The organism is Streptomyces sp. NPDC019937 (genome assembly GCF_040631655.1).
GTDB lineage: Bacteria > Actinomycetota > Actinomycetes > Streptomycetales > Streptomycetaceae > Streptomyces.
Window position 1 is genome coordinate 172,500 of record NZ_JBEYAL010000002.1, and the last position, 57,671, is coordinate 230,170.

Sequence of the window (57,671 nt, forward strand, 5' to 3'; positions counted from 1 at the left end):
GCGGAGGTGGTGCCGGTATGAGCACGGGCACACGGCTGGACGGACGAGTGCCCGCGTCCATGCCGCCGTGGCGCCTCGGAGCCCCCGAGGCGCCAGCGGCGGCCTCGGGAGCCCGGCCCGGCCGACGAGACACCCCCTAGGCGCTCAATCGTTCCTGCGGGGCGGTCAGTTCCAGGCCCATGTGCTGAGCGAGGCCGACGGCGAGGGCCGCCACGGTCGGGTGCTGCCAGACGAAGTTTCCGGCGAGCTTGATGTTCAGGCCGGTTTCCAGGCGTACCCGCAGCTCCATGGCGAGCAGCGAGTCGAACCCGAGGGACCGCAACGGGGTCTGCGGGTCGAGGGTGGTGCTGCTCAGCCGCAGGACGACCCGGATGTGGTCGGTCAGATACGCCTCCAGGGCGGCGCGGCGGGCGAGCCCCGGCGGGATGGCGGTCAGCCGGGCCCGGATGTCGTCGGTGTTCTCCTGCGCGTCGGCGGGGTGTTCCTCGCCGGGAAGGAGCAGGCCGAACAGGGACGAGTGGCGCCCGGTGGCCGGGATCCAGCCGCTGGGCTCCCCGGGGATGACACCGGTGTGCACCCGCCCGTACGCCAGCAGGGTGCCGAGCGCGCGGAGCCCCTGGTCGGTGGGGATGGTCCGGTAGCCGCGGTCGGCGAAGCCGGTGGCGACACCGGTCTCGCCCCACGGGCCCCAGTTGACGGCGAGGGTGCGCAGGTCCTGGGCGGAGCGCCAGGTGGCGAAGCCGTCCAGCCAGGCGTTCGCGGCGGCGTAGGCGCCCTGCCCGGGGTTGCCGAGCAGCGAGGCCATGGAGGAGAACACCGCGAACCAGTCCAGCCGCATTCCGGCGGTGGCCCGGTGCAGCCGCCACGCCCCGGTGACCTTGGGTGTCCACACCCGACGCAGCTGGTCCTCGCGGATGTTGGTGACGGCCGCGTCGTCGAGGACCATGGCGCAGTGGACGACGCCGTCGAGCCGTGCCCCGTCCGCGGTGGCGGCGGCCACCAGCCGGTCGGCGGTGCCGGGGCGGGCGATGTCGCCGAGTATGACGGTGACCCGGGTGCCGGTGGCGGACAGTTCGCCGAGCGTCTGCGCGTCGGCGCCCGCGGGCGCGGTACGGCCGTTGAGCACGAGGTGGCCCGCGCCCTGGGCGGCCAGCCAGCGGGCGGTGGCCAGGCCCAGGCCGCGCAGGCCCCCGGTGATCAGATAGGTGCCGCCCTCGCGCACCGGGGCGGGCCCGTCGGGCAGGACGGCGCTGATCTCGCCCCGCTGCGGGAGGGTCAGCACCAGTTTGCCGAGGTGGCGGGCGCCCGCCATCTGCCGGAACGCCTCGGTGACATCGGCCAGCGGATAGGTGGTGCACCGCAGGGGCTTCAGGCGCCCGGCGGCGAACTCCTCCAGCACCTCCCGCAGCGTGGCGGCGAACACCGCGGGGCGGGAGGTCTGGAGTTCCACGAGGTCGACGGTGCTGAAGGTGATGTTGTGGCGCAGGGGGAAAAGCCCGAGCGGGGCGTCGGAGAGGATGTCGCGGACGCCGAGTTCGATGAAGCGGCCGAACGGGCGCAGCGACTCCAGCCCGGCCCGGATGGCCGCACCGGACAGGGAGTTGAGGACGATGTCGACGCCCTCACCGCCGGTGGCCTCCCTGATCTCGTCGCGGAAGTCGAGCGAACGGGAGTCCATGACATGGGTGATGCCCATGGAATGCAGATAGCGGCGCTTGTCCTCGCTGCCCGCGGTGGCCAGCACCTCGGCGCCGAGCAGCCGGGCGACGGCGATGGCGGCCAGTCCGGTGCCGCCGGTGGCGGAGTGGATCAGCACCCGCTCGCCCGCCGTGAGCCGGCCGATGTGGCGCAGCGCGTACCAGGCGGTGAGGAAGGCCAGCGGCAGTCCGGCGGCGGTGGCCAGGTCGAGGCCGTCCGGAATGGGGCCGGTGCAGTCGGCGGGTACGACGGTGAAGGAGCCGAAGGCGCCGCCGCGCGCGTCGGCCGCGACGACCCGGTCGCCGACGCGGAGGTGGTCGACGCCGGGGCCGACCGCGGTCACCTCACCGGCGCATTCGAAGCCGAGCCGGTAGCGGACGTCGCTGTCGCCGGGGAGCAGTCCCATGGCGGTGAGGACGTCGCGGAAGTTCATGCCCGCGGCCAGGACGCGCAGTTCGGCCTCGCCGGGGCCGGGCGGGCGCCGCTCGGCGGTGGCGAGTTCCAGGGTGCCGAGGTCGCCGAGGCGGCCGGCCCGCAGCCGGAAGCCGTCGGTGCCGCAGCGTACGGTGCGGGCGGCGGCCGTGGTGCGTTCGGCGTCGGTCAGGGGCGTGTGGGCGAGCCGGGCGATGTGGCGTGTTCCGCCGCGGAGGGCGACCTCGTCCTCGGCGGCGTCGGCGAGGAGTTCGGGGACGAGGCCGAGCGGTGCGGCCGGGTCGGTGTCGACCAGGGTGGCGCGCAGTTCGGGGTGTTCGTAGGCGAGCACCCGCACCAGTCCGCGCAGGGCGCTCTGCGCCGGGTCGGGCACGTCCTCGGGCGCCACGGCCCGGGCGCCGCGGGTGACGGCGTACAGGCGCGGGAGGTCGGCGGGGCCACCGGGACCGGCGGCGAGGGCCTGGGCGGTGGCGAGCAGCCGCCGGGTGCGGCGCAGGGCGTCGTCGCAGGTGGCTTCCGTAGGTGCGTCCCCGGTGCCCGGTGAGGTGGCGCACAGGAGGACGACGCCTCGCGGCAGGGCGCCGGGGCCGGTCAGCCGGGTGGTGAGGCCGTCGCGGAGGGCGTCGAGCGGTGTGTCGTCCAGGGGCGGGTCCCAGACCCGGGCGGTGGCTCCGGCGGCGCGCAGCGCCTCCGCGGCGGTGTGCGCGGTGCCGTCGCCCTCGCCGACGACGAGCCAGTGGCCGGGCGGGCGTCCGCCGTCCGGGGCGGGCAGCGCGGCGGGCTTCCAGCCGACCTCCAGGAACCACTGGTCGACCTCGGTCGTCTGCTGGGCGGCGCTGCGGACGATCCGCAGGCCGTCGATGGCGAGGACCGGGCGGCCTTCCCCGTCGAGCAGCCGGATGTGGCCCACGAGGGTCCCGGCGGTGCTCTCGGCCGTCAGCCGGGCGTGGCAGTGGACGGCGGTGGCGGGGTCGCCGAGGACACGGGCGGTCTGGAGCCCGACGGGCAGCACCAGCCCCTGGTCGGCGTCCTTCAGCAGCCCGGCGACCAGGAGCTGGGCGCACAGGTCGACCAGGACGGGGTGGATGCGCAAGGTGTGTTCGGGGGTGCGGGCGGCCTCGGGGATCCGTACCCGGGCCCAGAAGCTGTTGCCGTGGCGGGAGGTGTGTACCTCGGTGATGCCGTTGAAGGCCGGGCCGTGTTCGATGCCCCGGGCCCGCAAGTCCGCGTACAGGGTGGCCGGTTCGACGGGGACGGGGTGGCGCAGGGCCAGGGTGCGTACGGAGGCGGGGCGGGGCCGCGGGGGCGCGGTGAGACGGCGCAGTACGGCACCGGCCTGTCTGATCCAGGTGCCGTCGTCGTCGCGTCCGAAGATCTCGCAGGTGGCGCGGTCGGCGGCGGCCACGGTCACCGTGGTGCTGAGGTCGGTGTGGTCGGCGATGGTCAGCAGTTCGTGGAAGCGCAGATCGGTGACCTCGACCTCGGTGGGGGCGGCGTCGAAGACCTGGCAGGCGGTGGTGAGCGCGAGGGCGTAGTAGGCGGCGCCGGGCAGGACGGGGGTGCCGTGCACCCGGTGGTCGTCCAGCCAGGGCAGGGTGGCGGTGCCGGTGCTCGCGCGCCAGGAGTGGCGCAGCGGTTCGCCGGGCACTTCGGTGTGGCTGCCGGGCAGTTCACCGGCGTGTCCGCCGGTGGTGTCCGCGGTGGGCGCGGGGAGGGCGGGGGTGGCCCAGTGGGGGGTGCGGTCGAAGGTGATGGCGGGGACGTCGGCGAGTTCGCCGTCGCCGTACAGCTGTGTCCAGTCGACGGGCACGCCCGCGCAGTGGAGGGCGGCGAGCTGGGTACGGAAGGTGGTGGTCTCGTCCTCGCCGCGGCGCAGGGTGGGCAGCACGACCGGGTCCCGGGTCAGTCCGGCGAGGGTCCGGGCCACGGGGTGGGTGACCACGGGGTGCGGGGAGATCTCCGTGTACACCAGGTGGCGGTCGGCCGCGGCGGCGGTGAGGGCGGCGGAGAAGCGCACCGGGCGGCGCAGGTTGGCGCACCAGTAGTCGGCGTCGAAGGCGGGGACGTCGTGCGGGTCGTCGAGGACGGTGGTGTAGAAGGGGATGTCAGGCCGCCGGGGGTTCAGATCGGCGAGCACGGTGCGCAGTTCGGGGAGCAGCGGGTCGACCTGCGGGGAGTGCGAGGCGACGTCGACGGCGACCAGGGCGGCGGGGACGCCGCCGGCCTCCCAGTCGGCGACGAGGCGTTCCACGCGTGCGGTGTCCCCGGCCACGACGGTGGAGCCGGGCGCGGCCATGACGGCGACGGTGACGGCGCCCGAGGCGGCGGCGCCGTCCAGCCGCCGCTGCACCTCGTCGGCGGGCAGCCCCACGGTGGCCATGGCACCGTGTCCGGCGATGCGGGTGAGCAGCGCGGAGCGGCGGCAGATGACCTTGACGCCGTCGGCCGGGGAGAGCGCCCCGGCCACCACGGCGGCCGCGACCTCGCCCATGGAGTGGCCGATGACACCGGCCGGTTCGACGCCGTGGGCGCGCCAGGTGGCGGCGAGGGCGGTCTGCAGGGCGAACAGCACGGGCTGGACGCGGGCGCAGCCGGTCACCGGCTCGCTCGCGCGGATGATGTCGAGCACCGAGAACCCGGTCTCGGCGGCGATGAGTTCATCGGCCTCGGCGAGCGCGGCGGCGAAGGCGGGTTCGCGCTCCAGCAGTCCGCGTCCCATGCCGGGCCACTGCGAGCCCTGCCCGGAGAACACCCACACCGGCCGCCGGGACACCTCGGCGCCCACGGCGCCGGTCACCACCGCGGGGTGGGCCCGGCCGCCGGCGAACGCCCGGAGGGCTTCGGCGAGTTCGCCGTGGGTGGTGGCGGTGACGCCGAGCCGGCCGCGGCCCGCGGCCCGGCGCAGGGCCAGGGTGTGGGCGATGTCGCGCAGCGGTACGGCCGCGCCGTCGCCCTCCAGCCAGTCGGCCATGCGCCGCGCCGCGACCGGCAGCGCGGCGGGGGAACCGGCCGGGAGGAGGACGATGTGCGGGCCGTCGGCGGTGGTGGGGCGTGGCCGCCGCGCGCGGGGGCGGGCGGGGGTGGCGGGCGGCTGTTCCAGCACCACGTGGGCGTTGGTCCCGGAGAACCCGAAGGAGGAGACGGCCGCGAGGCGGGGGCCGGTGCGCACGGGCCAGGGGGTGAGTTCCCGGGGGACGAAGAAGCGGGTGGCGTCGGCGTCGATGGCCGGGTTCCAGCGGGTGAAGTGCAGATTGGGGGGGATGAGGCCCCGGTTCAGGCAGAGGATGGCCTTGATGAGGCCGGTTACCCCGGCGGCGGGTTCGAGGTGGCCGAGGTTGGTTTTGACCGACGCCAGGGCGCAGCGGTCGCGGCCGGTGCCGTACACCTGGGCGAGGCTGGTGAATTCGACGGGGTCGCCGACCGGGGTGCCGGTGCCATGGGTCTCGATCATGCCGACGTCGCGGGCGTCGGTCCCGGCGCGGGCCAGCGCCTCCTCGTACAGGGCGCGCTGGGCGGTGGGCGAGGGCGCGGCGAGCCCGTCGGAGTGGCCGTCCTGGTTGACGGCGGAGCCGCGCAGGACGGCGAGGACGCGGTCGCGGTCGCGGAGGGCGTCGGGGAGGCGTTTGAGGACGACGATGCCGCAGCCCTCGCCGCGTACGAAGCCGTCGGCGGCGGCGTCGAAGGCGTGGCAGTGGCCGGTGTGGGAGAGCATGCCCATCCGGTCGAAGGAGCGGGTGACGCGGGGTTCGAACATCAGGGTGACGCCGCCGGCGAGGGCCAGGTCGCATTCGCCCGCGCGCAGCGCCTGGGCCGCGAGGTGCACGGCGACCAGGGAGGAGGAGCAGGCGGTGTCCAGGGCCAGGCAGGGGCCCTGGAGGCCGAGGAGGTAGGAGATGCGGCCGGCGGCGACGCAGTGCGCGTTGGACAGGGCCGAGCCCCGCTGTTCCTCGGTGTGCCGGTCGAGGCGGTCGGCGTAGTCGTTGTAGCTGAGGCCGGTGAACACGCCGGTGGCGGTGCCGGTGAGCCGGTCCGGCGGTGTTCCGGCGTGCTCCAGGGCCTCCCAGGCCACTTCCAGCAGCAGCCGGTGCTGCGGGTCCAGGACGTCGGCCTCGCGGCCGGAGACGCCGAAGAAGTCGGCGTCGAAGCCGGACACTTCGCGCAGATAGCCGCCGACGGCGGGCAGGCCGGAGCCGTCCGCGGGGCCGGTGGAGGGCGGCGGCCCCCACAGAGCGGTGCGCTCGGCGGGGGGCGCGGCGACGGCGTCCCGTCCCTCGGCGAGCAGGTGCCACAGTGCGGCGGGCGAGTCGATGTCACCGGGGAGCCGGCAGCCCATGCCGACCACCGCTATGCGGGTGGGCGGGCGGCCGGAGGCAGGGGTGTTCTGACGCATCGGGGTCTCCGTGGGGGTGTTCGGCCTGTGGGGTGGAGGCCGGGGCGGGGGGCGCGGGCCGGGGGTGTCCGTCGCGGGCCCGGCGGGGCTTTGCGGACACCCGCTACGTGGCGTCCGGGCTGCCCAGCAGCATCGCGTGCTTCACGCCACCGATCTGGTAGTTGAAGCTCAGGGCGTAGTCGAAGTCGAGGGGACGGGTGCGGGTGCCGGGGACCGGGTCGAAGGGCAGGCCGTCGGCCGGCTCCTCGCAGTTGGCGGTGGGGCACACCTCGCCCTGTTCCATCATCATCAGGGTCAGGGCGGCGCCGACGCAGCCGATGGGCGATCCGTGGTGGCCGAAGCAGGCCTCCTGGGTGCTCATCAGCACCGGGCTGTCGGGGCCGTACAGCTCCCGGATGGTGTTGACCTCCAGGGCGGTGACGGCCGCGCCGCCGTCGCAGGCGCCGTTGACGTACGGGATCTGCTCGATCCGCCACCGGTCGCCGAGGCAGGCGCGGACGGCCCGGACGAGCTGGGCGCCGCCCGCGTCGGTGGCGAGGGGATTGTCGAGGCCGTCGCGGGTCATGGCGGTGGCGAGCACCTGGCCGTAGAGGTGGGCGCCGCGGCGCAGGGCGTGTTCCCGGCTCTCCAGGATCACGGTGGCGGAGCCCTCGCCGTGGTTGATGCAGTCGGCGCGCCGGTCGTAGGGGCGCATGAGGGATTCGAAGGAGGCGAGGAGGTCGGGCATGGCGGCGGCGTCCATCGCCTCGTGGGCGCGCTGCGCGCCCACTTGCAGCCGCTGGCCGTGCTGGATCAGGCCGACGTCGAAGACGTCGACTCCGGTGACGGCGGCCATCTCGACCTCGCCGGTGGCGATGAGCCGGCGGGCGTTGCCGATCTGCACGGCGGCGGACGAGCAGCCGCAGGCCACCGTGTAGCAGGGGCCGGTGGAGCGGGCCACCGCGGCCTGGACGACCGCGACGTCGGAGGGGGTCGCGCCGAGTGCGGCGGCGACGAACATCTCCACGCCGTCGAGCGCGGTGGCCTCGTCGGACTGGGTGTTCAGCAGCGAGAGGTACACACCGACGTTGGTGTCCACTCCGCCGCGGCCGACGAGGAGGGCCGCCTCGGCCAGGTCACCGGCCTGGAGGTCGAGTTCGGCGTCGGCGCAGGCCTCGGCCAGGGACACCAGGCCGAAGCGATGGGCGTTGGTGTAGTGGCGGGAGAAGAACTCGGGGATTTCGGGGAACCGTTCCGCGAAATGCTCTGGGGTGAGGTTCACCGCACCGTAGGCGATGTCCCGCCGCACGAGGACGGAGCGGCCGTGGGAGGCGATATCCCATACCTGCCCCGCGGTGAATACGGGCCCGGCGTCGCCCGGCAGGCAGAAACCCACACCGGTGACCACCGCGTCCCGCGGTCTTTTCACCGCGCTCTCCTGAAGCTGATAATAGTTGTCATGACGACCACCTGATCATCGCTCGGAAACGATTATGGAATAGAAGACGCTACGCCGCGGTAAGGACCGTCGGAAGGTTGTGCCGTATCAACAAGGTGGATACGGAAGGTACGGTGCCCGGATTCGTACGCCCGGCGCCCGGGGCACGCCACGGCTCCGCTATCGGGCCTCGTGTCCCCGCGCACGCCCCCTCTTGCGGAAGCTTTCCGAAAACGGAGGAAAGCGGAGGGAAGCCGGGGAAAGCACAGCGGTTCGCGGGCATCTCATCGGTACGTCATTTCGACTGTTCATCACCGGCCGCCGAAAGGACCCCTCATGGCGAACCAGTCCGCACCGTTCGACGACCTGGACCGCAAGATCGTCGCGGCCCTGGTCGCGAACGCCAGGGCGAGCTTCACGGAGATCGGCGCCACGGTCGGGCTGTCGGCGTCCGCGGTCAAGCGGCGGGTCGACCGGATGCGGGAGAACGACGTGATCACCGGCTTCACCACGACCGTGCGCCCGGCCGCCCTGGGCTGGCGGACCGAGGCGTACGTGGAGGTGTACTGCGACAGCGCGGCCCCGCCGCGGCGGCTGGCGGAAGTGGTGCGCAGCTACCCGGAGATCACCGCGGCCATGACGGTGACCGGGGGCGCCGACGCCCTGCTGCACGTGATGGCCACCGATGTGGAGCACTTCGAGGAGGTGCTGGAGCGCATCCGGACCGAACCCTTCATCGCCAAGACCATCAGCTACATGGTGCTGTCGCATCTGATCGCGGGCAGCGCCGAGGCGGGCGCCAGCCCCGCCGCCGCGCCGTCCGGCGGGCCGGACGCAATGAACGGTCGTTGAACCGGCCCGAGACGCAACATCCACGCACCATCGCGCAATTTTCCTTTCTTGTGTCCCCTCTCGTCCGCTTTCTACCGTTGAATCATTCCCCGGTCGCCCTTGGGAAGCGAGAGGACTGCTCCGTGCCCCAGACCCGTGTGCCGCGCCCCCGGCGCTATCTGACCTGTCCCCCCAGCTATTTCGACGTCCGGTACGCCATCAATCCCTGGATGCGCGAGGACACCGTGGTCGACACCGCGCTCGCCCGTACCCAGTGGGAGACGCTGATCCGCGCCTATCGCGACCACGGCCACCGGGTGGAGACCGCCGAGCCGGTGCCGGGCCTGCCGGACATGGTGTTCGCGGCGAACTCGGCCCTGGTCCTCCAGGGCCGGGTCTTCGGCTCCCGGTTCCACGCGCCCCAGCGCCGGCCCGAACAGCTCGCCTACACCTCCTGGTTCAAGGCGGCCGGATTCGAGGTGCACCCGCCGGAGGCGGTGTGCGAGGGCGAGGGCGATCTCGTGCCCGCCGGCCGGTTCGTCCTGGCCGGCACCGGATTCCGTACGACGCGCGCCGCGCACCAGGAGGTGCAGGAGTTCTTCGGGGTGCCGGTGATCAGCCTGCTGCTGGTGGACCCGTACTTCTACCACCTGGACACCGCCCTGTTCACGCTCGACGACGAGAACATCGCCTACTACCCGGGCGCGTTCTCCCCGGGCAGCCGTGAGGTCCTGGAGCGCCTTTTCCCGGACGCGCTGATCGCCACCCGGGACGACGCCATGGCCTTCGGGCTCAACTCCGTCTCCGACGGCCGTCATGTGTTCGTCGCCCCGCGCGCGACCGGCCTCATCGGCAAGCTCACCGACCGCGGTTACGTCCCCGTCCCCGTCGACCTGTCGGAACTGCACAAGGCCGGCGGGGGCATCAAGTGCTGCACTCAGGAGATCCGCTGATGACCGCACCCGCACGCACCGCCCCGTCCGCCGCCGCGCCTCCCGCGCGCTCCTCCGGTGAGCTGATCCGCGCCGAGGAGTCCTCGCTCGCCCACAACTACCATCCGCTGCCCGTGGTGGTGTCCCGCGCCGAGGGCGTCTGGGTGTGGGACGTCGAGGGCCGCCGCTACCTCGACATGCTGGCGGGCTACTCGGCCCTCAACTTCGGCCACCGCCACCCGGCGCTCGTCGAGGCCGCCCACCGCCAGCTCGACCGGCTCACCCTCACCTCGCGCGCCTTCCACAACGACAGGCTCGCCGGATTCGCCGAGGGGCTGGCACGGCTCACCGGCCTGGAGACGGTGCTGCCGATGAACACCGGCGCGGAGGCGGTGGAAAGCGGCATCAAGCTGGCCCGCAAATGGGCGTACGAGGTCAAGGGCGTCGCACCGGACCAGGCGACGATCGTGGTGGCCGACGGCAACTTCCACGGCCGCACGACGACGATCGTGGGATTCTCCAGCGACCCGGTGGCCCGCGAGGGGTTCGGCCCGTTCGCCCCGGGCTTCCGCGTCGTCCCGTACAACGATCTCGCCGCGCTGGAGGCGGCGGTCGACGAGACCACGGCCGCCGTGCTGATCGAGCCCATCCAGGGCGAGGCGGGCGTGCTCATTCCGGACGACGGCTATCTGCCGGGGGTGCGTGAACTCACCCGGCGGGCCGGGGCGCTGTTCATCGCCGACGAGATCCAGTCCGGTCTGGGCCGCACCGGCACCACCCTCGCGGTCGACCACGAGGCGGTGCGGCCGGATGTGCTGCTGCTCGGCAAGGCGCTGGGCGGCGGCATCGTGCCGGTCTCCGCCGTGGTCGCCGACCGCGCGGTGATGGGCGTGCTGCGCCCCGGCGAGCACGGCTCCACCTTCGGCGGCAATCCGCTGGCCGCCGCGGTCGGGTCGGCCGTGGTGGACCTGCTGGACACCGGGGAGTTCCAGGCCCGCGCCGCCGAGCTGGGGCGGGTGCTGGACGCCGGGCTGAGCGCGCTGCACGGCAAGGGCGTGACGGCGCACCGCTGCCGCGGTCTGTGGGCCGGGGTCGATGTGGATCCCGCGCTGGGCACCGGGCGCGAGATCGGGATGCGACTGCTGGGCGAGGGCGTCCTGGTCAAGGACACCCACGGTTCGACGATCCGGCTGGCCCCGCCGCTGACCATCACGCGGGAGGAGCTGGAGGCGTCGCTGGCGTCACTGGAGAAGGTACTCGGCTGACACGAGCCGAGGATTGAAGCGCCGGGCCGCATTACGTTCCATACGGCCCGGCGCTTCGTTGTGTTCAATCCGTCTCCCAGATTCTTTTTCGTACCCCGGCCGAAGCCTTCGAAGCGTAGATAACGCGCAGGTCACGGCCCTTTTATGTACGTTGTTGAGCATTCGACTGTTGCCGATCTCCCGATGTGGAACACTTCCTGTCAACTCGCCGGGAAGAGCTGGCGAAGAGCATGAAGTCCTTGCAGGTCAGCATGGGTTGAGAAGGCGAGCGTGCAGGGTGCGGGAAGGAGTTGCGGCTGGAGTGGACACGGAACCGGTCACGGTGACGGCCGCATACCGGGTGGACCCCGGCCGCGAAACCGAGTTCTATGGCTGGGCGATTGAGATGCTCAATGCCGCGGCATGTCTTCCGGGATACCTGGGGGGCGGCGTGATGGGCTCCGGCCGGCTGTCCTCGGAATGGCATGTCATCTACCGATTCGACAGGGAAGTATCCGCACAGGGATGGGAATCCTCGCTCGAGCGCGCCCGGTTGGCGACTCGGGCCGGACCCTTCGTACAAGAAAAGGGAACCCAGCGCACCTCGGGACTGCAGAACTGGTTGAAGGGTCCGGTGCGGCCACTGCCGCCGCCCCCCAAATGGAAACTCTGGCTGGTGAACCTGGGCGCGGTGTTCCCCCCGGTTCTCATGTTCAATGTGCTGGTGATCCCGTTCCTGGACGGCACCAATTTCCTGCTGCGGACCCTGGCTCTGTGTCTTGGCGTGACCGCGATGGTGACCTGGCTCGTCATGCCGCGCCTGCAGCGGCTCCTCAAGAAGTGGCTCTACCCGCCGCTTCAGTCGATCCGAGGACGTCACAGGCGCATGGCGATGGACGGCCCGAAGCAAGGAGGCAAATCCGGATGGAATCGCTGAGGACGCTCCTCGTCGATAATTACGACTCGTACACGTACAACCTCTTCCATCTGCTCACCGAGGTCAACGGTGAGGAACCGGAGGTGCTTCTCAATGACGCGCCCGAATGCGCGGACATCGACCTCTCCGAGTTCGACAACATCGTGGTCTCCCCCGGCCCCGGACATCCGGCCGACGCCCGTGACTTCGCCGGCGCCGCCCGGCTGATCGAGCGGGCCACGATTCCGGTGCTGGGCGTGTGCCTGGGCCACCAGGGCATCGCGCTCGGCGCCCAGGCGCGGGTGGTGCCGACGCCCGAGCCGCGGCACGGCCATCTCTCCCGGATCAAGCACGGCGGGCGCGGCATCTTCCGTGGTCTTCCCCAGGACTTCACGGCCGTTCGCTACCACTCGCTGTGCGTGGCCGAACCACTGCCGCTGGGCCTGCAGGGCATCGCCTGGTCCGAGGACGGCGTCCTGATGGGGCTGCGGCACCGGGCCCGCCCGCTGTGGGGCGTGCAGTTCCACCCGGAGTCGGTGCTCACCGGATACGGCCACCGGATGTTCAGCAACTTCCGTGATCTGACCATCGAGCACGCCAACGGCGAGTCCGTGACGTCCACCGCCTCCCCCGACGAGCCCCGCAAGCCCCGCGCCCCGCGCCCGAAGAAGCCGGTGGCGGCGAGCGTGCCGGCCGCGGACGGCGCGCAGGCCCGCTCGTACCGGCTGCACGCCCGCTGGCTGGCCGACGCGACCGACACCGAGGCGGCCTTCACCCGGCTGTACGCGGACGCGCCGCGCGCGTTCTGGCTGGACAGTTCGCGGACCCAGTCCGGCGAGGCACGCTTCTCCTTCCTCGGCGACGGACAGGGGCCGCTGGCCGAGTTCGTGCGGTACGACACCGCCACCCGGGTGTGCGAGATCGAGCGCCCCGGGCGGCCCGCCGCCACCTACGAGGGCAGCGTCTTCGACTATCTCGAGCGGGAGCTGGCCGCCCGCCGGGTCCACGCCCCCGACCTGCCCTTCGACTTCACCGGCGGCTATGTCGGCTACCTCGGCTACGAGATGAAGGCCGACTGCGGCGCCCCGGGCCGGCACGAGGCCGCCACCCCGGACGCCTGCTGGCTGTTCGCCGACCGCTTCGTCGCGGTCGACCACCAGGAGAGCGTCACCTACATCTGCTGCCTGAGCGAGGACACCGCCGACGGCCACCGCGAGGCCAAGGAGTGGCTGGACGCGACGGTGACCGTGCTCACCGGGGTCCCGGCGCAGACCGAGCCCCTGCCCGCGCCGCCGCCGCTCACCACCACGGCCGCCGTCGAACCCTGGCTGGTGCGGGACCGGGAGGAGTACCTGGCCTCGATCGAGGCGAGCCTGCGCGAGCTGCGCGCCGGGGTGAGCTACGAGGTCTGCCTCACCAACTCCGCGTGGCTGCCCGCCCCCAGCGACTCGTACACCTTCTACCGGACGCTGCGCCGCTGCAACCCGGCCCCGTACGCCGCCTATCTGCGGTTCGGCGACACGGACGTGGCGTGCGCCTCCCCCGAGCGCTTCCTGCGCGTCACCCCGGACGGCATCGCCGAGGCCAAGCCGATCAAGGGCACGGCGCCGCGTTCGGGGGACGCCGACAAGGACGCCCGGGCGCTGGCCGCCCTCGCCACCAGCGCCAAGCCCCGGGCCGAGAACCTGATGATCGTCGACCTGCTCCGCAACGACCTGGGGCGGGTGTGCAAGCCGGGCAGTGTCTATGTGCCGCGGCTGATGAACACCGAGTCGTACGCCACCGTGCACCAGCTGGTGTCCACCGTGCGCGGCCGGCTGCGCCAGGACACCAGCACCGTGGACTGCGTACGGGCCTGCTTCCCCGGCGGCTCGATGACCGGCGCCCCCAAGCTGCGCACCATGGAGATCATCGACGCGCTGGAGACCGAGGCCCGCGGCGTGTACTCCGGCGCCCTCGGCTTCCTCAGCTGCAACGGCGCGGCCGACCTCAGCATCGTGATCCGCACCGCGGTGTTCACCGGCGGCCGGATGCACATCGGGGCGGGCGGCGCCATCGTCCTGGACTCCGATCCGGCCGAGGAGTACGAGGAGATGCTGCTGAAGACCGCGGCGACGATGCGCGCGTACCACGACTCGGAACAGCGGCCCGCCGGTGCACTGGACGACCTGCTGGTGGCGGCGGCCCCGTCGCTGCCGGACTCCCCCGCGAAGGAGCTGGAACGGTGACCACTCTCCCGGACTCCGCCCTGTTGGACCCGTCGCTCGCCGCCTCCGGGTTCCCGCTGTCCGCCCCGTCGGTCTTCGTACCGTCGGTGTCCGCCAACGTGGCCGCGCATCTGGCGGCACTCGCCGACCGGTGCGGCTGGTCGGGCCGCCCCGCCTTCCTGGAGGCGCACCGGATCTGGACCCATGGCGAGGTCCACGACCGTGCCGCGCGCGCCGCCACCGTGCTGGCCGGGCGCGGGGTGGGGGCCGGGGACCGGGTGCTGATGGCGCTGCCCGACGGCATCATGTGGGTGGCCACGTTCCTGGCCGTCGCCCGGCTGGGGGCGACGGCGGTGCTGGTCAACCCCGGGCTCACCGCCGACGACCACCGCTTCATGGCCGAGGACTCGCGGGCCGCGCTGTGTGTCTCGGGGCCCGACCTCCAGGGCCACTTCGACACCGCCCGCTGGCTCGGCGCGGACCAGCTGTCGGCCCTGACGAACCCGGACGGCATCGACGCCGCGGCCGCGGCGCGGGAGGCCGAGCCGGTGACGGCCGACGCCCCGCTGTACGTCCAGTACACCTCGGGGACCACCGGCCGTCCGAAGGCGGTGACCCACACCCACGGCCATGTGGCGGCGTACTACGACCTGGTGGGACGGGAGGTGCTGGACATCGGCCCGGACGACGTGACGTTCTCGGTGTCCAAGCTGTTCTACGCCTACGGGTTCGGGAACGCCTTCGTCTTCCCGCTGTTCTCGGGGTCGTCCGCGGTGCTGAGCGCGCAGCGGCCAGGGCCCGGCCTCACCGACGACCTGGTGGCCCGGCACCGGGTGACCCTGCTGTACTCGGTGCCGTCCGCGTACGCCGCCCTGGTGGACGAGCGCGGCACCGGCCACACGTCCTGCTTCGCCTCGGTGCGCGCGGCCGTCAGCGCGGGCGAGAGCCTGCCCCGGGGCTTAGGGGAACGGGTCGCCGAGATGCTGGGCGCCCCGGTCCTGGAGCAGATCGGCTCCACCGAGGCGGGCCACGCCTTCTGCGCGAACACCGTCTGGGAGAACGCCCCGGGCACCCTGGGCCGCCCGGTGCCGCGCTTCGAGATGGAGCTGCGGGACAGCGGTGGCACCGTGCTGGAGGGCGAGGCGGCCGAGGGCGAGTTGTGGGTGCGCGGGCCGACGGTGGCCTCCGTCCGCCCCGCGGACGACGGCTGGCTCGCCACCCGGGACCGGGCCCGGCGCAACCCGGACGGCACGTACCAGCACCTGGGCCGGGTCGACGACCTGGAGATGGTCGGCGGGATCACCGTGTCCCCGCTGGAGGTCGAGGAGGTGCTGCGGCACCACCCGTCCGTGCGGGAGGTGGCGGTGGCCGCCGTCCCCGACAGCCGCGGCGCGACCCGGCTGCACGCCTTCGTGGTGCCGGCCGCGCCCGTGGCCGGTGGCCGGACGGTCGACGAACAGGCCCTGTCGGCCGATCTGATCGCGCTGGCCCGGAAGCGGCTCGCCGCGTTCAAGGCGCCGCGCACGGTGCGGGTGGTGGCGTCCCTGCCCCGGACGCAGACCGGCAAGCTGCGGCGCCATGTCGTACGGACCGGCGCCTGGTGACCGGCCGCGGCCCCGCCGGCCCTCGCCTCGCCCCCGCGCGCACCCTCGTGAACGATTCCGAACGGTAGGTACTGCATATGTTGGAGCGGCTACTCCCCGAGCGCGGGTTCTACCTCGGGCTGATGTTCCAGGAGGCCGCGGCCCGCCACGGCAGGGTCCGGGTGACGCTCGACCGGCCGCTGGACGTCGCGCCGGAGGCCGGTACGGACCTCGGGTACACCGATCTGGCGGATCTGGTCGACGATCTGGCCGCCCGGCTGTGGTCGGCGGGGGTACGGCCGAGCGAGCACGTGGCGATCCACAAGAGCGACAACGTCGACATCGTGCTGCTGGCCTGCGCCGCCTCCCGGATCGGCGCGGTGCCCGCGCTGCTGTCGCCCTCGCTGGACGGCGGGGTGGCCGCGGTGCTGCTGGACCGGCTGCACGCGCCGTGGCTGATCACCGACCGGGCCGCGCTGGAATCCACCCTGAGCGGCCTGGACACCGGGCTCGCCCGGGGCGTGCTCACCGTGGACGAGGCGCCCGGGAACGGGCACGCGGTCCCGCTCGCCAAGTACGCCGGGGTGCCGCGCCGCGCGCCCATCCGGCTCCACCCGCGTGAACCCTCCCTGATCACGCACAGCTCGGGCACCACCGGCATCCCCAAGCTGGCGGTGCACTGCGCGCACACCATGTGGAACCGGCTGGTGCCGCAGCAGGCGATGGGCCGGGCCACCCGCGGCGAGTCCGCCGCGCTGCACATGTCGTTCGTGCACTCCCGCTTCTACCACCTGCTGGGCGTGCTGCTGCACTTCGGCAGCCCGCTGCTGCTCCTCCTCGACCCCGACCCGGCCCATGCCGCTCCCCTGCTGGCGAAATACCGGCCCGGCATCGTGGAGACCCACCCCAACACCTTCGTGCTGTGGGAGGACCTGGCCGACGCGCCCGGAGCGCCGCTGGCCAACGTACGGGCGTACGGCGCCACCTTCGACGCCATCCACCCGCGCACCGTGCAACGGCTGCTCGGCGCGTCCCGCCGCCGCGACCCGCGGCTGGTGCAGCTGTACGGGCAGAGCGAGACCGGGCCGATCGCCTTCGGCTGGTACACCCGGCGCGGCGCGGACCGGGTGCAGGGGCGGCGGGTGGGCACCAACATCCCCGGGTTCACCCGGATCCGGGTGGTGGACGAGCGGGGCCGGACGTGCCCGCCGGGCAAGCCCGGGGCCATCGAGGCCCGCACCCGCGGCCGGATCCTCACCTATCTCGGCGCCCCCGACCAATACGCCCGCCAAGTCGACCGCGGCTGGTGGCGGATGGGCGACATGGGCTACCGCGACCGCTGGGGCGCGCTGTATCTGCTGGACCGCGAGGTCGATCAGAACGCCGCGGTGGACTCCAACCTGGAGGTCGAGGACGAACTGCTGTCCCGGGTCGCCGAACTCCGTGAGGTGATCATCGTGCACGGTCCCGCCCTGGAGCCGGTGCCGGTGGTGTGCACCCGCGGGGACGAGCCGCTGGACGCCGAGCGCTGGCGGCTGGCCACCTCGGACCTGCCGACGCTGGCCGATCCGGTGCAGTGCCGCTTCGAGGACCTGCCCCGCACGAGCACCTGGAAGATCAAGCGGCTGGAGATCAGCCGGCTGCTGGCCGAGGGCGAACTGCCCACGCTGTCCACGGCCCGGGCCCATGGCTGACCCGGCGGCGATCGCGCGGCCGGTCCTGGTGGTGGGCGCCGGGCCGGTCGGGATGACGGCGGCGCTCGGCTTACGCGCCCGCGGACTGCCCGTCACCGTGCTGGAGTCGGGGCCGAAGGACCGGGTGCGGCCCGGGAGCCGTGCGCTGTTCGTGCACCGGCAGTCGCTGCGGCTGCTGGAGCGGGCCCGCCCCGGGCTCGGGCAGCGCGTCGCGGCGTACGGCACGACCTGGCGGACCCGGCGCACCCTCTACCGCGGGCGCCAGGTGTTCGCGCAGACCTATCCGGAGACCCCCGGCAACGATGGTGGCGGCGGCGGGGAGAGGCTGCCCGCCTTCGCGAGCCTGCGCCAGGTGGACACCGAGCGGTTCCTGTACGAGGCGTGCCTGGAGACGGGCGTGGACTTCCGCTTCGACGCCGAGGTGACCGGAGTCCGGGCCACCGGCACCGGGGTGGAGGTGACCGCGGCGGACGGCGACGGCTGGACGGCCGGCCATGTGATCGCCGCCGACGGGGCCCGCTCCGCGGTGCGCAAGGCCCTGGGCATCCCGCTGGAGGGCACCCGTTCCGAGGGCTACCACGTGGTGGTGGACGTGGCGGACCCGGCGGGCGCCGTGATGCCCGTCGAGCGGGTCTTCCACTACGAGCACCCCGGCACCGGCGGCCGCACCGTGCTGCGGGTGCCGTTCACCGGCGGCTTCCAGATCGACCTGCAGTGCCGGGCGGACGACCCGCCGGGCACGTACGACACCGAGCGGGCGGTGCGGCGCTGGCTGCCCCGGCTGGTGGGCGAGGACTGCGCGCACCAGGTGCTGTGGGTGTCCCGCTACCACTTCCTGCGCAAGGTCGCCTCGGCGTTCACCGATCCGACCGGGCGGGTGCTGCTGGCGGGCGAGGCGGCCCATCTGTTCCCGCCCTTCGGGGCGCGCGGGATGAACAGCGGGATCGCGGACGCGGTCGCGGCGGCCGACGCCATATCGGTGGCATGCTCCGACCCGTCGCGGGCACCCGTGGCCATCGGTGAGTTCGCTTCCACCCGCCGTCGTGCCGCGCTGTTCAACAGCGTGGCCGCGGGGGCGGCCCTGGACCATATGCGGCCCCGGCGCTGGGGGCGGGTGACCCAGCGCGCGGCGGCCACGCTGGCCCCGGTGGTCCCCCGGTGCGGCGCGTGGCTGGAGCATGCCCCGTACGGCCCCCGCGGCGGCCCGATGGCCGACGCGGCGCGGAAGTACTGACGGTGGAGGGGAACGAAGGCGTGAACACGGACACGGACATGGTGACGGCGGCCCGGCATACCGGCGCGGTCCGGGACACCGGCCATGGGCAGCGCCCGGAGCAGCAGCAGTGGACGCTGATGTGGCGCGAGGACGGCGGGCTGATGCCCTCCCGCCCGGTGCCCGACAGCGCGCTGCTGGCCGCCGACTCCTGGCTGGTCGACGCGGGGCGGGCGCGGGCCCTCGACCGCCACCACCGGCGGTTCGCCGCCGCGTGCGCCGAGGCGACGGGCGACTCCCCGGCCCGGATCGAGAGCTTCTGGCGGGACGCGGTGGCGGCGCTGCCGCGCACCGGCCGCTGGTTCCCCCGGGTCGAGCTGGCCGGTCCGGAACCGGCCCGGCTCTATCTGCGGATACGGCCCGCACCGCCCCGGACGGCCAATGTGGCCGTCTGCCTGACCGAGGAGTTCGACCCGCGCGTCCATCCGCGCCGCAAGGGACCGGATCTGTCCCTGCTGGCACATCTGCGCCACCGGGCCGCCCAGCGCGGCGCCCAGGAGCTGATGCTCATCACGCCCTCGGGGCTGGTGCTGGAGGGGACGACGGCGAACGTCCTGTGGTGGGAGGACGACGTGCTGTGCCTGCCGCCGCCGGACCTGCCGCTGCTGGCGGGCGTCACCACGGCCCTGATCCAGGAGCGCGCGGCGGAGCTGGGCGTCCGTACCGAACACCGCTGGTGTCCCGTCCAGGAGCTGGACGGGCGCGAGGTGTGGCTGGTCAACGCGTTGCACGGGATCCGGCCCGTGACCGCGTGGCTCGGCCGTCCGCTGCGCGCGGGACCGGCCCTGCGCGCCGCTTCCTGGCAGAGCTGGCTCGACAGCTGTGCCGATGTCCTCATGCCGACGAACGGAGCTCACCGATGACCGCGACCGCACCCGGCCCCCGGGCCACCACCGCCCGGCTGGAGCTGAAGAAGCTGGCCCCTAAGGTGTCCGCCGCGATGGGCGCCCTGCACGCCGCGGCCGTCGAGGCGGCGGCGGAGGCGAAGGTCGAGCCCGAGCTGCTGGAACTGGTCAGAATCCGCGCCTCCCAGCTCAACGGCTGCGCGTTCTGCCTGGACATGCACACCAAGGACGCCCGGGCCCGGGGCGAGACCGAACAGCGGATCTACGCCCTGAGCGCCTGGCGGGAGACCCCGTTCTTCACCGAGCGCGAGCGGGCCGCGCTCGCCCTGACCGAGGCGGTGACCGACGTCGGCGACGGCCACGTCCCGGACGAGGTCTACCGGGCCGCGTGCGAGGTGTTCGACGAACCGCAGGTGGCGGCGTTGATCTGGGCCGCGGTCGTCATCAACGCGTACAACCGCACAGCGATCAGCGCCCGGATGGTGCCCGGCGCGTATCAGCCCGCCCCTCGCACCTGACCCCCTGCCGTCGTGTGGCGCGCCATGGGGCACCCCGGCGCATGGCGCGCCCGCGCGACGTCCGTCAGCACACGCTGGAGGCCTTAGACCCATGAACACCCACGGACCGCGGGGCACCTCCGGGCCCCATCCGCCCCTGCTCGGCCGTCCGGCCCGGGGGCGCAACCCGCTGCGCAGGCGGACGGACCGGATCCAGTCCTGGTTCACCGCGCTCTTCCTGCTGGTCCTCGTGCTCGGCCTGCCGATGGCCGCGATCAGCGCGGGGAACGCCGCGTACGCGTCGCAGATGCGCGTCGTACACGACCAGGCCATGGCGCGGCACCAGATCACCGCGCGGCTCGCCGAGTCCCCTCCCGGCGGGCCGGGCCAGTCGGAGGCCACCGACCTGAGGATGGCGAAGGTCGACTGGACGGGCGACGACGGCGCCCGGCACACCGGGGTGGCCACCGTGCCCGGCGGTGCGGACGCGGGCGCGGAGGTACGGGTGTGGGTGGGCCCGGACGGGGATCTCGCCCAGCCGCCCACCTCCCCCACGACCGCGCGGACGATGGGCTGGTTCACCGGCATGCTGACCGCCGCGGCCGTGGCCGCCGCGGCGTTCGCGGGGCGGGCCCGGGTCCGGCAGGTGCTGGACCGCCGCCGGTACGCGCGATGGGATGCAGAGTGGAAAGTGGTGGAACCCGCGTGGTCCGGCAGGAACCGTCGCTGACCGCTCTCCGGTGGCTCCGGCCGCCTCGCCGCCCCGCCGCGGGTCCGCACGCGAGGTGAGGAGCAGACGATGCCGCACACAGTGGAGTGGAAGGTCCATCTCTACCTCTACGAGGACCAGGGCAGGACGAAGGCGCGCGTCGAGCTGGACACCGGCGACACGGCGCTCACCGGCCGGGGCACGGCGCGGTGCAACCCGGAGGACCGGGACATCCCGGTGATCGGCGACGAGCTGGCGGCGGGCCGGGCCCTGAGCGATCTCGGGCAGCAGTTGCTGCGGGCCGCCGAACACGACATCGAGAGCGAGGAGCCACCGGCGCCGCGTAAGCCCCGGCCCGGATACGGCTGGGTGGTCTGACCTCTCAGTCGCCGGGTGGCCGGGACGCGGCCGCGCCGACGTCCTCGGCGGCCTTGGCGAGCAGATCGAGCATGGCCAGCTCCGCGCGCGGGGCGTCCCGGTCGCGCACCGCGTCCAGCACCCGGCGGTGGCTGGGCACCGGGTCGTCGGCGTCGCCGCGCGCGTGCACCAGCCGGTCGCGCTCGCGCAGCCCGGGCTCCAGGATCAGATCGAACCGGGCGAGGAGTTCGTTGCCGGTGGCGGCGAGCAGCGCCCGGTGGAAGGCGGCGTCGGCGTCCGCTTCGGCGGGCAGGTCGCCCCGGGCGCGTTCCATCGCGGTCAGCGCCGCCTCCAGCGCGGTCAGGTCGGCGTCGGTGCGGCGCAGCGCGGCCCGGTGGGCGGCGGCGGGCTCCACGACGGAGCGCACATCGGTGAGGTCGCGCATCAGCCGCTCGCCGTCGCCGCCCGCCATGCGCCAGCGGATCACGTCGGCGTCCAGGAGGTTCCAGGCGGAGCGGGGGCGGACGTAGGTGCCGCGCTTCTGCCGGGCGTCGATGAGTCCCTTTCCGGCCAGCACCTTCAGGGATTCGCGCATCACGGTGAGGCTGACGTCCAGTTCGTCACCGAGGGCCCGTACGTCCAGGACGTCGCCCTCGGCCCAGTGGCCGCCGACGATGCGGGCGCCCAGCCGCTGGACCACCTGGCCGTGCACACCGCGGCCGGAATAGGACGCCATGGGCTTCTCCTCGTCAACGCGGGACCACTGGGCATTATTTATGAATACATCTTGACACCCCCCAGGCCCGCCCGGACGATGAACCGACCTCACCGACGAGCACGCCGACCGCGGGGAGCCCCCTGTGACGCAGTCGCCGCACGCCCATCTCCCGGCCACGCTGACCATCTCGCTGTGGGACTTCAGCTGGTACACCCGTACCGGCCCGGGCGAGCCCTTCGCCGATCTGGACCGCGCCTTCGAGGACGCCGTCGCCCGCGGCTACAACACGGTGCGCGTCTGCGCGATGCCCTACCTGCTCTTCGGCTCGGGACTCGACACCAGCCGGCTGCGGCTGCGCCCGCTGGGCGGCGACTACGGGCAGCGGATGCGCTGGTACGACGTGGGCGCGGTCGCCGAGATCGACGGACGCGCCCATCTGCGGGCGCTGTTCGAGGCGGCCATCCGGCACGACTGCTACGTCATCCTCTCCAGCTGGGAGTACCAGCAGAGCCCGTCGTTCGCCGAGGACCGCGCCTGGTTCGACGCCCTGATGGCGGTCGATCCCGAGCGGCGCGCCGAGGCGCTGGCGGACGCGCTGGCCGACCTGATCGACTTCCTCGTCCTGTACGGCCTGGAGGACCGGATCGCCTTCACCGAACTGCACAACGAGGTGCAGGGGACCCGGCTCACCGACGGGCTGCGGGGCGAGGACCGGGTCGTCGCGCTGCGCCCGCGCCTGGAGCGCGGTCTCGCCCGGTTCAGGGAGCGCCACCCGAACCGGCCGGTCACCGTCAACTACGCCATGGTGCCGGTGGGTTCGCTGCGCGGGGTGCCCCGGGACATCGACGTCGCCGTGTTCCATCCGTATGTCTACGGGGTGCTCGGCGAGCTGATCGATACCTTCGCGATCCGCGACCGGGCCCGGCCCTTCCCCCAGCCGCGGGCCCGCCGGGAGCTGCTGCGCCCCGGCGCGCCCGATCTGGCGGACTGGGTGCCGCCGGAGCGCGACCGGTGGCGGCTGGCGGCCACCACGGTCGGGCCGCGGGAGATCTACGTCCACGACTGGTGCGATCCGGTCAAGTGGGACGCCTGGCTGTACGAGCGCTACGCGACGCACCGGCTGGCGATGGAGCAGAAGCTGGTCACCTGGATCGAGGCGGCCGCGGACTGGGCGGCGGAGACGGGTGTGCCGCTGGTCTTCGGTGAGGGCTGGATCGGCTACACCCCGCTGCACGGCACGTTCGAGGAGGGCCCGGTGGGGGCCGCGTTCTGCCGCCGCGCCGTGACCGAGGCGGCGCGGGTCGGGGCGTGGGGCGCGGTGGTGTGCTCCAACGCCGCGCCGCAGCACCCGATGTGGCAGGACATCGCGCTGCAGCGGGAGTGCAACGCCATACTGCGCGGCTGAGGTCATTCCCCGGCCGTCACCACTCGGCGAACGAGCCGTCCGGGTGGCGCCAGATCGGGCCGCGCCAGTCGGGGGTGGTTCCGTCGGCGGCGCGCACGGCCTTCTCGTCGACCTCGATGCCGAGCCCGGGGGCGGCCGGCCGGTTGATGTGGCCTTCGTGGAAGCGGAACACCTCGGGGTCGACCACGTAGTCGAGGACTTCGGCGCCGTCGTTGTAGTGGATGCCGATGCTCTGTTCCTGGATCAGGAAGTTGGGGGTCGCGAAGGCGATCTGGAGGCTGGCGGCGAGCGAGACCGGGCCCAGCGGGCAGTGGGGGGCGAGGGGGATGTCGAAGACCTCGGCGAGCGAGGCGATGCGCCGCACCTCGGAGATGCCCCCGGCGTGCGAGAGGTCGGGCTGCAGCACCGCGACCCCGGCCCGCAGCGCGGGCAGCGCGTCGGTGCGCGAGTAGAGCCGTTCACCGGTGGCGATGGGAACGGGCGAGGAGGCGACGAGATCGCCGAGCAGATGCGTGTATTCGGGGAGGACCGGCTCCTCGGCGAACAGCGGGTCGTACGGGGCCAGATGGGGCAGCATCTTGCGGGCACCCGCGGCGGTGAAGCGGCCGTGGAAGTCGACCGCGAAGTCCCGGTCCGGCCCCAGGGCCTCGCGCGCGGCGGCGGCGCGGGCCACGACGGCGTCGATGTCGGAGACGGTGGGCAGCCGGTTCATCCGCCCGGAGGCGTTCATCTTCACGGCGGTGAATCCCGCCTCGACCTGGGCGGCGACCGCCTCGCCGATCGCGGCGGGCTCGTCGCCGCCGACCCAGCTGTAGGCGCGGACCCGGTCCCGTACCGGGCCGCCGAGCAGGACGTGGACGGGCACGCCGAGGGTCTTGCCCGCGATGTCCCACAGCGCCTGGTCGAGCCCGGCGACGGCGCTGGAGAGCACCGGGCCGCCGCGGTAGAAGGAGCCCTTGGTCATCAGCTGCCAGTGGTCCTCGATCCGCGCGGGGTCCTTGCCGACGAGGAGTTCGGACAGCTCGTGGACGGCGGTGCGGACGGTGGCGGCGCGGCCCTCGACCACCGGCTCGCCCCAGCCGACGACGCCCTCGTCGGTCTCCACGCGGCACAGCAGCCAGCGCGGCGGGACGGCGAAGGTCTCCACACGGGTGATGATCACAAATCGCTCCTCAGGAACTGGTCTTCAGCACGCTCCACCCGCCGTCGACCACCAGCGAGGCGCCGGTGACGAACGAGGCGTCGCCGCCGAGCAGGAAGGCGATGGCCCCGGCCACCTCCTCCGGGCGTCCGAGGCGGCGGGCCGCGGTCTGCTCGGCGCTGCCCAGCCGGTCCTCCTCGCTGATCCCGGCCCAGGCGCGGGTGAGGACGGGGCCCGGCAGGACGGCGTTGACCCGCACTCCGGGGCCGTACTCGACCGCCAGCTGGCGGGTCAGCCCGGTGAGCCCGGCCTTGCCGGCCGCGTAGGCGGGGCGGCCGGGGAGCCCGACGAGGGCGTGCACGGACGACACCAGGACCGCGCTCCCCCGGGTGGCCCGCAGGCCGGGGAGGCAGGCGCGGAAACCCAGGAAGGCGGCGGTGAGGCCGACCGACAGCTGCCGGTTCCACTCGTCGAGGCCGATCGCGTCGGCGGCCCCGATCCGTACCGTTGTGGCGTTGCTGACCAGCCCGGACACCGGTCCGTAGCGCGTGGTCGCGGTGCGCACCGCCGCGTCCCAGGAGGCCTCGTCGGCCACGTCGCAGTACTGGAAGACGGCCCGGCCGCCGTCGGCGCGGATGTCCCGGGCGACGCCCTCGCCCTCTTCGCGCAGCACATCGGCGATCACCACTCCGGCACCGTCCGCGGCCAGCCGGCGGGCGGTCGCCTCGCCGATGCCGCCGGCGGCGCCGGTGACGATCACGCAGCCGGGTCCCCGAGCGGGTCCCCGGGCGGGGGAAGAAGGGCTCACGGCCGATATTAAATATGAATTAATGAGTGACGCCAAGGGGTCCCGTCAACCGGGCGGAGTAAAATTCGCTGCACGTGCCGGAACGAGGCGAGAGCGCATGCGATGGGCGACAGCACCTTCCGTGGATGGCCCCACCACCTCCCCGACCTGATCTCGGACGCCACCTGTGTGGTCGACGGGCGGGGCGTGCTGACCGGCTGGGGCCTCGGCGCGCGGAACCTCCTCGGATACCGGGCCGAGGACGTGGTGGGACGCCCGGTGGCCGAGCTGTTCGCGCACCGAGGCCCGGGACCGCCCCGCCTCGACGCGTACACCGCCGCCGGGGGCGGCCCCGCGGTGCTGCGCCACCGCGACGGCCACCAAATCCCCACCGTCCTGTGGGCCCAGCCGTGGTCCCTGGGCGACGGGCACCCCCACTGGCTGCTGCAGGCCACCCGCGAGGAGTCGGTGCGGCGCCAGGACATCGGCCGCGCGCTCCTGGACGGCCTGGGCCTGACGTCACCCGTCGCGATGAGCGTCTACGACACCGAGTGCCGCTGCCTGATGCAGAACGCCGCGCTGCGGCGGCTCAGTGGCGTCCAGGACGAGGAACGCCTGGGGCGCACCCTGGGCGAGACCGTCTCGCAGGTGGACACCTCCGGAATCGAGGAGATGCAGGACCGGGTGCTCCGCCAGGGCGTCACGGTCGCCGACGTCGAGGTGCGGGGCCGGGTGCCCTCCGACCCGGGCCGGGAGCGCGTCTGGTCCAACTCGGTCTTCCCGCTCAAGGACCGCTCCGGCGAGGTCTTCGCCGTCTGCCACGCGGTGCTCGACATCACCGAGCGGCACCGCGCCCGCGAGCGGCTGGCGGTGCTGAACGACGCCAGCGTCCGCATCGGCTCCACCCTGGACCTGCTGCACACGGCCCAGGAGCTGGCGGACGTGGCGGTGCCCCGGCTCGCCGACTTCGCCTGCGTCGACCTGATCGACTCGGTCTTCGAGGGCGACGAGCCGCCCACCGGCGCGGTGGGCAGCGAGACGGTGTTCCGGCGCGCCGCGCACCAGTCCATCGTGCCCGGCACCCCGGAGGCGGTGGCAGACGTGGAGGACGTGGACGTCCACGCGTCCGCCCCCAACTCCCCCTTCGCCCGCGCCCTGGCCACCGGCACCTCCATCCGGGAGACGGTGAACGGCCCGGGGCCGGACCCCGGCTGGCTCGACGGCGATCCCCTGCGGGCCGAGGGTATCCAGCGGTGGGGCATCCACTCCTGGATGGTGGTGCCGGTACGGGCGCGCGGCAGCACCCTCGGGGTGGCCGTCTTCCTGCGGCGGCAGCGCCCCGACCCCTTCGAACAGGACGATCTGCTGCTGGCCGACGAGATCGTGGCCCGCGCCGCGGTCTGCATCGACAACGCCCGCCGCTACACCCGCGAACGCGGCACCGCCCTCGCCCTCCAGCGCAGCCTGCTCCCCCAGCGGCTGCCCGACCAGGCGGCGGTGGAGGCCCGGTCGCGCTATCTGCCGGCCGGCAGCCGGCTGGGGGTGGGCGGCGACTGGTTCGATGTGATCCCGCTGTCCGGGGCCCGGGTGGCGCTCGTCGTGGGGGACGTGGTCGGCCACGGGATGAAGGCCGCCGTCACCATGGGACGGCTGCGCACCGCCGTCCGCACCCTGGCCGATCTCGACCTTCCCCCCGACGAACTGCTCGCCCACGTCGACGACCAGGTGCGGCGGCTGGTCGACGAACAGGCCGCCGAGGGCCAGGAGTCCGGCGACGCCACGGACCCCGCGTCCGCGTTCGCCTCCGAACCGGCCATCGACGCCTGGGCCTTCGGCGCCACCTGCGTGTACGCCGTCTACGACCCCATCACCCGGCACCTCGCCTTCGCCCGGGCCGGCCATCCCCCGCCCGCCGTCATCACCCCCGGCGGCCGCGCCCGGTTCCTGGAGTCCGCGAACGGGCCGCCGCTGGGCGTGGGCGGGCTGCCGTTCGAGGCCACCGAGGCCGAACTGCCCGACCACAGCCTGCTGGTGTTCTACACCGACGGCCTGGTGGAATCGCGCGACCACGACATCGACGCCGGGCTGGACCGGCTGCGCCGCGCCCTGGACGACGGGTGCGGCGATCTGTCGCCGGACGCGGTGTGCGACACCGTCGTCTCCCAGCTGATCCCCGGGCCCCCCTCCGACGACGTGGCGCTGCTGGTGGCCCGTACCCGGGCGCTGAGCGACGAGCTCTGCGCCGCCTGGGACCTGCCGGCCGAGCCCGCGGTCGTCGCCCGGGCCCGGGCGCGGGTGGCGCACCAGCTGGCACGGTGGCGGCTGGACCATCTCGTGGCCACCACGCAGGTCGTGGTCACCGAGCTGCTCACCAACGCGATCGTGCACGCCCGTGGCCCGATCCAGCTGCGGCTGGTCAGAAACCAGTCGCTGATCTGCGAGGTCTCCGACAGCAGCGCGGCCGCACCGCATCTGCGCCGGGCCGGGCGGATGGACGAGGGCGGCCGCGGTCTGTTCCTCATCGCCCAGCTCAGCCAGCGCTGGGGGACCCGGTACTCGGCGGACCGCAAGACCATCTGGGCCGAGCAGCCGCTGACCGGTCCGCTCCGGTAGGCGGTGTCTTCCGGTACGCACCCGCCCCCGGCGGGTACGTGATGCGGATGTGAGCGCTTCTCTCCCCGGTCCGGCCACGCGCCGCGCCCTCGTGGCGGGTTCGGCCGGCAACCTCATCGAGTGGTACGAGTTCGGTGTCTACGGCTTCTTCGCGACGGTCATCGCCGCGAACTTCTTCACCCCCGAGGGCGGCAGCGCCCTCGAGGGCCTGGTCAAGACCTACGCCTCGTTCGGGCTCGCGTTCTTCTTCCGGCCCATCGGCGCCGCCGTCTTCGGCCGCGCCGGCGACCGGATCGGGCGGCGCCCGACCCTGATCCTGGTGCTGCTGCTGATGACCGGCGCCACCACGCTCATCGGCCTGCTGCCCACGTACGACACGGTCGGCGCCGCCGCCCCGTGGCTGCTGACCCTGGTGCGGATCCTGCAAGGGCTGTCCGCGGGCGGGGAGTTCGGTGGCGCGGTGTCGATCATGACGGAGTTCGCTCCGCCGGGGCGCCGCGGGCTGTACGGGGCGTGGCAGTCGTTCACCGTCGCGCTGGGGCTGCTCGCGGGCGCCGGGACGGCCGCCGTCCTGGCCACCGCGCTGAGCGAGGAGGCCCTGAACGACTGGGGCTGGCGGCTGCCGTTCCTGCTGGCCCTGCCGATCGGGCTGGCCGCGCTGTGGCTGCGGCTGCGGCTGGAGGAGACCCCGTCGTTCCGCGCGACGCACGCGGCGAGCGCGCCGGCCGGTCCCATCGCCTCCCGCCGCGAGGTGGCCCGGGCCGTCGTCCTGGGTGCCGGACGCATCATGGGCTGGGCCGCGGCCGGATACACCTTCCTGGTCGTCATGCCCTCGTATCTGCAGGCCACCCTGGACGCCACGTTCCAGCAGGCGCTGATCGCCACGGTGGTGGCCAACGCCGGGTTCGCGGCCGCCATCCTCCCGGCGGGGCTGCTCAGCGACCGGATCGGGCGGCGCCCGGTCATGCTGACCGGTGCCGCCCTCGTCACCGTGCTCGCCTTCCCGCTGCTCAACCTGCTGCAGGACCCGGGCAGTTCGGCCCTCGTGCAGGGCGTGGCCGTCTTCGTGGCGGGCGCGGTGGTCGGGCTGATGGCGGGCCCCGGCCCGGCGATGCTCGCCGAGATGTTCCCGACCCGGGTCCGGTACACGGGACTCGGGCTGGCGTACGCGCTGTCGAACGCCGTGTTCTCCGGGTGCGCCGGGCTGATCATCACCGAGGCGATCAAACGGACCGGTGAGGCGGACATCCCCGCCTACTACGTGGCCGCGACCGGCGCCCTCAGCCTGGTCGCCCTGGCCACCCTGCGCGGCGACGCCCACCGGGGCGCGCTGCGGGAGGAGGAGCGGCCCACGCCCCGCGACGAGACCGAGGAGGAGACCCCGTGCGCGTGATCGGACTGATGTCGGGCACATCCCATGACGCGGTGGACGCGGCGGCCGCCGATCTGGCCCTCGACGGCGACACCCTGGTGCTCGCCCCGCTGGGCCTGCTCAGCGCCGCATATCCGGACACGTTGCGCGCGGCGCTGGCCGCCGCGCTGCCACCGGCGGCGACCACCATGGCGGAGGTGTGCGCGCTGGACACCCGTATCGGCCAGGCCTTCGCCCGGCTCGCCGTCCGCGCCGACCGGGAACTGTGCGACGGGCGGGCCGATCTGATCAGCTCGCACGGCCAGACCGCGTACCACTGGGCCGAGGACGGCCGGGTGCACGGCACGCTGCAGCTCGGGCAGCCCGCCTGGATCGCCGAGGCCACCGGCGTCCCCGTCGTCTCCGATCTGCGCGGCCGGGACGTGGCGGCGGGCGGCCAGGGCGCCCCGCTGGTCAGCCTGGTCGACACGCTGTGGCTGCGCGGACGGCCCGGGGTGTGCGCCGCCCTGAACCTGGGCGGCATCGCCAATCTCACCGTGGTCCCCCGGGCCGGTGAGCCGCTGGCCTTCGACACCGGCCCCGCGAACGCCCTGATCGACGCGGCGGTCCGGGATCTGACGGGCGGCCGGCTCGACCACGACGCGGACGGCGCCCTCGCGGCGCGCGGCACCGTGCACCCCGGGCTGCTGGAGCGGCTGCTGGCCGAGCCGTACTACGCGCTGCCGCCGCCCAAGACGACCGGCAAGGAGCTGTTCCACCTCCCCTATCTGCGGGCCGCGCTGGCGGCCACCGGCTCCGTCGCCGACCACGACGTCGTCGCCACCGTCACCGAGCTGACCGCCCGCACCGTGGCCGACGCGGCGCGCTCCGTCCACGCCACCGAGGTGATCGCCTCCGGCGGCGGCGTCCGCAACCCCGCCCTGATGGCCGCGCTCGGCCGCGACCTCGGCGCCATCACCCTGCGGGCCTCCGACGAGCTGGGGCTTCCGGCGGCGGCCAAGGAGGCGTACGCCTTCGCCGTCCTGGGCTTCCTGACCGCCCACGGCCTGGCGGGCACGGTGCCGAGCTGCACCGGCGCCCGGCACCCGGCCGTCCTCGGCTCGATCACCCCGGGACGGCGGCCGCTCGTGCTGCCGCCGCCGGACCGTCCGGCGCCGTCCCGGCTGGAGATCTTCCGCCGGTGAGGAGAGGCAAAGGCCCCGGGGCACCTGCTGTCAGCGGCCGGGGGCGGCGGGTGAGCCGGCGGGCCCGGCCCGCGCTCGGCGGCTTGGGAGCCAGGAACCAGCTGGTTCGGGGCCTCCCCGTCGCTTCTGGCCGCACCCGTCGGCCAGGTCGCGCAGGGAACCGGCCTTCAGTCTTCAGGAACGGCCGTAGAGCGCGTGGAGACAGGTCGCCATGTAGCGCAGCCGGTCGGTCTGCGGCCGGCGGGACCGCGCGGCGGGCCCCACGACCCAGCCCCGTCCGGTCCGGGCCTTCCTGGGGAGCGGGGCGCGCCATGAGCATGTGCCGTCCGTCGCGGACGCGGTTTCCTCAGCCGCCTCGTCGGCACCGGAGGAAGATCTGCTCCTCGGGCGGGACATCCGAGGAGGCCGGTGCGTAGCTGTAGGACGACTCGCCGACGATCTCGAAGCGGGCCGCCTCGATGACCTCGCGCAGATCGTCCCGCAGATAGCCGGTGACCCGGATGGTGGAGCGGAGGAACGGGATCGAGAAGTCGTCCACATCGGCCTCCACCATCGACAGGGCGAACAGCCCGCCGGGGAGCAGCAGGCGGCGGATGGTGCCCAGCGCGAGCGGGATCTCGGCACGGGGCAGCATCAGCAGCGAGAAGAACGCCGTGACCGCCTCGAACCGGCCGAGATCGACCGGGCCTCCGCGGCGCAGATCGGCGATGTCCGCCTGGTGGAAGTCGGCGCCGGGGACAGCGGACCGGGCGAGCCGCACCATTCCGGCGGACAGGTCGACGCCGGTGACCCGGAGCCCCGCGCCGGTCAGCTGGCGCGCGGTGGGCAGCCCGGTGCCGCAGCCCAGATCGAGCACCCGGGATCCGCGCGGGAGGGCGCCGATCAGCCAATCGCCCGCGGCGAGCTGGCCGTCCTTGTGCGGGAACGCCTCGTCGTAGCGGTCGCCGATGGCGTCGAACGCCTCGGCCTGACCGCTGCGGTCGAGCCGTATGTTTCCGTAGCCGGTGTCGCCGGTCCCGTCGCTCACGGACACATCCCCGAGGGTCTCGACATCACCCCCATTCTCCTCGCATTCCGGCCGCGCGCCATGGCCCGGGCAGACCTTCCGGCGCGGTCAGCCGGTGCCGCCCTTGGGCTTTTCGTCGTCCACGATCTCCGCGTCCACGACCTCGTCGCCGTCCGCGTGCGGCTGGTCCTGGCCCCCCTGGCCGCCTCCGCCGCCGCCCGGGGTCCCGGACTGCGCTTGCGCCTGCGCGTAGAGGGCGGTGCCGATCTTCTGCCCGACGGTGGCGGCCTTGTCGGTGGCGTCCCGGATCGCGGTGGTGTCCTCGCCCTTCAGCGTCTCCTTCAGCTCGGCGACCGCCGTCTCGGCCTCCTCCCGGACGTCCCCGGGCACCTTCCCGGCCTGGTCGCGCAGCAGCTTCTCGGTCTGGTAGACGAGGGATTCGGCCTGGTTGCGGGTCTCGGCGGCCTCGCGGCGCTTGTGGTCCTCCTCCGCGTAACTCTCGGCCTCGCGCATCATGCGGTCGATGTCGTCCTTCGGCAGCGCCGAGCCGCCGGTGACCGTCATCCGCTGCTCCTTGCCGGTGCCCAGGTCCTTGGCGGAGACGTGCATGATGCCGTTGGCGTCGATGTCGAAGGCCACTTCGATCTGCGGCACCCCGCGCGGGGCCGGCGGCAGGCCGGTCAGCTCGAACATCCCGAGCTTCTTGTTGTACGCGGCGATCTCCCGTTCGCCCTGGAACACCTGGATCTGCACCGACGGCTGGTTGTCCTCGGCCGTGGTGAAGACCTCCGAGCGCTTGGTGGGGATCGTCGTGTTGCGCTCGATCAGCTTGGTCATGATCCCGCCCTTGGTCTCGATGCCGAGGGACAGCGGGGTGACGTCCAGCAGCAGGACGTCCTTGACCTCGCCCTTGAGCACACCGGCCTGGAGGGACGCGCCGATGGCCACGACCTCGTCCGGGTTGACGCCCTTGTGCGGGTCCTTGCCGGTCAGCTCCTTGACCAGGCCGGTCACCGCGGGCATCCGGGTCGAGCCGCCGACCATGATCACATGATCGATGTCGGAGGTCTTGACCCCGGCATCCTTGATCGCCTGGTGGAAGGGGGCCTTGCAGCGCTCCAGCAGGTCCTCGGTGAGCTGCTGGAACTGCGAGCGGGTGAGCTTCTCGTCCAGGTGCAGCGGGCCCTCGGCGGAGGCGGTGATGTAGGGCAGGTTGATCGCGGTCTCGGTCGCCGCGGACAGTTCGATCTTGGCCTTCTCGGCGGCCTCGCGCAGTCGTTGCACCGCCATCTTGTCCTTGGACAGATCGACCCCGTAATGGTTCTTGAACCGCGTCACCAGGTGGTCGACGACGCGCTGGTCCCAGTCGTCGCCGCCCAGTTGGGTGTCCCCGTTGGTGGCCTTGACCTCCACGACCCCCTCGCCGATCTCCAGCAGCGAGACGTCGAAGGTGCCGCCGCCGAGGTCGAAGACCAGGATCCGCTGGTCGTTCTCCCGGTCCAGCCCGTACGCGAGGGCGGCCGCCGTGGGCTCGTTGATGATGCGCAGCACCTTCAGCCCGGCGATCTCGCCCGCCTCCTTGGTGGCGGTGCGCTGGCTGTCGTTGAAGTACGCGGGGACGGTGATGACGGCGTCCGTGACGTCCTCGCCGAGGTACCCCTCCGCGTCGCGCTTGAGCTTCTGCAGCACCCGCGCGGAGATCTCCTGGGCGGTGTAGCGCTTGCCGTCCACCTCGCCCGTGGCGGGGAAGCGCCAGCGCTCCTCCCCCATGTGGCGCTTGACCGACCGGGCGGTGCGGTCCACGTTGGTCACCGCCTGGCGCTTGGCGACCTCGCCGACCAGCACCTCGCCGTTCTTCGCGAAGGCGACCACCGAGGGGGTGGTCCGGGCGCCTTCGGTGTTGGTGATGACGGTGGGCTCGCCGCCCTCGAGGACCGAGACCACGGAGTTCGTCGTCCCCAGGTCGATACCGACTGCGCGGGTCATCTCGAACCACCTCCCGATACGCTCCCAGTATCCCAAAAGCTGTTCATTGCCGGATATGTCCGCCGCGACCGCGGTACGGGGTGAAGGACACCACCAGGACCAGCGCGACCAGCCCGGCCGGGAGGGCGGGCGCGGCCGGAGCGGCATGGGTGACCAGCAGGGCGCCGAGCGCCGCGCCCACGACGAGGGCGGCGAGCAGCACCACGCTGAGCCGGCGCACCCGGCCGTCGCGGGCCACGTCGACCAGCAGACCGGTCAGGGTGCCGGTGAGGTACGTGGTGGACATCCCGGGCGGCCCGATGGCGCGCACCAGACCGCTCTGGCCGCCCATGGCGAGCGCGGCCACCGCGAGCAGCCCCAGCCGCACGCCCCCGCCCGGGTGGCCGCCCGCGGTGGCCCACCCCGCCCACAGCCCGCCGAGCGCGAGCACTTCCACGCCGAGGGCCCAGCGGGTGCGCACGGCGGCCCGCTCGCCCCGGACGATACGGGCGCTGAGCAGGGCGCCCACGATGAAACCGGCCACCGCGACGGCGGCGTCCCGGGCCCGGTCCGGGTCCTGTGCGCCCGCCGAGATGCCGAGGAGGGAGAGGTTGGCCGTCATGACGCTGGTGAAGACGCCGCCGAGGGCGAGGAAGCTGATCGCGTCCATCGCGCCGGTGGCCACGGTGAGCGCGACGGCGATCGCCGCCAGACCGCCGTCGCCGGTGCCGCGCGCCCGTCCGCCCGGTGGCGGCGCGGTGCCGTCCCCGGGCGGGGCCGCGGTCTCGTCGCCGTCCGCCATCGGCCACCTCCGGCCGCCCCGGGTGCCCCGCCGGGGGCGCGGGAAACAGCGGTCCGGTACGCGCGGGGAACACTGGTCCCGGACGCAAAGGATCAGTGGTCCGGGATTCCGGCCGTATTCCGCTTCCCGTACCGCCACGGCGTCGCTAGGTTCGGGGTGCCCCACCCCGTAACTTCCCCTGAGCCGTGGAGGAATGCCGCACGTGTCCCGCGAACTCCATCACCGCGCGGTCGTCGCCGACGCCCACAACGATCTGCTGGTGGCCGTCGCCGCCCGCCCGCCACGGCGCTGGGCGTCCTTCTTCCGGGAGCGGTGGCTGCCCCAGCTGCGCGAGGGCGGGGTGGACCTCCAGGTGCTGCCGGTCTTCATCGATGACCAGTTCCGCCCCGAGGGCGCGCTGCGGGAGACGCTCCGCATGATCGAGTGTGCCCATAGGCTGGCCGAGGGCAACCCGGACGAGGTACGGCTGTGCCTGGACGGGTCCGACATCGACGCCGCGCTGGCGGAGGGCAGGATCGCGCTGGTGCTGGCGCTGGAGAGCGCCCCCGGCATCGACGCCGACGTGGAACTGATCCCCACCGTCCACCGCCTGGGCGTGCGGATCGCGTCCATCGCCCACTGGGGGCGCACCGCGCTGGCCGACGGCAGCGGCGAGGACGCCACCGGTAGCCGGCTGACGGCGGCCGGGGTCGAGGCGCTGCGGGAGATGGAGCGGCTGGGCATCCTCTTCGACGTCTCGCATCTGAGCGCGTCGGGCGTCGCCCATGTGCTGGAGCTGGCCACCCGTCCGGTGCTGGCCACCCATTCGTCGGCGCGTGCGCTGCTGGACCATCACCGCAATCTCACCGATGAGCAGATCCGCGGCATCGTGGCCACCGGTGGCATGGTGTGCGTGAACTTCCTCGGCGAGTTCCTGGCCACCGACCCGGCCGAGCGGACGGTGGACCGGCTGGCCGATCACATCGCGCATATCGCGGGGGTCGCCGGGCCGGACCGGGTGGGCCTGGGGCCGGACTTCATCAAGGAGGTCGCTTCCGATGTCAACCCGCCGTGCTGCGAGGATGTGGAGTACGCCGAGCTGGTCGTCCCCGGGCTGGAAGGGCCCCGCGGCCTCCCTCTGGTCACCGAGGCACTGATGGGCAGGGGCTTCTCCGAGGCCGCGGTCCACCAGATCCTCGGCGGCAATGTGCTGGACCTGTTCCGCAAGGAGCTGGGCCGCCCCGCGTGAGCCGGCGCGCCGGCCGCCCCGCGCAGGCGGTGAACGGCGGACCGCCCGCGCAGGCGGTGAACGGCCGGTGCGACGTCGGCGGGCGGCACCGCCGCCGCGATGCCGCCCGCTCCTCGAAGGGCCGTCAGGAACCCGCCACCGCCGCGGGTTCCGCGGACGTCCCGGCCGGGGCCTTGGCACCGGCGCGCACCCACAGCGGCTTCAGCCGGTAGGTCAGCAGGTACAGCACCACGGAGGCGCCCGCGCCGACGTACATGCTCAGGTCACCGGCGCTCGGGTACGCCGAGGCGAACGCACCGGTGTACAGCTTGGACTCCCAGAAGGGTATGGACGCCAGCACGCCGCCCGCCCAGGCGACGAAGCCCCAGGAGAGCACCCGTCCGCGGTCGTACAGTTCGGCGATCCGCGCCGGGTCGGAGCGGCCGCCCAGCCAGTAGTCCAGGAGCAGCACGGTGGCGAAGGGCGCGATGAAGTACGCGGTGAGGTTGAGGAACACGGAGAACTTCTCCTCGATCCCGGACTCGCCCCACAGGCTGATCACATACGCCAGCAGGCAGATGACGGTGACCGCCTGGGTCCGGGTGACCGGCACCTTCAGGGTCTGCACGGAGATGGCGCCGCCGTAGACGTTGAGGAAGTTCTGCGCGAGCGCCGAGAGACCGACCGCGATGAGCGCGGGCACGGCGAACGGCCCGGCCAGTTCGTGGAGGGCGGTGATGGAGTCGGTGCTGTTGGCGTTCGAGCCGACCAGGACGCCCAGGATGCCGAGCCAGCAGATGGTGACGAAGTTGCCCAACCCGGTGTACCAGGCGGTGCGGCTCACCATCTTCGGGGTGTCCGGCAGATAGCGCGAGTAGTCGGAGGCGAACGGCGCCCAGGCGACCAGGAAGGAGAGGAACCAGCCGCAGAAGGTGATCCAGCCGCCGGTGTCCCCGATGTAGCCGGACGCCTTCGGGTCGGCCTCGAAGGTGCCCGCGCCCCGCACCAGGGCCACGACCGTGATCATCGCAAACAGCGGTGTCAGTACATAAGTCAGCACGCGCTGAAGGAAATTGATCATGTTGTAGCCGAAGATGGACACCACCAGCTCGATCGCGGTGAGCAGCAACCCACAGAGCCAGTAGGGCAGATGGGTCAGCTCCGAGATCGCCTTGCCACCGAGGATCACGGTGACCGAGGCCCAGCCGACCCCGGCGAACACATTGATGTACGCCACCGGCAGGAAGTTGCCGAAGAAGCCCAGTGGTCCGCGTGCCTGGATCTGCTGCGGCACCCCGAGCCGTACACCCATCTTGGACATCACGGCCATCAGCAGCGAGCCGACCCCGGCTCCGACGACGATCGCGGCGACCGCGCCGGTGAAGCTGAGGCCCAGGCTGATCGCGCTGAATCCGAGCAGGATGATCGGGAAGTTGAGGCCGGCGGCGAACCAGACGAAGAACTGCGAGCTGGGCTTGCCGTGCCGCTCGTTGTCGGGGATGTGATCGACCCCGAAGGGTTCGACTTTGGTGACCGCGCTGCCGTAGACCGGCGCCGCATCGTCGTGGGTCATGGGCTTGGCTCCTGGGGACAGGGGAGATCTGGGCGTCAGGGGGTGGCAGGCTGCGGAGGGAAGGATGGGTCCAGGCGCGGCCGAAGGCGTCTCACCACGGCAAAGGCGCTGTGTTCGAGATATCGAAAAACCCGCCACCACTGTAGACCAGAGGTGCCAGGTCCTCGTGACGGGCCGCGACCACCCGGCCGGTGAAGACGGTGTGGCTGCCCGCTTCCAGCCGCTCGCCGATCTCCACCTCCAGCTGGGCGCAGGACCCGTCGATCAGGGGGACGCCGGAGTCGCCCGGGGTCCAGGACAGTCCGGCGAACTTGTCGTCGGACTTGGACGCGAAGACCTTGGCGACGTCCAGCTGACCGGCGGCGAGGATGTTGATGCCCAGATGGGTGGACCGGTGCAGCGCGGGGTGGGTGGTGGAGCTGCGCTGCACACAGACCAGCACCATCGGCGGGTCCAGTGAGATGCTGGAGAAGGCGTTGACGGCCAGCCCCCTGGGCGTACCGGCGTCGTCGGTGGTCACCACGGTCACGCCGGTGATGAACTTGCGGTGCACCCCGCGCACCAGGTCGGCGTCGACGGCGGCCTCCTGGGTGGTGGTGATGATCCCCAGCGCCTCCAGCAGCTGACGGGGGTCCCAGGTCACCCACTCCTCGGCGATCACACCGTTGTCGAAGTGGGTGAAGGTGGCGCCGGAGACCTCGACCGGGCGGCCGGTGGGCGGCACGCCGAGGAAGTCGCCGGTGTGGCTGCCGGTGCTGCGCCAGCGGATCGCCAGCTCCTCGCCGTCCTCGACGATCTCCTCGATCTCGGTGTGCAGATCGGGGAACGCCTCACGGATGGCGCGTACGGAGTTCTTGAACTGCTCGCGGTCCTGGGGCGCCGCGGCCGGGCCGCGCCGCCGGACATAGCCGGGGCTCAGCAACTCGTCGAACGCCTCCATCCGGCCCTGATCCCAGGCGGCCTGCCAGGCGGAGCGGATGCGGGCGGTGCGGTCAAGAGTGTGCGTCATGACAGATCCCTCAATCGGCTCTTGTATGGCAGAGGACGCTAAGAACGGCGCCAGCCGCTGTCAACACCTTGGGACAAATGAGCCGGGAAAGAACCGCTCTCGCACCAAATACACAGGTCAAAGTTGTTGCCTGGGCGTTAACCCTTGACGGGCCCCAACCGGACTCCTAGCCTCCCTGCCATGGCACAGCGCGACCCGGAAGAACAGGACGGACGCTGCATGCGATTCTCGATATTCCACAACCTCGGAGCACCGGGCCGGCTCGGCTCCTACGCCGACGTCATGGACGAGGCACGGGAGTTCGCGGTCGCCGCGGACCGCGCGGGCTTCTGGTCCACCTGGTACACCGAGCACCACTTCGGCCACGAGGCCATCGAGATCACTCCGAACCCGGTCCTGATGGGCGCCGACATCGCCGCCCGTACCGAGAACATCAGGATCGGCCAGGCGGCGAACATCGCCACCTTCTGGCATCCGCTGCGGCTCGCCGAGGACATCGCGATGCTCGACCAGCTCTCCGGCGGCCGGGTCGAGGTCGGCCTCGGACGCGGGCTCTACGGGCGCGAGGCGCTCAATCTGAACGCGCTCGCCGACCCGCGCGACCAGGAGCAGAACCGCGCGCTGTACGACGAGACGGTGGACATCCTGCGCAAGGCGTGGAGCGGCGAGTTCTTCTCGCACCAGGGCCGCTTCTACCAGTTCCCCGCCCCCGGGGTGAAGTGGAACCATCCGCTCTCCCCCGCCACCCCGGACTACATGGAGGACGGGGTCATCACCAAGATGCAGGTGACGCCGTTCCCGCTGCAGCGCCCGCATCCGCCGCTGTGGCAGGTCATCGACAGCCCGCGGTCGATCAAGGCGGCCGCGGCCGACGGGGTCCAGGGGATGTTCTGGCTGCCGCCGGTCTCGGCGCTCAAGGAGCGCTTCGAGCTGTACCGCACCACCGCGAGCCAGGCGTCGGGCCGCGAGTACGCGCTCGGCGAGGGCATCGGCCTGGTACGGGACGTGTACGTGGCCGACACCATGGAGCAGGCGCGCGCGGACTTCGAGGAAGCGCTGATGACCACCTACCGGTGGATCATGCACTTCCGGGGCCTGGGCAACCTGATGGAGGCGGGCGAGGAACTGACCGACGCCCACGAGCTGTCCTTCGACTTCCTGGCGCAGCGCAATCTGCTGGTCGGCACCCCCGAGTACGTCTCGGAGAAGATCGCCGAGCTGCGGGAGGAGGTGGGCCTGGAGCATCTGCTGCTGTGGACCACCCACCCCGGTCTGGAGCACCGCAAGGCGATGCGCAGCCTGGAGCTGTTCGCTGAGAAGGTCATGCCGCGGTTCACCGATGGCGGCGACCATGGCTGACCTGGGCCTGCGCAAGGTCGTCAGCGTCACCGACGAGGTGCTGCTGGAGCTGGGGCGGCCGGTGGCCTCCTCCGTGCGCCGGGTCGCGGCCGCGGCGGTGATCCGTAACCCGTGGGCGGGCCTGGGCCTGGTCGCCGATCTGCAGCCCGAGGTCGAGCGGATCGCCCCGGGGCTCGCGCGGATGCTCACCGACCGGGTGAGCGAGGCGCTGGGCGGCGTGGAGCGCGTCGAGGCGTTCGGCAAGGCCGCGATCGTCGGGCTGAACGGGGAGATCGAACACGGCGGGGCGCTGATCCACACCCCGTTCTTCGGCAATGTCCTGCGGGAGCTGACCGAGGGCACCTCGATCATCGTGTTCAGCGACGACCGGCTCCCGGCGGGTGAGCCGCTGACCGTGCCGCTGTGGCACAAGACGGCGGCCGCGACCCGCTCGCACTACCAGACGTGCCAGATCCGCATCCCCGACGCGCCCCGGCCCGACGAGATCGTCGTCATCGCGGCCGGCGCCTCCGGCCCCCGCCCCAACGCGCGGATCGGGGACCGGGCCACCGATCCCGTCATCCGCCTCGCCGACCTGGAAGACCCGGCAGATACGGCAGCCCCGAAAAACATGGAGACCGTGCAGTGAACGTCCGCAAGATCATCACCTTCACCGAGGACATCCACAGCGAGGGCGGCCGTCCGGTGGACCCGCCCGCCCGTACCGCGGTGGTGCTCGCCGTCATCGAGAACCCCTGGGCCGGGCAGGGCTATGTGACGGATCTGCTGCCGGGCATCGACGAGGTGGCGCCGAAGCTCGGCGAGCTGCTGGCGCCGCGGGTGGTCGAGGCGCTGGGCGCGCCGGTCGAGGCATACGGGAAGGCCGCCATCGTGGGCCTGGACGGGGAGATCGAGCACGGCTCCGGGCTGATCCACACGCTCAAGTTCGGCGACCACTTCCGCAAGGCGGCGAAGGCGACCACCCTGCTGCCGGCCGTGGAGAAGCGCGCGGCCGCGGGCACGGTCTTCGACATCCCGCTCAAGCACATCACCGACGCCACGATCCGCTCGCACCACCAGAGCATCGAGGTGCGGGTGGCGGACGGACCACGCGCCGACGAGATTGTCATCGGGCTCGCGGCCGCCGCCCAGGGCCGCCCCCAGGCCCGGCTGGCCCCGCTCGCCACGGAGCAGTGAGCGCCATGGGCACGGGCGGCGGTAGGCACGCGCCCCGGGCGGGTGGCCCGGCCCGTCCGTCCGGGGCGCGCTCCACCACACCGGTCGCGCTGGCGCACGAGACGCACGGCGCCGGACCGGGCCTCGTCCTGCTGCACGGGGTCGGGCTCGACCGGAGCATGTGGGAGCGGTGTCTGCCCGCGCTCACGGCCCGGCACCGGGTGACGCTGGTCGATCTGCGCGGCCACGGCGCCTCCCCGGCCGCGGCCCCCGGGGTGTCGGTCGCCGAGCTGGCCGCTGACGTGGCGGCCCTGCTGAGCGGGCCGGCGCATGTCGTCGGCTTCTCGCTCGGCGCCCTGGTCGCCCAGCAGCTCGGCCTGGACCGGCCGGACCTCACCGCCTCGCTGACGCTCGTCAGCTCGGTGGCGGGGCGGTCGGAGGACGAGCGCGCGGCGGTGGCGCGGCGGCGGGAGGTGGCGGCCCGGGACTTCGGGGCGTCCGCGTGGGCTGCGGTCGACCGCTGGTTCTCGCCCGGCTGGCGGGCCCAGGAGCCCCTTCTGGCGCAGCGGGTGCTGGACACGCTGCTGGCCAACGACCCCGTCTCCTACCTCGCCTGTTACGACGTCTTCGCGACCGCCGACGCCGGGCTGTGGCCGCGGCTGCCCCGGATCACCGCCCCCACTCTCGCGGTGACCGGGCAGGACGACCCCGGCTCCACCCCGGCCATGTCGCGGCGGCTCGCGCGGCGGATCCCCGGCGCCCGGGCGGTGATCGTGCCCGGGGCCCGCCATCTGCTGCCGCTGGAGTGCCCGGAGCACCTGGCCGACGCGATCCTCACCCACACCGGACATCAGGAGTGCCACAGCTCATGAACCGCCTGCCGCGCCACGACCACTACATCGCGGGCGAGTGGACCGCCCCCGCCGACGGCGGCTACTTCGCCAGCGTCAACCCGGCCACCGCCGAGCCCTGGTACGAGGCGGCGAACGGCACCGCCCCCGATGTGGAGCGCGCGGTGGCCGCCGCCCGCGCCGCCTTCGAGGATCCGCACTGGCGGGACCTGAGCCAGACCCGGCGCGGCCGGCTGCTGCGCGACCTCGGCGATCTGATCGGCGAACACGCCGAGGAGCTGGCCCGCACCGAATCCCTGGACAACGGCAAGCTGCTGCGCGAGATGCGGGCCCAACTCGCGGGCCTGCCCGAGTACTTCTATTACTACGCGGGGCTCGCCGACAAGATCCAGGGCGATGTCATCCCGGGCGCGAGCCGGGAGCTGCTCAACTACACGCTGCGCGAACCGGTGGGCGTGGTGGGGGCCATCACCCCCTGGAACTCCCCGCTGCTGCTCACCGCCACCAAGCTCGCCCCGGCGCTGGCCGCGGGCAACACGATGGTCATCAAGCCGTCGGAGCACACCTCGGCCTCGCTTCTGGCGCTCGCCCCGCTCTTCGCGGAGGCGGGCTTCCCGCCGGGCGTGGTCAACGTGGTCACCGGCTTCGGCGCCACCGCGGGCGGCCCGCTGACCGAGCACCGGGACGTGGCCAAGGTGAGCTTCACCGGCTCCACCGGAACCGGCCGCCGGATCGCCCGTACCTGCGCGGACCGGCTGATCCGCTGCACCCTGGAGCTGGGCGGCAAATCGCCCAACATCATCTTCCCGGACGCCGACCTCGGCTCGGCCGCCATGGGCGTGATCGCCGGGGTGTTCGCCGCCGCGGGCCAGACCTGTGTGGCGGGCAGCCGGGTGCTGGTGCACCGCGAGGTGTACGACGAGGTCCTGGAGCGGGTGGCGGCCCGGGCCGCGACCATCGCGATCGGCGACCCGCTCGACGAGGCCACCGAGCTGGGCCCGCTGGCCATCGCCGAGCAGCTGGAGAAGGTCGAGGGCTACGTCGAGCTGGGCCGCTCCGAGGGCGGAAAGGTGGTGTGCGGCGGGGGCCGGCCTGACACCGGGCTGAACGGTTACTTCTACTCCCCCACCGTGTTCACCGGCGTCGACAACACGCTGCGGATCTGCCAGGAGGAGATCTTCGGGCCGGTGGCCACCGTCCTGCCCTTCGAGTCCGAGGACGAGGCCCTTTCGATCGCCAACAACTCGGCGTACGGCCTCGCGGCGGGGGTGTGGACCCGGGATGTGAACCGGGTGCACCGGATGGCGTCCCGGCTGGAGGCGGGCACGGTCTGGGCCAACACCTACCGTTCGATGTCGCCGATGTCGCCCCGGGCGGGCTTCAAGAGCAGCGGCATGGGCACCGAGCACGGCACGGAGGTCATCCGGGAGTACACCCGGCTGAAGAGCGTGTGGATCAACACCAGCGAGGAACCGGCCGGGGATCCGTTCATCCTCAGGTCATGACGGCATGGGGTCCGTGACGACACATCCAGGCGGGAGCGCTCTTGTATGGCAGACCACACGAGCCTGTCCCCGGTTGACGGGGAGAGAGCGCCCAGCCTACGGTTCCGTGCCATGCAACGACCCACAGGCAAGCGGCTTCAGCAGACCAGCATGCAGGCGAGGGTTGCCGAAGAGCTGCGGCAGATGATCATCAGTGGCGAACTGCCGCCCCGCTCCAGCCTGTCCGAGATGGCGCTGTCCGAGACCTTCGGGGTCAGCCGGACGCCCATCCGCGAGGCCCTCAAGCAGCTCCAGATAGAGGGGCTGGTGGAAGTCCGGCCCCGGGTCGGCACGTTCGTCGCCGTACCGTCGCGCCGTGAGCTGACCGAGCTGTTCCAGATGAAGGAGCTGTTCGAGGGCGCCGCCGCCCGGCTGCTCGCCTTCCGTGGGAACGTGCCGGAGGTGGAGCAGCTGGAGGCCAGCATGCGAGCGGCCGACCAGGCCGTCAGGGACGGCGACGCGGAGCGCTACGCGGCGCTGGTCCACGAGTTCCACGATCTGATCGTCAGGGGCGCGGACAACAGCAAGCTGGAGGGGCACTACCGCACCCTGATGAACCAGCTCGCCTACGCCCGGCTGGTGCGCACCTCGCTGTCCCGCCCCGGGCGGCTCATCGAGTCGGACTCCGAGCATCACCGCGTCCTCAGCCTGATCCAGGCCAAGGACGGCGACGGCGCGGAGCGGGTGATGCGCGAGCATGTGCGCGCCAGCCACCAGGCCCTGATGACGGGAATGGACGAGCGCGGGCACTGACGGTCCCGGCGCCGCCGGCCGCCGGTCAGCCCTCGTTGGCGGCCCGGGCGGCGCGCAGCGCCGAGCGGAGCCGGTTCTTGGCGCCGAGGAGGTGCTCCCGCAGGGTGGTGACGGCGGTCTCGGTCTCGCCACCCCGCACGGTCTCCAGCAGGTCGACATGGGCCTCGGCGGAGGGGTGCAGATCGACGTCCTGGGCGTTGGTGACATCGAGGACGACGCCGAACGTGGGGCGGTACTGCTCCCAGACGGCGACCAGTCGGCGGTGCCCGGACAGCAGGTAGAACTGGGAGTGGAACTCCAGGTCGGCGAGGGCGAAGTCGCTGGGCGCGGAGCGGTCGGCGGCGTCCCGCATCCGGTCGACGAAGCCCTGGGCGCGGTCCCAGTCGCCGGGTCCGGCCCGGCCGATGGCGAGGGTGAGGGCCAGGGTCTCCAGGGATTCCCGCAGCGTGTACAGCTCGTCGACGTCGTCCTCGGTGAGCCCGGTGACGAAGACCCCGCGGCGGCGGGATTCGACCAGCCCCTCGGCCTCCAGCTGCCGCAGCGCGTCGCGGACCGGGCCGCGGCTGACGTCGTACTGCTCGGCGAGGGCGCCCTCGACGAGGTGGGTGCCGGGGCGCTGCCGTCCTGAGATGATGAGGACGCGCAGCTCATGGGCGACCAGATCGCCGAGGGACTGCTGCTGTAGCGAGGTGATGGGCACCGACGGGCTCCTTCTGGGGGGCGGAACGTCTTCAGTCAACCGTTAACCGTTGACTCATTATTCCTCCCCAGGGCCGCTCCGGAAACGATGGCGAAGGCGATGCCGCGCCGCTGCCAGGTGTACGTGACGGCGACGCCGTCCGCCCAGGGCACGACCGCCGGGTAGGAGAACTCGGCTCGGCCGTCGGTCCGTACGCCCGTCTCGTCCGGGACGATGGCGCCGGGGCGGGAGACGGGCCGGTCCTCCAGCACCACCGCCCGGCGCCAGGTGATCCCGTCGTCCTCGGACACGGACAGCACCAGCGGGGTGCGGGCGCCCCACGCGGCGGCCACCGGGTTGTGCGCCAGCACCACCCGCCCGTCGGCGAGCCGTACGGCGTCCAGACCGCTGTTGTTGTTCGGGACGTCCAGCGGCCGCGCGGTCGACCAGGTACGGCCGCCGTCGTGGGAGGCGCTGCGGCAGACCCGGCCGCAGGAGCTGCGCAGCAGCATCCGGACCTCGCCCGGGGCGCTCTCCCACAGCGCCGGCTGGATGACCCCGGCGCCGCGGAACGCCGGGCGGTCCAGCGGTACGGGCGCGGAGCGCCGCCAGCTCGCGCCGCCGTCGTCCGAGCGGTCGGTGAACGCGTCCCAGCGGCCCCCGGCGCTCCGCGGCTCCTCGACGGAGGCGGGCGCGAGCCAGCCGCCGTCGGCGAGGCGGATCGGCTTGTTCTTCACCGGCCCGCGCCCACCGGCCCCTTCCGCGCCCGGCACCAGTTCGGCGGGGGCGGACCAGCCGAGGCCGCCGTCCCGGGAGCGCAGTACCCGGGTACGCCAGTGCGGGATGCGGTGGCCGGTCTTGCAGAAGAGCAGCACCTCGCCGTGGCCGGTGGCGAACAGGACGGGGTTCCAGTGCGGCAGCCCCGCCTCGTCCGCCACCTTCACCGGCGCCTGCCACCCGCCGCCGGTCCGTCGCGCCAGCCAGATCGCCACGTCGTCCGCGCCCTCCCGGCTTCCGGCGAACCAGGCGGCCAGCGCCTCGCCGTCCGGCAGCGGCAGCAGGGTGGAGGCGTGGCAGTGGCCGAAGCGGGGGTCGTCGCGCAGGACGAACTCGCGATGGACGGTCACGCGACCGCACCGGTCTCCGGCGCCTCGGCCGGCTTGGTGTCCGGCGCGGGCGCGGGTTCGGGTCCGGCCGCCATCGCGGAGCTGGTGTCGACCAGGTCGCGTCGGGAGGTCTCGGGGGTGAGGAAGTACGCGGCGGCCGCCGAGATCAGGGCGACGGCGCTCGCGTAGGCGGCCACCGGGACCCAGTTGTCGCCGCCGCCGGTGAGCGCGGTGGCGATGAACGGGGTGAGGCCACCGGCCACGATCGCGCCGAGCTGGGCGCCGACCGAGGCGCCGCTGTAGCGGACCTTGGAGCCGAACAGCTCGGTGAACAGGGCGGGCTGGACGGCGTTGCAGGCGTTGTGGGCGAGGTTGATGACCAGGCAGTACGCCAGCACGATCAGCACCGCGGAGCCGGACTTCAGCAGCCAGAACGCCGGGAAGGCCAGGGCCGCGGCGGCCAGGCCGCCGTAGACGTAGACCGGGCGGCGGCCCACCTTGTCGGACAGCGCGCCGAAGAAGCCGTGGGCGGGGAAGGCGAGCACCGAGGCGATCATGATGGCGGTGGTCAGGGTGGCCTTCGGGATGCCGAGGTGTTCCGGTCCGTAGGACACCGCGAAGACGGTGAGCAGGAAGAACGGCACGCTTTCGCTGAACCGCAGCGACATGATCAGCAGCACGCTCCGCCAGTCATGGCGCAGCACGTCCAGCAGTGGCGCCTTGGCCTTGCCCTCCTCGTGCTTGACCTGCTCGAACACCTCGGACTCACCGAGCCGCCCGCGCATCCACAGCCCTACGCCCACCAGCACCGCGCTGCACAGGAACGGCACGCGCCAGCCCCAGGACTGGAATTGCCCGTCGGGCAGGAGGCCCATCAGCGCGAACATTCCGGTGGCCAGCAGCTGTCCGGAGAAGCCCCCGGTGTTGGGCCAGGCGCTGAAGAAGCCGCGGCGGTGGGCCGGGGCGTTCTCGACGACCATCAGCATGGCGCCGCCCCATTCGCCGCCGACCATGAAGCCCTGGATGAAGCGCAGCACCACGAGCAGCACCGGTGCCCAGATCCCGATGGTGTCGTACGTTGGCAGAAGACCGACGGCGAAGGTGGCGGCACCCATCCCGCACAACGTCGTGACCAGCGTGGTCTTCCGGCCGATGGTGTCGCCGAGGTGGCCGAAGACGAAGCCGCCGAGCGGGCGGGCGATGAAGCCGATGCCGAAGGTGGCGAACGAGGCGAGGGTGCCCGCGAACGGGCTCAGACTCGGGAAGAAGAGATCGCCGAACACCAGCGCGCTGGCGAGGCCGTAGAGCAGGAAGTCATAGAACTCGATGGTGTTGCCGATGAAGCTCGACAGCACGGTGCGGCGGAGTTGGACGGACGCGTGGCGTGAGGTCATGTGGTTCTCCTGCTCGGGGCCTCGTTGCCCGGGATACTGGTTAACCGTTCACGGTTAACCGTGGCGTGAGTATGGGAGGCCGCACCACGCCTGTCAATGGGCGCACCCTTGACGCCTCCGGGGCGGCTCCGTACCTTCAGTTCAACTTTTTAAAGATCAAACCCGTCGGACACCCGGAACACCCTCAGAACTCTTCAAGACTCTTCAAGGGGCGAAGAACATGACTGGTGTGCGCAGACGAACGGTGCTCGCCGCGGCCGGTGGCACCGCCATCGCGGGCAGGGCCGCCACCGGCACCGCCCACGCCCGGGAGCGGCCGGGCCCGGGCGAGGGACCTACGGCGGAGCCCGCCCCGTACGAGTCCAAGGTCCAGGCCCTGCTGGGGCGGATGACGGTCGAGGAGAAGCTGGGCCAGCTGCAGCAGCTCGCCTGGACCGGCGACACCGGGCCCGGCGGCGGGCAGACCGCCGCGGCGGAGAAGGCGGCCCGCCAGGGACGGCTCGGCTCCGTCCTCAACATCTACGGCGCGAAGTCCACCAACGCGCTCCAGCGGATGGCCGTCGAGGAGTCACGCCTGGGCATCCCGCTGGTGTTCGGCCTCGATGTCATCCATGGCATGTGGACCACGTTCCCCATCCCGCTGGCCCAGGCCGCGAGTTTCGACCCGGCGGTGGCCGAACGGGACGCCGAGGTGTCGGCGAGGGAGGCCCGCTCCAACGGGGTGCACTGGGCCTTCTCCCCCATGATGGACGTCACCCACGAACCGCGCTGGGGGCGGATCTCCGAGGGCAGCGGCGAGGACCCGCATCTGACGGCCGCGTTCGCCGCCGCCAAGACCCGCGGCTACCAGGGCGAGGACCTGAGCGCGAAGGACCGGCTCGCGGCGTGCGCCAAGCACTTCGTGGCGTACGGCGGTGCCGAGGGCGGACGCGACTACAACACGGTGGACGTCTCCGAGGCCCGGCTGCGCAACCTCTACCTCGGGCCCTTCCTCGCGGCCGTGGACGCCGGGGTGGCCACCGTCATGGCGAGCTTCAACACCATCAGCGGGGTCCCCGCCCACGGCAACCGGCACACCCTCACCGACATCCTCAAGGAGGAGTGGGAGTTCGGCGGCGTCGTCGTCAGCGACTACAACGGCGTTCAGGAAATGACGGTCCACGGCTTCGCCGCCGACCACGCCGACGCCGGACGGCTGGCGCTGAACGCCGGGGTCGACATGGAGATGGTCAGCACCACCCTCGCCGACCACGGCAAGCGGCTGCTGCGCGGCGGCGCGATCAGCGCCGCGCGGCTGGACGACGCGGTGGCCCGCGTCCTGCGGCTCAAGTTCCGGCTCGGACTCTTCGAACATCCCTACGCGGACGAGGACGCGGCGATCGAGGAGCCCACCAAGGAGTCCCGGGCGGCGGCGCGCGAGACGGCCGCGCGCACCATGGTGCTGCTCAAGAACACCCCGGCCGGGAAGGGGAAGGCGGCGCTGCTCCCGCTCAGCCCGTCGGTCTCCTCCATCGCCGTCGTCGGGCCCTTCGCCGACTCCACCGACCTGCGCGGGTCCTGGGCCGGCCCCTGGGCGGACGCGTTCGCGCCGGTCACCGTCCTCGACGCGGTCAAGGACGCCGCGCCGAAGGCCCGGGTCGGACACGCCCGCGGCGTGGACCCGGCGGGCGAGGACACCGGCGGCATCGCCAAGGCCGTCGCGGTCGCCAGAGCGGCCGAGGTGGCGGTCGTCGTGGTCGGGGAGGCCTCGGCGCTCAGCGGGGAAGCGGCCGTACGCAGCGACATCGGCCTGCCCGGACAGCAGGAGAAGCTGATCGCGGCGATCGCGGACACCGGCACGCCCTTCGTCGTGGTCCAGGTCAGCGGCCGCCCGCTGACGATGGGCGGCTGGCTGGACTCGGCGCCGGCCGTGCTCCAGGCGTGGCATCCGGGCATCGAGGGCGGAAACGCCATCGCGGACGTCCTGTTCGGCACCGTGAACCCCGGCGGCAAACTGCCCGTGTCCTTCCCGCGCTCGGTCGGGCAGATCCCCCTCTACTACAACCACGAGAACACCGGGCGCCCCTACGACCCGGACAACAAGTACACCTCCAAGTACCTCGACCTCGCCGACGGCCCGCAGTTCCCCTTCGGCCACGGCCTCGGCTACACCACCTTCGACATCGGCGAGCCGAAGCTGTCCGTCAGCCGGATCACGGCCGACGCGCTGCGCAAGGGCGACACCGTGGAGGTGGCGGTCGCGGTCCGCAACACCGGGGACCGCGAGGGGGACGAGGTGGTGCAGGTGTATCTGCGCGACCCGGTGGCCAGCCTCGTACAACCGGTGCGGCGGCTGTGCGGCTTCCGCCGGATCACCCTCGGCGCCGGCGAGTCCACCACCGTCCGCTTCCGGCTGGGCGCCGAGGATCTGGGCTTTTGGACCCATGACCGGGACGGCACGTTCACGGTGGAGAAGGGAGAGATCCAGATCTTCGCGGGCGACAGCTCGCTGGCGAAGGGTGAACGCGTCCTGACGATCACATAGTGGGACAGCGTCCGGTCTTCTGCACGGCGTGCCCGGGTTACTTGTAGGGTGCATGCTGACAACTCCAGCCCGGGAAGACACCGCTCATGACCGCCGCGCCCCGTCCCTCGCCCCGCGTCCCGAGACCCCGCCCTGCCCCGCGGCACCCCGCGGCCCACCGGAACCCCGGCCGGGCGGAGGTCCCGTGGGCGGTGTGATCACCGGCTTCGGCGTCATCGCGAGCATCATCGTCACCGGCTATGTGCTCGGCCGCCGAGGAGCGCTGGGCGGGTCGGGGCGGGAGGTCCTGACCAGGCTCTCCTTCAACGTCGCCTCCCCCGCGCTGCTGTTCTCCACGCTCGCCCGCGCCGACCTGTCCGTCGTCGTCTCGACCCCGCTGCTCGTCACGGCCCTGAGCACCTTCGTGGTGGCGGGCGCGTTCGTCGCGGTCGGCGCGGTACGCAAGTGGAGCGTGGGCCGCACCACGATCGGCGCGCTGTGCGCGAGTTATGTGAACGCGGGCAACCTCGGCATCCCGATCGCCGTGTACGTCCTCGGCGACGCGTCCCTCGTCGCCCCGGTGCTGCTGTTCCAGCAGCTGGTGATGACCCCGATCGCGCTCACCGTCATCGACCTCAGCCGCCCCGGGGAGCACCCGCCTTCGCTGGTCCGCCGGCTGACCACCCCCTTCCGCAACCCCGTCGTCATCGGCTCGCTGTCCGGGGTCGCGGTGGCCGCCTCGGGGTGGCGGGTGCCCGGGCCCGTCATGGAACCCTTCTCGCTGATGGGCGGCATGGCCGTACCCGCCGTGCTGCTCGCCTTCGGGATCTCGCTGCCGGGCAGTGAGCTGCCCGGGCGCGGCGAGGACCGCGGCCCGGTGCTGCTGTCGGTGGCGCTGAAATCCTTCGGCCAGCCGGTGGTGGCCTGGGCCATCGCGGCCGGTGTCTTCCGGCTCAGCGGCCCCGCCCTCCTCGCGGCCGTCGTCACCTCCGCGCTCCCCTCGGCGCAGAACCTCTTCACCTACGCCGTGCGCTACGACACGAGCACCATCCTGGCCCGCGAGTCCATCCTGCTGTCCACGGTGCTGGCCGCGCCGGTGCTCATCACGGTGGCGGCGCTGCTGGGCTGAGCCCGGACCCGGCCGGGTTTACCCCTGGAGGCCCAGGGCAGGCGATTGAACGTGCTTCGGACCGGAGGCACGCACCGTGGGAGCGCTCTGACCGCTCCAGGACACGGCCCTCCGGTCCGTATCCTGCGCGCTCCCGCACGGCAGCGACCACGGTCCCAGGCGACCCGTCAGCCCACTGCAGGAGGTGTGTGACATGACGACCGCAGCGCAGCACAGGACACGTCCCCGGTCCGGTTCCTCGAAGCACCCGCACGACGACGCCCCCGACACCGGCGCCGAGTTCCACGAGATGGCCCGCCTCCCGGACGGCCCCGAGAAGGAGGCGCTGCGGCAGCGGGTGGTGGAGGCGTGGATGCCGATGGCGCGGCGGCTGGCCCGCCAGTACCGCAACCGGGGCGAAGCCCTGGAGGACCTGGAGCAGGTGGCCGCGCTCGGCCTGGTGAAGGCCGTCAAGCGGTACGACCCCGGACACGGCACGGCGTTCGCGGGCTTCGCGGTGCCCACCATCGTCGGCGAGATCAAGCGCCACTTCCGGGACCACCTGTGGGTGCTGCACGTCCCGCGCCGGGTCCAGGAGCTGCGCAACCGGGTGCGGGTCGCGCACCGGGAGCTGTCGCACTCCCTCGACGACGCCACGGTGCCCACCGAGGCCATCGCCGAGCGCACCGGCCTCAGCGAGAAGGAGGTGCGCGTCGGCATGGAGGCCATGGGCAGCTTCACCCCGTTATCCCTCGACGCCCAGCTGACCGGCGCGGACGACGGCTACTCGCTGGCGGACACGCTCGGCGGCCAGGAGCCCGCGTACGACCGCGTGGTGGAACGCGAGGCGGTGCGCCCCGGGCTCCGGCGGCTGCCCGACCGGGAGCGCCAGATCCTCTACATGCGGTTCTTCTGCGACATGACCCAGAGCCGGATCGCCGAGCAGCTGGGCATCTCCCAGATGCATGTCTCCCGGCTCATCAACCGCACTTGCTCGACGCTGCGCGCCCAGGCCATGGCCGAGCCGGTCGCCGGCTGAACGACGTACCGCCCGCCGCTCCCCCGCGTTGCGCCGCTGGAACGATGTGCATCGCCTCAGCGGGTGACCGTGGCGCCGTGGAGAGCCCCGGGATCCGCCCCGGGCTGGAAGGGTCGGGACGCGCGACCCACGGACACCCGGCGGCGGACACCCAGCGAAGGAGAACACCCATGACCACCCCCCAAGGCCCGCCCTCCGTGTCCGGCCTGGAGCTCCTCAGGGGCCAGAAGGCGCTGGTGACGGGGGCCAACTCGGGCATCGGCAAGGCGACCGCCATCGCCCTGGGGCGCGCCGGCGCCGATGTGGTCGTCAACTACGTCTCCGACCGCCCTGCCGCCGAGGCCGTCGTGAAGGAGATCGAGGGCCACGGTGTGCGCGCCTACGCCCACCAGGCGGATGTGTCGCGGGAGGACCAGGTGGTCGACATGGTGTCCACCATGGTCGACCGATTCGGCACGATCGACATCCTGGTCGCCAACGCGGGCCTCCAGCGTGACGCCCCGATGGTGGAGATGACCCTGGCGGACTGGGAGAAGGTGCTCTCGGTCAACCTCACCGGTCAGTTCCTGTGCGCCAGGGAGGCGGTCAAGGAATTCCAGCGGCGCGGCGTCGTTCCCGAGGTGTCACGGGCGGCCGGGAAGATCATCTGCATGAGCTCGGTCCACCAGATCATCCCCTGGGCCGGTCATGTGAACTACGCGTCGTCCAAGGGCGGTGTGTCGATGATGATGCAGACCATGGCCCAGGAGCTGGCGCCGCAGAAGATCAGGGTGAACGCGGTCGCGCCGGGGGCCGTCAAGACCCCGATCAACCGCGACGCCTGGGACACCGAGGACGCCCGGAACGCGCTGCTGGAGCTGATCCCCTACGGCCGGATCGGCGAGCCGCAGGACATCGCGAACGCGGCGGTCGCCCTCGCCTCCGACCTGTGCGACTACGTCGTGGGCACCACGCTGTACGTGGACGGCGGGATGACCCTCTTCCCCGGCTTCGCGACGGGCGGCTGACCGCGCCACGACGGCACCGCCGCAGGCGCCACGATGATGCGTGACGGGCACACCGGCCGGGTCCACGCGCCACCATCAGGCGATAAGGCGCGGGGGGAGCGACGATGGTGGTGTCACTGTTCCCTCAAGGAGGTGGACGACGATGACGTTCCCCTCGGACAACTCGCGCGACGCCGGTCAGCGCGATGAGCGCGCCGCCGGTCCTGACCGCCCCTTCACCGGCCTGCTGGGCACCCTGTCGGATGCCGCGTGGCAGATGCTGCTGATCGCGGGTCTGGTCGCGATCGTGCTGGGGTTGCTGGTGCTGGTGTGGCCCGCGGCCACCCTGGCGGTGGTCGGCGCCCTGTTCGGTGTCTATCTGCTGATCAGCGGCATCTTTCAGCTGGTCGCGGCCTTCGGGGCGCACATCCCGGGGTCCATGCGCGTCCTCAGCTTCGTCAGCGGCGCGGTGAGCGTGTTCCTCGGCCTGATCTGCTTCCGGGGTCCGGCCCAGTCGATCCTGCTGCTCGCGCTGTGGATCGGATTCGCCTGGCTGCTGCGGGGTGTCATGCACACCGTCATGGCCGTCCAGGACACGGGAATCCCCGCCCGCGGATGGCAGATCTTCCTCGGTGTCATCACCGCCCTGGCCGGAATCGTGCTGATCGTGTCGCCCTTCGGCTCCATCGCCGCGCTCACCCTGGTGACCGGCGTCTGGCTGCTGGTTCTGGGCATCATCGAGGTCATTCACGGGATCCAGCTGCGGGCCGGGCTCGGCGGCCACGCGCCCCGCAAGGCACACCACGGATTCCGCTTCCGCCATCAGCCCCATCCGCAAGCCTAGAACCGCCGCGACAGCCGCCCCGAGCGGCTGTCGCGACACCCTGGGGGCTAATGGGTCTGCACCCACCACGCCATCAGACCGATGGCCGCGGTGCCGGATGCGTACGACGCGCCGCGCACGAAGTTCGCGGCGGCGAGCCGACCGTATCGACGCCATCTACTACGGGAACGGCTGGGTACCGGTGGGCGAACCTCCATCGTCTGCATATGGAGCCCCTTTCGTGACCGTACGGACAGTGACTGTCCGACAGGGGGAACGACGCGCTGGAGAAAGCATACAAAAGTGTGAACTTGCCCCATGTGTCTGACTCGCCGAGAAAGCAACATTCGACACGATGAGCCTTCGACGTGATGAGCTTTCGACGCGCTGTCAGATGCGGTACGGGGCTCCTGCCGGCGCTCAGCCCTGTCCGTGCCAGCGCAGCACCGCGCCCAGCCCCCCGGCCGGTCCTGCCACGCCCTCGGGCACCAGCAGCACCTCGGTGTCGGCCACCGCCGCGGACCGCATCAGCGCGTCGTCCGCGCGCGCCGGCTCGGGCGTGCTCACCCCCAGCGCCCGCACCTGGGCCCGCTGCACCGCCACCTGATCGGCGCCGGGGCCGACCCACACCTCATGGCGCATGTCGCCGCCCGCCTGCCCCAGCAGCAGGGTGGCCGCCTGATGGCTGCGCAACGCCTCCACCACCGCGGGCACCCCCTCCGCCGCCCCGCTGGGCGCGGAGCCGTCGTGGCCGCTCGCGATGTGCCCGCCGGGGCGGCCGCGCCCGGCGCGGAAGAGATCCAGTACGGCTTCCAGATGGGCGCGGGCGTGGTCCGCGCGGGCGTGGTCGATCTCCGCCTCCAGCAGCTCCCGGGCGGAGCCGGGTGCCCGGCTGCCGTGCCGCGCCACCACCGCCCGGTCCCGCAGCGGCTCGGGCAGCCGGTCGCGCACCGCCCTGCACTCGCGCGGATCGCCCGCCAGGACCAGCAACGGCGCCCCGCTCTCCGGCCACTGCCGTACCAGCTCCTCGGCCACGAGGTCCGCGGTGTGCTCCCAGTCGTTCTCGACCCGGTTGCGGTAGTGCCACTCGTACCGGTCGGCGGGCACCGAGCGGTGGCCGCGGCCCCGTGGCGCCCCGCCCGTGGCGCGGCACACCGGGCGGGCCCCGCCCTCGTCGCGCAGCTCCAGATCGGCGCCCGTCCGGTCGACGTACGCCACCAGGCACGACGGCCACTCGCCGCGCAGCGACGCCAGCGGCGCCACCCGGGGCAGTGGCGACCAGGACGTCACGACATCGCCCGGGGACGCGGCCAGCGGCAGGTCGAGCACCACCTCGCCGTCCGCGGCGAACAGCGCCCGCCCGGCGGACGCGGTGGCCGCCCGCTGACCGGCCAGCGTGCTCACCAGCGCCTCACGGGTGCGGGGGTCGGCGCCCTGGGCGGTCAGCTGACCGGCCACGAACCGCTCCCGCAGCCGGCGCCGCGTGGGGGCGTCCTCCGTCGCGCGCGAGGTGTCGAGGTAGACGCACGCCCACGGGCCGGGGCGATCGAACAACGGCTTCAGGAATCCAACGTCCATGACCTCCCCCAAACCGGGGAAACACACGACCCGGACGGGCGTCCGGATCGCCGCGCCTCATCGGCCGCGTGGGGCGCTTCACGAACCAAGGATCCCTCCAGGTCCACGGGATCGCCAGGGCCGTCCGGCCGTAGGGCGACTAGAATCTGTTCCATGGCTCGCTCCAACGAGGAGGTCGAAGCCCTCCTGCGCGAGTACGCCGATCTCCTCCTGATCACGGGCGGGGACGCGTTCAAGGCACGTGCCTACGAGAAGGCCGCGCGGTCGATCGGCGGCCATCCCGCCGATGTGGCGGGGCTCGATGTGAAGGGGCTGCGGGAGATCCCCAACGTCGGCAAGTCGATCGCCGACAAGGTCGTGGAGTATCTGCGCACCGGACATGTGCCCGCCGTCGAGGAGGCGCGCGCCGCGATCCCGGCCGGGGTGCGGGAGCTGACCGCGATCCCGGCGCTCGGGCCGAAGAAGGCCATGGTGCTGTACGAGGAGCTGGACATCGCCTCGGTCGAGCAGCTGGCCACGGCGATCGAGGAACACCGGCTGCGCGACCTCAAGGGCTTCGGTCCCAAGTCCGAGGAGAACATCCTGCACGGCATCGGGCTGCTGCGGGCCGCGGGCGGCCGGGTCCCCCTCGACGACGCCATGGACCTCGCCGACGACATCGTGGCCGCGCTGGGCCGGGTGCGCGGCTGCGAGCGGGTCGCGTACGCCGGGTCGCTGCGCCGGATGCGGGAGACCGTGGGCGATGTGGACATCCTGGTGGCGGCGGCCGAATCGGCCCCGTTCATGGACGCGTTCACCGCGCTCCCGTACACCACCGAGGTCATCGCGCACGGCGAGAAGAAGACGTCCATCCGCACCACCAAGGGGCTCCAGGTGGATCTGCGGGTGCTGCCCCTGGACTCCTGGGGCGCGGGGCTGCTGTACTTCACCGGCTCCAAGGCCCACAACATCCGCGTCCGCGCGATCGCGGTGCGCCACGGCCTCAAGCTCTCCGAGTACGGCCTCTTCGAGACCAGGAGCGGAAAGAAGATCGCCTCACGCAGCGAGGAGGACGTGTACGCGCGGCTCGGCATGGACTGGATCCCGCCGACCCTGCGCGAGGACCGCGGCGAGGTGAAGGCCGCGCTGGAGGGCCAACTGCCCCTGCTCGTCGCCGAATCCGATCTGCGGGGCGATCTGCACACCCACACCGATCTCACCGATGGCCTCGAACCGCTGGAGAACATGATCGCCACGGCGGAGCGGCGCGGCTACGCGTACTACGCCGTCACCGACCACGCGCCGAAGCTGTACATGCAGCAGATGACGAAGGAGAAGATCCTCGCCCAGCGGGAGCGGCTGCGCGCCATGGACCGCGGGCGCGGCCGCCGGGACATGCGGCTGCTGCACGGTGTGGAGCTGAACATCGACGCCGAGGGAGGGGTCGACTGGCCCGACGACTTCCTCGAGGGCTTCGATCTGTGCGTGGCGTCGGTGCACACGCAGTTCGGCCAGGACCGGGACACCATGACCCGGCGGTTCCTGCGGGCCTGCGAGAACCCGCACGTCAACATCATCGGCCATCCGACGACCCGGATCCTCGGCAAGCGGCCCGGCGTCGACGCCGACCTGGACGCGGTGTTCGCCGCGTGTGCCCGTACCGGCACCGCGCTGGAGATCAACGCGCATCCGAACCGGCTGGACCTGTCGGACGAGAACATCCTGCGGGCGAAGGAGCACGGCGTGGTGTTCGCCATCGACAGCGACGCGCACTCGACGCTGGACCTCGCCAATCCGCGGTACGGAGTGGGCATGGCCCAGCGCGGCTGGCTGACCACCGACGATGTCATCAACACCTGGCCGCTGGCCCGGCTGCGGCGTTTCCTGCGCAAGGGCGCGGGGCACCCGCGCGACGTATGACACCACGCGATTCTCCCGCCGAACCGGCCCGTGCCGAGCCCGCCCGCCGGGCGCCCGGCGCCCGTACCCTCGACGAGCTGGACGAGCGGGTGAGCCGGTGCCGTGCCTGCCCGCGGCTGGTCGCGTGGCGGGAGGAGGTGGGCCGTACCAAACAGGCGGCCTTCGCCGACTGGGACTACTGGGCCCGGCCGGTGCCCGGATTCGGCCCGCCGGACGCGGCGCTCGCCGTCGTGGGTCTCGCCCCGGCCGCGCACGGCGGCAACCGCACCGGCCGGATGTTCACCGGCGACCGCTCCGGCGACTTCCTGTACGCGGCCCTGCACACGATCGGCCTGGCCAACCAGCCCATCGCCACCCACCGCGGCGACGGCCTCGCGCTGCGCGGGGTCCGGGTCACCTCGCCGGTGCACTGCGCCCCGCCCGCCAACCGTCCCACCCCCGGGGAGCGGGACACCTGCCGCCCGTGGCTGGAGCGGGAACTGCGTCTGCTGCGGCCGACCCTGCGCTCGGTGGTGGTGCTCGGGGCCTTCGGCTGGCAGGCCGCCCTGCCCGTGCTGGCCACCGCCGGATGGAGCGTGCCCCGGCCGCGGCCCGTCTTCGGGCACGGTGCGCGGATCACGCTGGAGGCCGCCGACGGGGGCGCCCCGCTACGGGTGTTCGGCTGCTATCACGTGAGCCAGCGGAACACCTTCACCGGCCGCCTCACCCCGGCCATGCTGCACGATGTGCTCGGCGCGGCGGCCGAGGCGGCCGGGTTGCTGCCGCCGCCCGCCACTCCGCTGGACCCCGCTCCGGAGGGCAGCTGACCAGGGGGTGCGGTGAGAAGGTGAGACCCCGGGCACTGGGGCAGGAGGGCGCCCGGGGCCCCGTTCATGGAGTGGACCGGGTCAGTTGACCCCGGCCCCACTGGCGGCGTCACCGGCTCCGGCGCCGCTCTGGTCGCCCGTACCGGCGCCCGCGCCCGCGTTGGCGGCACCGGCGTTGGCGGCGGCGTCACCGCCCGCACCGGCATTCGCGGCGCCCTCGCCACCCGCACCGGCATTCGCGGCACCTTCACCGCCCGCACCGGCATTCGCAGCACCTTCAC

At 72.7% G+C, this 57,671-nt stretch carries 46 protein-coding genes (2 of these 46 cut by a window edge); 31 read left to right on the forward strand and 15 right to left on the reverse strand.

The features are described from left to right. Nucleotides 1–21, forward strand: partial view of a Gfo/Idh/MocA family oxidoreductase gene (locus ABZ562_RS02510; protein WP_361472889.1) — the final stretch only. The gene continues 1,341 nt to the left of window position 1, outside the view; 21 of the gene's 1,362 nt are visible here — the last part of the coding sequence; its start codon lies beyond the left edge, outside the window; it ends in the stop codon at nt 19–21. A 115-nt stretch (nt 22–136) separates the two neighbouring features. Here ABZ562_RS02510 and ABZ562_RS02515 read toward each other — a convergent pair whose 3' ends face one another. Further along, nucleotides 137–6,520, reverse strand: coding sequence for a type I polyketide synthase (locus ABZ562_RS02515; RefSeq protein ID WP_361472891.1), 6,384 nt, complete (start codon nt 6,518–6,520; stop codon nt 137–139). 103 nt (nt 6,521–6,623) lie between these two features. Next, a complete protein-coding gene (locus ABZ562_RS02520) occupies nt 6,624–7,928 on the reverse strand; it encodes a beta-ketoacyl synthase N-terminal-like domain-containing protein (protein WP_361472894.1) in 1,305 nt (434 codons plus the stop codon). A gap of 345 nt (nt 7,929–8,273) precedes the next feature. Between ABZ562_RS02520 and ABZ562_RS02525 the strand changes: the two genes are divergently transcribed. From ABZ562_RS02525 to ABZ562_RS02580, 12 genes are all read left to right on the forward strand, one after another. Next, nucleotides 8,274–8,789, forward strand: a complete 516-nt coding sequence (locus ABZ562_RS02525; RefSeq protein WP_361472896.1) for an Lrp/AsnC family transcriptional regulator — start codon at nt 8,274–8,276, stop codon at nt 8,787–8,789. Between the two features lie 122 nt (nt 8,790–8,911). After that, nucleotides 8,912–9,721 (forward strand): dimethylargininase, encoded by an 810-nt coding sequence (gene ddaH / locus ABZ562_RS02530; RefSeq protein ID WP_361472898.1) that lies wholly within the window; start codon nt 8,912–8,914, stop codon nt 9,719–9,721. Then, complete coding sequence (rocD, locus tag ABZ562_RS02535; protein WP_361472901.1) at nt 9,721–10,965, forward strand: ornithine--oxo-acid transaminase; 1,245 nt, start codon at nt 9,721–9,723, stop codon at nt 10,963–10,965. The genes ddaH and rocD overlap by 1 nt, the downstream gene beginning before the upstream one ends. 301 nt (nt 10,966–11,266) lie before the next feature. Continuing rightward, complete coding sequence (locus tag ABZ562_RS02540) at nt 11,267–11,881, forward strand: hypothetical protein (protein ID WP_361472904.1); 615 nt, start codon at nt 11,267–11,269, stop codon at nt 11,879–11,881. Continuing rightward, nucleotides 11,869–14,088, forward strand: a complete 2,220-nt coding sequence (gene pabB / locus ABZ562_RS02545) for an aminodeoxychorismate synthase component I (protein ID WP_361472906.1) — start codon at nt 11,869–11,871, stop codon at nt 14,086–14,088. The genes ABZ562_RS02540 and pabB overlap by 13 nt, the downstream gene beginning before the upstream one ends. An 86-nt stretch (nt 14,089–14,174) precedes the next feature. Beyond that, entirely contained in the window at nt 14,175–15,671 is a 1,497-nt protein-coding gene (locus tag ABZ562_RS02550; RefSeq protein ID WP_361473265.1) for an AMP-binding protein, read from the forward strand. A 77-nt stretch (nt 15,672–15,748) separates the two neighbouring features. Then, nucleotides 15,749–17,344 (forward strand): class I adenylate-forming enzyme family protein, encoded by a 1,596-nt coding sequence (locus ABZ562_RS02555; protein WP_361472909.1) that lies wholly within the window; start codon nt 15,749–15,751, stop codon nt 17,342–17,344. Beyond that, nucleotides 17,337–18,578, forward strand: a complete 1,242-nt coding sequence (locus ABZ562_RS02560) for an FAD-dependent monooxygenase (RefSeq protein ID WP_361472912.1) — start codon at nt 17,337–17,339, stop codon at nt 18,576–18,578. Before ABZ562_RS02555 ends, ABZ562_RS02560 begins: the two co-directional genes overlap by 8 nt. Nucleotides 18,579–18,598: 20 nt before the next feature. Next, entirely contained in the window at nt 18,599–19,480 is an 882-nt protein-coding gene (locus ABZ562_RS02565; protein WP_361472915.1) for an aminotransferase class IV, read from the forward strand. Beyond that, nucleotides 19,477–19,980 carry a carboxymuconolactone decarboxylase family protein gene (locus ABZ562_RS02570; RefSeq protein WP_361472918.1) on the forward strand — a complete coding sequence of 168 codons (504 nt, stop codon included), beginning with the start codon at nt 19,477–19,479 and terminating at the stop codon, nt 19,978–19,980. Before ABZ562_RS02565 ends, ABZ562_RS02570 begins: the two co-directional genes overlap by 4 nt. 91 nt (nt 19,981–20,071) lie before the next feature. Then, a complete protein-coding gene (locus tag ABZ562_RS02575) occupies nt 20,072–20,689 on the forward strand; it encodes a hypothetical protein (protein ID WP_361472920.1) in 618 nt (205 codons plus the stop codon). Nucleotides 20,690–20,758: 69 nt separating this feature from the next. Then, on the forward strand, nt 20,759–21,046 hold the full coding sequence (locus ABZ562_RS02580; RefSeq protein ID WP_361472923.1) for a DUF1876 domain-containing protein: 288 nt from the start codon (nt 20,759–20,761) through the stop codon (nt 21,044–21,046). A gap of 4 nt (nt 21,047–21,050) precedes the next feature. Here the strand turns inward: ABZ562_RS02580 and ABZ562_RS02585 are convergent, their stop codons facing one another. Further along, nucleotides 21,051–21,761: a FadR/GntR family transcriptional regulator gene (locus ABZ562_RS02585; RefSeq protein ID WP_361472925.1), complete on the reverse strand. Its 711-nt coding sequence runs from the start codon at nt 21,759–21,761 to the stop codon at nt 21,051–21,053. Between the two features lie 124 nt (nt 21,762–21,885). On the opposite strand from ABZ562_RS02585, the gene ABZ562_RS02590 reads away from it, so the two are divergent. Further along, nucleotides 21,886–23,148 (forward strand): cellulase-like family protein, encoded by a 1,263-nt coding sequence (locus tag ABZ562_RS02590; protein ID WP_361472928.1) that lies wholly within the window; start codon nt 21,886–21,888, stop codon nt 23,146–23,148. Nucleotides 23,149–23,164: 16 nt separating this feature from the next. On the opposite strand, the gene dgoD is transcribed toward ABZ562_RS02590, so the two are convergent. Next, nucleotides 23,165–24,310: a galactonate dehydratase gene (dgoD, locus tag ABZ562_RS02595; RefSeq protein WP_361472931.1), complete on the reverse strand. Its 1,146-nt coding sequence runs from the start codon at nt 24,308–24,310 to the stop codon at nt 23,165–23,167. A 10-nt stretch (nt 24,311–24,320) separates the two neighbouring features. Further along, nucleotides 24,321–25,049, reverse strand: a complete 729-nt coding sequence (locus tag ABZ562_RS02600) for an SDR family NAD(P)-dependent oxidoreductase (protein ID WP_361472934.1) — start codon at nt 25,047–25,049, stop codon at nt 24,321–24,323. A 150-nt stretch (nt 25,050–25,199) separates the two neighbouring features. Here ABZ562_RS02600 and ABZ562_RS02605 point away from each other — a divergent pair, with 150 nt between their 5' ends. The 3 genes from ABZ562_RS02605 to ABZ562_RS02615 are packed head-to-tail and all read left to right on the forward strand — an operon-like array spanning nt 25,200 to nt 30,245. Beyond that, nucleotides 25,200–27,689: a SpoIIE family protein phosphatase gene (locus tag ABZ562_RS02605; protein ID WP_361472937.1), complete on the forward strand. Its 2,490-nt coding sequence runs from the start codon at nt 25,200–25,202 to the stop codon at nt 27,687–27,689. Between the two features lie 49 nt (nt 27,690–27,738). After that, nucleotides 27,739–29,082 carry an MFS transporter gene (locus tag ABZ562_RS02610; protein WP_361472940.1) on the forward strand — a complete coding sequence of 448 codons (1,344 nt, stop codon included), beginning with the start codon at nt 27,739–27,741 and terminating at the stop codon, nt 29,080–29,082. After that, nucleotides 29,073–30,245 carry an anhydro-N-acetylmuramic acid kinase gene (locus ABZ562_RS02615; RefSeq protein WP_361472943.1) on the forward strand — a complete coding sequence of 391 codons (1,173 nt, stop codon included), beginning with the start codon at nt 29,073–29,075 and terminating at the stop codon, nt 30,243–30,245. The genes ABZ562_RS02610 and ABZ562_RS02615 overlap by 10 nt, the downstream gene beginning before the upstream one ends. A 346-nt stretch (nt 30,246–30,591) precedes the next feature. Here the strand turns inward: ABZ562_RS02615 and ABZ562_RS02620 are convergent, their stop codons facing one another. The 3 genes from ABZ562_RS02620 to ABZ562_RS02630 form a co-directional block, all read right to left on the reverse strand. Further along, nucleotides 30,592–31,278 (reverse strand): class I SAM-dependent methyltransferase, encoded by a 687-nt coding sequence (locus tag ABZ562_RS02620; protein WP_361472946.1) that lies wholly within the window; start codon nt 31,276–31,278, stop codon nt 30,592–30,594. A gap of 81 nt (nt 31,279–31,359) precedes the next feature. Then, nucleotides 31,360–33,237 (reverse strand): molecular chaperone DnaK, encoded by a 1,878-nt coding sequence (dnaK, locus tag ABZ562_RS02625; RefSeq protein ID WP_361472949.1) that lies wholly within the window; start codon nt 33,235–33,237, stop codon nt 31,360–31,362. A 43-nt stretch (nt 33,238–33,280) separates the two neighbouring features. Continuing rightward, complete coding sequence (locus ABZ562_RS02630) at nt 33,281–34,018, reverse strand: YoaK family protein (protein WP_361472952.1); 738 nt, start codon at nt 34,016–34,018, stop codon at nt 33,281–33,283. Between the two features lie 193 nt (nt 34,019–34,211). On the opposite strand from ABZ562_RS02630, the gene ABZ562_RS02635 reads away from it, so the two are divergent. Then, nucleotides 34,212–35,246 (forward strand): membrane dipeptidase, encoded by a 1,035-nt coding sequence (locus tag ABZ562_RS02635; RefSeq protein WP_361472955.1) that lies wholly within the window; start codon nt 34,212–34,214, stop codon nt 35,244–35,246. A gap of 124 nt (nt 35,247–35,370) precedes the next feature. Here the strand turns inward: ABZ562_RS02635 and ABZ562_RS02640 are convergent, their stop codons facing one another. Next, entirely contained in the window at nt 35,371–36,798 is a 1,428-nt protein-coding gene (locus ABZ562_RS02640) for a cytosine permease (protein WP_361472958.1), read from the reverse strand. A 91-nt stretch (nt 36,799–36,889) separates the two neighbouring features. Further along, nucleotides 36,890–37,807 carry a flavin reductase gene (locus ABZ562_RS02645; RefSeq protein WP_361472961.1) on the reverse strand — a complete coding sequence of 306 codons (918 nt, stop codon included), beginning with the start codon at nt 37,805–37,807 and terminating at the stop codon, nt 36,890–36,892. A gap of 219 nt (nt 37,808–38,026) precedes the next feature. On the opposite strand from ABZ562_RS02645, the gene ABZ562_RS02650 reads away from it, so the two are divergent. The 6 genes from ABZ562_RS02650 to ABZ562_RS02675 all read left to right on the forward strand — a co-directional run bounded on the left by ABZ562_RS02650 (nt 38,027) and on the right by ABZ562_RS02675 (nt 43,469). Then, on the forward strand, nt 38,027–39,166 hold the full coding sequence (locus ABZ562_RS02650) for an LLM class flavin-dependent oxidoreductase (RefSeq protein ID WP_361472964.1): 1,140 nt from the start codon (nt 38,027–38,029) through the stop codon (nt 39,164–39,166). Then, complete coding sequence (locus tag ABZ562_RS02655; protein WP_361472967.1) at nt 39,159–39,794, forward strand: amino acid synthesis family protein; 636 nt, start codon at nt 39,159–39,161, stop codon at nt 39,792–39,794. Before ABZ562_RS02650 ends, ABZ562_RS02655 begins: the two co-directional genes overlap by 8 nt. Beyond that, nucleotides 39,791–40,342 carry an amino acid synthesis family protein gene (locus ABZ562_RS02660; RefSeq protein ID WP_055555671.1) on the forward strand — a complete coding sequence of 184 codons (552 nt, stop codon included), beginning with the start codon at nt 39,791–39,793 and terminating at the stop codon, nt 40,340–40,342. Before ABZ562_RS02655 ends, ABZ562_RS02660 begins: the two co-directional genes overlap by 4 nt. A 5-nt stretch (nt 40,343–40,347) precedes the next feature. Beyond that, nucleotides 40,348–41,193, forward strand: coding sequence for an alpha/beta fold hydrolase (locus tag ABZ562_RS02665; protein WP_361472969.1), 846 nt, complete (start codon nt 40,348–40,350; stop codon nt 41,191–41,193). After that, nucleotides 41,190–42,677 carry an aldehyde dehydrogenase gene (locus ABZ562_RS02670; RefSeq protein WP_361472972.1) on the forward strand — a complete coding sequence of 496 codons (1,488 nt, stop codon included), beginning with the start codon at nt 41,190–41,192 and terminating at the stop codon, nt 42,675–42,677. The genes ABZ562_RS02665 and ABZ562_RS02670 overlap by 4 nt, the downstream gene beginning before the upstream one ends. Before the next feature lie 111 nt (nt 42,678–42,788). Beyond that, complete coding sequence (locus ABZ562_RS02675; protein ID WP_055555674.1) at nt 42,789–43,469, forward strand: GntR family transcriptional regulator; 681 nt, start codon at nt 42,789–42,791, stop codon at nt 43,467–43,469. Nucleotides 43,470–43,494: 25 nt separating this feature from the next. On the opposite strand, the gene ABZ562_RS02680 is transcribed toward ABZ562_RS02675, so the two are convergent. From ABZ562_RS02680 to ABZ562_RS02690, 3 genes are read right to left on the reverse strand one after another with little or no spacing between them, the layout of a single operon-like run. Next, the gene (locus ABZ562_RS02680; RefSeq protein WP_361472975.1) at nt 43,495–44,169 is read right to left on the reverse strand and encodes a GntR family transcriptional regulator; all 675 of its coding nucleotides are present in this window, start codon (nt 44,167–44,169) and stop codon (nt 43,495–43,497) included. Nucleotides 44,170–44,204: 35 nt separating this feature from the next. Next, nucleotides 44,205–45,275 (reverse strand): sialidase family protein, encoded by a 1,071-nt coding sequence (locus ABZ562_RS02685; protein WP_361472978.1) that lies wholly within the window; start codon nt 45,273–45,275, stop codon nt 44,205–44,207. Then, a complete protein-coding gene (locus ABZ562_RS02690) occupies nt 45,272–46,648 on the reverse strand; it encodes an MFS transporter (protein WP_361472981.1) in 1,377 nt (458 codons plus the stop codon). Before ABZ562_RS02690 ends, ABZ562_RS02685 begins: the two co-directional genes overlap by 4 nt. A 220-nt stretch (nt 46,649–46,868) precedes the next feature. Here ABZ562_RS02690 and ABZ562_RS02695 point away from each other — a divergent pair, with 220 nt between their 5' ends. The 5 genes from ABZ562_RS02695 (at nt 46,869) to ABZ562_RS02715 (ending at nt 53,128) form a co-directional block, all read left to right on the forward strand. Continuing rightward, the gene (locus tag ABZ562_RS02695; RefSeq protein ID WP_361472984.1) at nt 46,869–49,172 is read left to right on the forward strand and encodes a glycoside hydrolase family 3 N-terminal domain-containing protein; all 2,304 of its coding nucleotides are present in this window, start codon (nt 46,869–46,871) and stop codon (nt 49,170–49,172) included. Nucleotides 49,173–49,356: 184 nt separating this feature from the next. After that, on the forward strand, nt 49,357–50,280 hold the full coding sequence (locus ABZ562_RS02700) for an AEC family transporter (protein ID WP_361472986.1): 924 nt from the start codon (nt 49,357–49,359) through the stop codon (nt 50,278–50,280). A 193-nt stretch (nt 50,281–50,473) separates the two neighbouring features. Next, the gene (locus tag ABZ562_RS02705) at nt 50,474–51,298 is read left to right on the forward strand and encodes a SigB/SigF/SigG family RNA polymerase sigma factor (protein WP_361472989.1); all 825 of its coding nucleotides are present in this window, start codon (nt 50,474–50,476) and stop codon (nt 51,296–51,298) included. A 170-nt stretch (nt 51,299–51,468) separates the two neighbouring features. After that, nucleotides 51,469–52,305: an SDR family oxidoreductase gene (locus ABZ562_RS02710; protein ID WP_361472992.1), complete on the forward strand. Its 837-nt coding sequence runs from the start codon at nt 51,469–51,471 to the stop codon at nt 52,303–52,305. Between the two features lie 142 nt (nt 52,306–52,447). Then, nucleotides 52,448–53,128, forward strand: coding sequence for an HdeD family acid-resistance protein (locus tag ABZ562_RS02715; protein ID WP_361472995.1), 681 nt, complete (start codon nt 52,448–52,450; stop codon nt 53,126–53,128). A gap of 399 nt (nt 53,129–53,527) precedes the next feature. On the opposite strand, the gene ABZ562_RS02720 is transcribed toward ABZ562_RS02715, so the two are convergent. After that, nucleotides 53,528–54,685 carry a hypothetical protein gene (locus tag ABZ562_RS02720; RefSeq protein WP_361472997.1) on the reverse strand — a complete coding sequence of 386 codons (1,158 nt, stop codon included), beginning with the start codon at nt 54,683–54,685 and terminating at the stop codon, nt 53,528–53,530. Between the two features lie 153 nt (nt 54,686–54,838). Here ABZ562_RS02720 and polX point away from each other — a divergent pair, with 153 nt between their 5' ends. Continuing rightward, a complete protein-coding gene (polX, locus tag ABZ562_RS02725; protein WP_361473000.1) occupies nt 54,839–56,584 on the forward strand; it encodes a DNA polymerase/3'-5' exonuclease PolX in 1,746 nt (581 codons plus the stop codon). Beyond that, complete coding sequence (locus ABZ562_RS02730) at nt 56,581–57,390, forward strand: uracil-DNA glycosylase (RefSeq protein WP_361473003.1); 810 nt, start codon at nt 56,581–56,583, stop codon at nt 57,388–57,390. The genes polX and ABZ562_RS02730 overlap by 4 nt, the downstream gene beginning before the upstream one ends. Nucleotides 57,391–57,471: 81 nt before the next feature. Here the strand turns inward: ABZ562_RS02730 and ABZ562_RS02735 are convergent, their stop codons facing one another. Continuing rightward, on the reverse strand, nt 57,472–57,671 hold the 3' end of the coding sequence (locus ABZ562_RS02735; protein ID WP_361473006.1) for a S1 family peptidase. Its footprint extends 1,414 nt past the window's final position; only the last 200 of its 1,614 coding nucleotides appear in the window; the start codon falls outside the window, past its right edge; its stop codon occupies nt 57,472–57,474.

What these genes read in the sequence shown, in the direction of transcription:
- ABZ562_RS02690 (WP_361472981.1), bottom strand. Translation starts at nt 46,648, where the DNA reads ATGACCTCACGCCACGCGTCCGTCCAACTCCGCCGCACCGTGCTGTCG.
- ABZ562_RS02675 (WP_055555674.1), top strand. Translation starts at nt 42,789, where the DNA reads ATGCAACGACCCACAGGCAAGCGGCTTCAGCAGACCAGCATGCAGGCG.
- ABZ562_RS02605 (WP_361472937.1), top strand. Translation starts at nt 25,200, where the DNA reads ATGGGCGACAGCACCTTCCGTGGATGGCCCCACCACCTCCCCGACCTG.
- ABZ562_RS02585 (WP_361472925.1), bottom strand. Translation starts at nt 21,761, where the DNA reads ATGGCGTCCTATTCCGGCCGCGGTGTGCACGGCCAGGTGGTCCAGCGG.
- ABZ562_RS02580 (WP_361472923.1), top strand. Translation starts at nt 20,759, where the DNA reads ATGCCGCACACAGTGGAGTGGAAGGTCCATCTCTACCTCTACGAGGAC.
- pabB (WP_361472906.1), top strand. Translation starts at nt 11,869, where the DNA reads ATGGAATCGCTGAGGACGCTCCTCGTCGATAATTACGACTCGTACACG.
- ABZ562_RS02670 (WP_361472972.1), top strand. Translation starts at nt 41,190, where the DNA reads ATGAACCGCCTGCCGCGCCACGACCACTACATCGCGGGCGAGTGGACC.
- ABZ562_RS02630 (WP_361472952.1), bottom strand. Translation starts at nt 34,018, where the DNA reads ATGGCGGACGGCGACGAGACCGCGGCCCCGCCCGGGGACGGCACCGCG.
- ABZ562_RS02570 (WP_361472918.1), top strand. Translation starts at nt 19,477, where the DNA reads ATGACCGCGACCGCACCCGGCCCCCGGGCCACCACCGCCCGGCTGGAG.
- ABZ562_RS02655 (WP_361472967.1), top strand. Translation starts at nt 39,159, where the DNA reads ATGGCTGACCTGGGCCTGCGCAAGGTCGTCAGCGTCACCGACGAGGTG.
- ABZ562_RS02720 (WP_361472997.1), bottom strand. Translation starts at nt 54,685, where the DNA reads ATGGACGTTGGATTCCTGAAGCCGTTGTTCGATCGCCCCGGCCCGTGG.
- ABZ562_RS02715 (WP_361472995.1), top strand. Translation starts at nt 52,448, where the DNA reads ATGACGTTCCCCTCGGACAACTCGCGCGACGCCGGTCAGCGCGATGAG.
- polX (WP_361473000.1), top strand. Translation starts at nt 54,839, where the DNA reads ATGGCTCGCTCCAACGAGGAGGTCGAAGCCCTCCTGCGCGAGTACGCC.
- ABZ562_RS02650 (WP_361472964.1), top strand. Translation starts at nt 38,027, where the DNA reads ATGCGATTCTCGATATTCCACAACCTCGGAGCACCGGGCCGGCTCGGC.
- ABZ562_RS02575 (WP_361472920.1), top strand. Translation starts at nt 20,072, where the DNA reads ATGAACACCCACGGACCGCGGGGCACCTCCGGGCCCCATCCGCCCCTG.
- ABZ562_RS02560 (WP_361472912.1), top strand. Translation starts at nt 17,337, where the DNA reads ATGGCTGACCCGGCGGCGATCGCGCGGCCGGTCCTGGTGGTGGGCGCC.
- ABZ562_RS02525 (WP_361472896.1), top strand. Translation starts at nt 8,274, where the DNA reads ATGGCGAACCAGTCCGCACCGTTCGACGACCTGGACCGCAAGATCGTC.
- ABZ562_RS02515 (WP_361472891.1), bottom strand. Translation starts at nt 6,520, where the DNA reads ATGCGTCAGAACACCCCTGCCTCCGGCCGCCCGCCCACCCGCATAGCG.
- ABZ562_RS02705 (WP_361472989.1), top strand. Translation starts at nt 50,474, where the DNA reads ATGACGACCGCAGCGCAGCACAGGACACGTCCCCGGTCCGGTTCCTCG.
- rocD (WP_361472901.1), top strand. Translation starts at nt 9,721, where the DNA reads ATGACCGCACCCGCACGCACCGCCCCGTCCGCCGCCGCGCCTCCCGCG.
- ABZ562_RS02695 (WP_361472984.1), top strand. Translation starts at nt 46,869, where the DNA reads ATGACTGGTGTGCGCAGACGAACGGTGCTCGCCGCGGCCGGTGGCACC.
- ABZ562_RS02730 (WP_361473003.1), top strand. Translation starts at nt 56,581, where the DNA reads ATGACACCACGCGATTCTCCCGCCGAACCGGCCCGTGCCGAGCCCGCC.
- dnaK (WP_361472949.1), bottom strand. Translation starts at nt 33,237, where the DNA reads ATGACCCGCGCAGTCGGTATCGACCTGGGGACGACGAACTCCGTGGTC.
- ABZ562_RS02640 (WP_361472958.1), bottom strand. Translation starts at nt 36,798, where the DNA reads ATGACCCACGACGATGCGGCGCCGGTCTACGGCAGCGCGGTCACCAAA.
- ABZ562_RS02665 (WP_361472969.1), top strand. Translation starts at nt 40,348, where the DNA reads ATGGGCACGGGCGGCGGTAGGCACGCGCCCCGGGCGGGTGGCCCGGCC.
- ABZ562_RS02635 (WP_361472955.1), top strand. Translation starts at nt 34,212, where the DNA reads ATGCCGCACGTGTCCCGCGAACTCCATCACCGCGCGGTCGTCGCCGAC.
- ABZ562_RS02555 (WP_361472909.1), top strand. Translation starts at nt 15,749, where the DNA reads ATGTTGGAGCGGCTACTCCCCGAGCGCGGGTTCTACCTCGGGCTGATG.
- ABZ562_RS02710 (WP_361472992.1), top strand. Translation starts at nt 51,469, where the DNA reads ATGACCACCCCCCAAGGCCCGCCCTCCGTGTCCGGCCTGGAGCTCCTC.
- ABZ562_RS02645 (WP_361472961.1), bottom strand. Translation starts at nt 37,807, where the DNA reads ATGACGCACACTCTTGACCGCACCGCCCGCATCCGCTCCGCCTGGCAG.